We start from the raw sequence: 55,552 nt of genomic DNA on the forward strand, positions 1-55,552 counted from the left end.
GGCGCAAATCGGCTGGCACGCCGCCGCACCCGTGGCGGGGGCGGCGCTTCGCCCCGAGGTGATCCTGTGTGCGGTGGACGAGGGCGGGCGCGCTGCCGCGACGCTGCGCGCCGGTGCGATCGAGCTGGCGCAGGTGCCGGTGGTCGCGCTCGCCTCGGCCGAGTGGATCGCGGCGACCGACTGGCGCGGCGCCGGCTATGACGCCGCGGTCGACCGCGCGGCCTCGCCCGCGGCGCTCGCGGACGCGCTCGGCGCGTGGCGTCGCGACGAGACGCTGGCGACGCTCGACCGGCTGGAGGCGACCTTCGGCAGCCACGCCTTCGGCGATCTGCTGCGCAGTTTCCGGCGGCTGCTGGAACGCGTCCGCGACGATCGCGACGATGCCGCGATCGCGGCGCTGGCGCATCGCGTCGCCGGGATCGCGGGGACGCTCGGCTTCGCCGCGCTGGGGCAGTGGTGGCTGCGCTTCTCCGAGGGCGAGGTGGAACTCGCCGGCACCGCGCGCCGTGCCGCCGCGCACGCCATCGCCACGCTCGACCGGCGCGGCTGAGCCTCGACGTCAGTCCGTCAGCGGCGCGACGTCGACGCTGACGTGCATCGCCTGCGCGCCCGAGCCGAGCACCACGCCGTCGACCGGCGCGATCTCGGCGTAATCGCGCCCGATCGCGACCAGCACATGGTCGCTGGCCATCCAGATGCCGTTGGTCGGGTCCAGCCCGATCCAGCCGCGCGCCGGCCCGCACCACAGCAGCACCCAGGCATGGGTGGCGTCGGCGCCGACCAGCCGCTCCTGGCCGGGCGGGGGCAGGGTGCGGATATAGCCGGAGGCATAGGCCGCCGGCAGCCCGCAGCCGCGCAGCCCCGCGATCATCACCTGCGCGAAATCCTGGCAGACGCCGCGGCGCTGACGAAACGCCTGATGCGGCGGCGTGTCGACCAGCGTGGCGGTGGGATCGAAGGTGAAGTCGCGCTGGATCCGCCGCGCCAGCGCGATCCCCGCCTCGAGCGCGTTGCGCCCGGGGTCGAGTTCCTCGCGGCAATAGGCCGCGATCGCCGGATCGAGCGGGATCAGCGGCGAGGGGTAGAGATAGGCCGCCGGACCGGCCGCGGAGAGATCGGCGACGCCGCGCGCGAGCGTGGCAACCTCGGCGAGGCTGGGGTCCGTCGCCGCGGGGACGGGCACGTCGCGCGCGATCGTCACACGCGCGCGGCTCTCGATCGTCAGCGAGCGCACCGGCTCCTCGATCACCAGCCGCTCGACATGTGCGAGCCCCGCCTCGGCGCGCGCGGGCTGGACGCGACCCGCGGGCGCGACCGTCAGGGCGAAGGATTCCACGCGCTGCCCGGGCCAGTCGATCGGGCGCAGCCGCAGGTTGCAGCGCGCGAACTTGACCGCATTGCCGTAATCGAAGCGCGTCACATGATGGATGTCGTAGCGGATCGGTGACGTCACCGCCGCGCTCTCGCCGCTGATCGCCGCGCTGGCAAGCGTCGCGTTCACGCCAGCGTCAGCCCGCCCGCGCGCAGCGGCTCGGCGCCCTGCAGGAAATAGCGCCGCGCCACCGCGTCGGACAGCCGCCCGAGCCGTTGCTCGACCGCGAGCAGCAACTCGCCGGTCAGCGTCGCGGCCTGCTCGGGCGCGACCATCGCGTAGAGCTCGGTCGCCTCGATCTGCTGCGCCTCGGCCATGCCGTCATCCTCCAGCACCGGCAGCCGCGCGAGATGCTCGCGGATCGCCTCGACCTGGAAGGCGAGCGCGCGCGGGTTGCCGGGATCGAGCACGACGAGGTCCAGTACGGGCACGCGCGCGATGCCGGTGAGATAGCGTTGCCGATAGCTGATCTGGCTGTCGCCCAGATCGAGCAGGGTCGAGAGATCGTCGAGCCCCGCGCCGACGGTGCCGAACACGCGCGCGGCGCGCGCGATCGCCTGCGCGCGCTCGATCCGGCGGCCGAGGTCGTGGAAGCGCCACGCCGCGGTGCGCCCCATATGCTCGGCCGACAGCCCCGCGATCGCGGCGTAGCGGCGCTGGAGCGAGCCGGCGCGATCGAGCAGCCCGCGATGCGTGGGGAAGGGCGCGTCGAGCAGCCGCACCATGTCGGCGGAGAGCCGGTCGCGCGAGCCGCCCGCGATCCGCTGCGCGTGCGCGTTGATCGCGGCGACCGACTGCCAGCCATGGGCGCGCGCCTCCATCGCGGTGCGCGCGAACTGGGTGAGATCGGCCCGGCGCAGCGAGGGCGGCGGCGGCGCGGCGCCGGCACCGACCAGCTCGGCGACCAATTTGGCGACCGTGTCGGTGCCGAGCGCGGCGCCCGCGTCGGCGTCGATCGAATTGCCCAGCATCACGCGGATCACCGCAAGCATCGCCTCGCCGCGCTCGAGATAGCGGCCGAGCCAGAAGAAATTGTCCGCGACCCGGCTCGGCAGCGTGCCCGGGTTGCGGCGCACGTGGAGCGTGTCGACCGCGGGCAGCAGCGACACCGGCGCCACCGTCTCGCGGCCGTGGACGCAGACGTCGGCGGACCAGCTGCCCTCGCCCATCACCGCCGCGCGCGGGTCCGGATGGGCGCCGATCCGCGCGAAGCCGCCGGGCATGACCTGCCAGCGCCCGTCGCGGTCGCGCGCCGCGAAGACGCGCAGCGTGAAGGGGCGCGGCTCCATCCGGTCGGCGATCACCACCGGCATGGTCGAGAGGCGGACGATCTCCTGCCCGACATAATCCTGCGGGCGCCGCGCCATGTCCTCCAGCAGCGCGGCCGCCTGCGCGTCGGACAGATCGGCGCCCGCCACCGGCAGCTCGCCGGGCAGTCCCAGCGTCCGCGCCCCGAAGGCGGAGGAGAGCAGCAGCGACGGCAGCTCGGCGCGGACGTGTTCGGCCTCGCGCGGCTGCCCGCACCACCAGGTCGCGATATTGGGCAGGATCAGATCGGCCCCGGTCAGCCGCGTCGCGAGCTGGGGGAGAAAGGCGCCGAACGCCGCGCTCTCCAGCACGCCCGCCCCCGGCGCGTTGGCCAGCACGACATTGCCCGCCGCCCAGGCATCGATCAGCCCCGGCACGCCGATGCGCGAGTGCGAGTCGAACGCGAGCGGATCGAGCAGCCGCGGGTCGAGCCGCCGCCACAGCGCGTCGACCCGCTTGAGCCCGCCGATGGTGCGGACATAGAGCCGGTCCTCCAGCGCGGCGAGATCGTCGCCCTCGACCAGCAGCAGCCCGAGATAGCGCGCGAGATGCGCCTGCTCGGGGTAACTGGGATTGTAGCGGCCGGGGGTGAGCAGGCCGATCCGCGGGTCGCTGCGGCGGCAGGCGGCGGCGAGCCCGTCGCGGAAGGCGGCGAAGAAGGGCGCGTGGCGGCGCACGTTGAGCCGGCCCTGCAACCCGCCGAGCGTGCGGCTCACCGCCAGCCGGTTCTCCAGCGCATAGCCGGCGCCGGTGGGGGTGCGCAACTGGTCGGCGAGCACGCGCCACTCGCCCGACGGGCCGCGGCCGAGATCCACCGCGACGAAGCGCAGGTGATGGCCACCCGGCGGGGCAAGCCCCACCAGCGGGCGCAGGAAATACGGGCTGCCGGTGACCAGGGTGGCGGGCAGATGCCCGCGCTGGACCAGCTGGGCCTCGCCGTAGAGATCCTGGAGCACACGTTCGAGCAGATCGGCGCGCTGCACCACGCCGCGCTCGATCCGCGTCCATTCGTCCGCCTCGATCAGCAGCGGGATCGGGCTGACCGGCCAGGGGCGCTCGGCCTCCTCGCCGATGATGCGGAAGCCGGTGCCGATGTCGGCGGCGTGGCGCTGCACCCGCTCGCGCGCGTGGCCGAGATCGTCCCCCGCAACCGCGGCGAGTTCCTCCAGCATCGCCAGCGCGGCGGCGGGATCGCCCGCGCGCATCGCGTCGTCGGGATGGCCGGCGTAATCGTCGAGCCAGCGGCGCGCGTTGGTCCCGGCATCGAACAGGGCAGGCTGGGTCGCCACTCGATCCTCCGTGCGCGGGCGAAGCTGACCCTAAGCGATGCCGCGGTGCAGTGCAAAGCCGCGGCGCGATCTTTCAACGCGCCACTGGCGCCGCGGGGTAAGCGAGCACCGCGCCGGTGTAACGCTCCACCACCGCGCTGATCGGCGCGCCGTCGGGCAGCAGCAGCAATGCGCGGTTCCCGATCACGATGTCCGTCGCGCCGATCCCGGCGCGGTCCGGCCAGCGATCGGGCGCCGGCCTGTCCGGGTGTCGCGGCAACGCCGACCAGAGGTGCCGGCTCGACAGGGTGTGACGGCGGAACTGCAGCGGCTGCGCGGCGCGGCCGAACGGCGTGTCGCTGGTGTCGAGCTGGCGATTGATGTCGGGCGTGAGCCGCGCGGGGACGTACCAATTGTCCGCGTCGGAGAGGACGTGCGTGCCGCAGCGCAGCCGGACGTGGCGATAGCCGAGCCGTTCGGTGGCGGGGACCTTGAGCAGCGCGCGGATCTCGGGCGGGGCGGGGCGCGCGTCGGCGCGGATCCGCTCGGCCGTGATCGTGGGATCGGCGGCCATGCGATGCTCGGCGCACCAGCCGTCGAGCACGAGCGTCGCGCTGTCGCTGGCCGCGAGACGGTCGCTCAGCGCGTGTAACGCCGCGTCGACGGCGAGGCGGTCCTGCGCGGTGCCGATCCAGGAGGGCGGCACCGACCCGACCGCGAGCGGGACGGCGGCGAGCGTCACGAGCGTCGGGGCGCGAAGGCGGCGGAGCGGCATCCGTCCATTATAGCGGTAGCCGGGCGCTAAAATCCCTCGCGCGCGCGGGGAGGAGTTTGCCGCCACGCCTCACACTTCGGGCAGCACCTGATCCGCGACGCCCCAGCCCTTGAGCGAGCGGCCGTTGGCGCGCGCGATCAGTTCGGCGGCGTCGCCGACGTGCCAGCGCGCCGCGGTGTCGAGGTCGCGCAGCTCGGTCCAGGACACCGGCGCGGCCACCGGGGCACCGGCGCGGGCGCGCGCGGCATAGGGCATGATCGCGGTCGCGCCGCGCTGGTTGCGCAGATAGTCGATGAAGATGCGGCCCTTGCGCTTAGCCTTGCTCATGTTGGCGACGAAGCGCTCGGGCTCGGCCTGCGCCAGCGCGCGCGCGAAGCGCTCGGCGAAGTCGCGCACCGCGGGCCATTCCGCCGCGGGCGTCAGCGGCACCACGACATGGACGCCCTTGCCGCCCGACAGCAGCGGGAAGCTGGTCAGGCCGAGCTCGGCGAGCTGCTCCTTGAGATGCTCGGCGGCGCGCTTCGTGTCGGCGAAGTCGAGGCCCTCGTCGGGGTCCAGGTCGAACACCATGCGATCGGGCCGCTCCAGCTCGGCGACCGTCGAGCCCCAGCCGTGGAACTCGATCGTCCCCATCTGCACGCAGGCGACGAGGCCGTCCGCCGAGTCGACGTAGAGGTAGTTCTCGGTCGAGCCGTCCTTCTCGCGGATCGGCACCTGGTGCACGGTGTCGCCGAACGAGCCGGCGTCGTGCTTCTGGAAGAAGCAGTGCTTGGCGCGTCCCTGCGGGCATCGCACCAGGCTGACCGGGCGGTGGCCGACCCAGGGGAGCATGATCCCGGCGACGGCGAGATAATGATCGGCGAGGTCGCCCTTGGTCACCTCGCTCTCGGGGAAGATGACGCGGTCCCGGCTCGACACCTTGATCGACGTGGTCGGCGCTGCGGCCGCCTTCGGCGCGGGCGCGGGCCGCTCCACCACCACTTCCGCGGCCTTCTTGTCACCGCGCAGGCCGAGGAAGCTGGGGTGGCGCAGCACGCCCTCGGGAGTGGTCTCGGTGAAGGCGATCTCGGCCACGAGCTTCGGGCTGACCCAACGCGCCCCGCGTACCGCCGCGCGCGGCGCCGCGACCGTCGGCGTCTTGCGCTCGAGTTTCTCGAGTTGGGCGGTCAGCTCCTCGATCAGCGCGCCCGAGAAGCCGGTCCCGACCTTGCCGGCGTAGCGCAGTTCGCCGCCCTCGTTGACGCCGAGCAGCAGCGAGCGGAAGCCGCGGCGCTTGTCCGACGGCGTCCAACCGACCACGACGAACTCCTGCCGGCGGGTACATTTTACCTTGAGCCACGCCTGGGTGCGCTTGCCGCGATAGGGCGCGTCGGCCTTCTTCGAGACGATCCCCTCGAAGCCCTCGCGGCACATCGTCTCGAACAATCGCTCGCCCGCGCCGATGACATGCTCGGCGAACTGGAGCCGCTCCTCGCCCGCGCCGACCAACGCGCGCAGCCGCTCCTTGCGCTGGACGTTGGCGAGCCCGCGCAAATCCTCGCCGTCCTGCTCGAGTAGGTCGAAGGCGAAGAGCGTCATCGCGCCGCCCCCGCTGATCGCGTCCTTGAGCGTCGAGAAATCGGGGCGTCCGTCCTTGAAGGCGACGATCTCGCCGTCGATCAGCGCACTGCCGACCGGGAGCGCGCCCGCGGCCGAGGCGATCCCGCCGAACTTGTCGGTCCAGTCCAGGCCGTTGCGCGTGTAGACCTTGGCCTTTCCGTCGGCGACCGCGACGAGTGCGCGATAGCCGTCGTACTTTACCTCATGTATCCAGTCGCTGCCACCCGGCACCGAATCGACCAAGGTGCAGAGCTGCGGTGGCTCATAGGCGGGCGGGGCGGCCTTGCGCGCGCGTTTGCGCGACCTGGCCTTGGCAGGTTTCGCTCTCGCTGCGGCGGCCTGCTCGTGCGGCGGCGCACCCTCGGCGATCTCCTGCATCGTGCGGCCGGTCGCGACGCTGGTCAGCGCGGTCTCGACCAGCGTGTCGGTCCCGCCGGCGTAGGCGTCGTCGATCTTGCGCAGCAGCCAGTTCTCGTTCTTCTCCTTCCCGCGCGGGCGCAGCCGGATGAGCAGCCACTCGCCCTTCATCCGCTCGCCGTCGAGCACGAAATGGAGATGACCCTTGTCGAGGTCGCGCGCGCTCTTGCCCGCGATCGGCGACCAGGTGCCGCGGTCCCACAGCATCACCGTGCCGCCGCCATATTCGCCCTTGGGGATCGTGCCCTCGAACGTGGCGTAGGAGAGCGGATGGTCCTCGGTGCGCACCGCGAGCCGCTTCTCGTCGGGATCGAGGCTGGGACCGCGCGTCACCGCCCAGCTCTTGAGCACGCCGTCGAGTTCGAGCCGGAAGTCCCAGTGCAGGCGCGTGGCGTCGTGCTTCTGCACCATGAAGCTGTTGCCGTTGCCCGGTGCGAGCGTGCCGGCGGGCTCGGCGGTGCGGGTGAAGTCGCGCTTGGCGTTGTAGCGCGCGAGCGGATCGGCGGGGGAGGGCGCGGCCTCGCCTTTCTTCCTCGTCACGCGACCCGATCCTCATGCGGGTGGCCGCTGCGATACGCGATCGCCCCAACCACCACCGTCATCCCGGACTTGGTCCGGGATCCACGGGTCCAGACCCAAAAAGGTTTATTGTCGCGGAAGCGACTTGCCCCGTCATCCCGGGCTTGACCCGGGATCCATGGCGCCGCGAGAGCCGTCCGCGTTGCTCTCGCGGCGCCATGGATCACGGCCCTAGGCCGGGATGACGGTGATGAAAGACTAAGCCGCCTTTTGGGTCCGGACCAACGGTGCCGCATACTCAGAAAGGGTTGCTCGCGTGGACGAGTGGATCCCGGACCAAGTCCGGGATGACGGAGGCGGGGAGTGACCCTCACGCGCTCTTCTTCGCCGCCGGCTTGCGCGCCGCCGGCTTCTTCGCCGGCGCGCGCTTCGTCGCCGGCTTCGCACCGGCCTTGCCCGCGCGCGCGTTCTCGTTGGCCGCGCCGCGCGAGCCCTCCATCGACTTCTTCAGCGCGGCCATGAGGTCGACCACGTTCGAGCCCGAGCGCCCGCCACCCTCGTCCTTGTCCTCGATGATCTTGCGCCCGTGCGCCTTGCGCTTGCGCTCGATCAGCCCGCGCAACGCGTCGACGTAGCGGTCGTGGAACTCCTGCGGGTCGAAGGCGCCGCTCTTCTTCTCGATCAGCGCCTCGGCGAGGTCGAGCAGCTCGGGGTCGGGCTTCTCGTCGGGGATGTCGCGGAAATAGCCCTGCGCCTTGTTGACCTCGTCGGCGTAGCGCAGCGTCTCCAGCACCATGCCGCGCCCGCACGGTTTGAGGCTGACGACATATTCGCGCCCGCGCATCGCCAATTGCCCCAGCCCGACCTTCTTGGTCCGCCGCAGCGCCTCGCGCAGCACGATGAACGCTTCCTCGGCGAGATCGTCGGCGGGGACGACGAAATAGGGCTTCTCGTAATAGAGCACGTCGATGTCGCTGGCATCGACGAACTGGGTGAGCTCCAGCGTCTTCTTCGACTCGAGCTTGACCGCGTCGATCTCGTCCTGCTCGAGCAGGACATATTCGCCCTTCTCGACCTCGAAGCCCTTGACGATCTCGTCGGTGTCGACCGGGCCCATGCCCGGCACCACCTTCTCATATTTGATCCGCTTGCCCGAGGGTTCGTGGATCTGGTGGAAGCTGACCTGCGCGCCCGACTTGGTCGCCGAGTAGATCTCCACCGGGATCGAGACCAGCGCGAGCCGGATCTGTCCCTGCCAATATGCCCGCGCGGCCATGTCGCTTCCCTTGTTCCGGAGGCGATTCAATCATTTGCTGCCGAGCGGGTTCCCTCGGCCCGGGTCACGCCCGATCGGGCGTGGAAATCGCGGCCCTTTTCGCCTAGATGCGCGGCATGGCCGACGATCCGATCGCGCTCTTCGACCGCTGGCTCGCCGAGGCGGAACAGAGCGAACCCAACGACCCCAATGCGATGGCACTCGCCACCGCGGATGCCGGCGGACGGCCGTCGGTCCGCATGGTGCTGCTCAAGGGGCACGGCCCCGACGGCTTCGTCTTCTACACCAACCGCGGCAGCCGCAAGGCCGAGCAGCTCGGCGCCAATGCCCAGGCCTCGCTGCTCTTCCACTGGAAGTCGCTGCGCCGTCAGGTCCGCGTCACCGGGGCGGTGAGCCCTGTCAGCGATGCCGAGAGCGACTCCTATTTCGCCTCACGCGGCCGCGACTCGCAGCTCGGCGCCTGGGCCTCGGACCAGTCGCGCCCGCTCGACTCGCGCGCCACCTTCGAGGCGCGCGTCGAGGCGATGCGCGCGCGGTTCGACGGGCAGGACGTGCCGCGCCCGCCGTTCTGGGGCGGCTATCGCGTCGCCGCCGAGGAAATCGAATTCTGGCAGGATCGCGCGCACCGGCTGCACGAGCGGCGCCTGTTCACCCGTTCCGGCGGGGAATGGACCGAGGGGCTGCTGTTCCCATGACCAACGAGGAACGCCGCCGCGTCGTGCCCTTGGCGATGCGCGCGGCGCTCGCCAGCGTGGCGATGGCCACGTCGCTGCTGGTGGTGAAGGGCTATGCCGCCTGGCACACCGGCTCGGTCGCGATGCTGGGGAGCCTGGCCGACACCGGGCTCGACCTGCTCGCGAGCCTCGTCACGCTGTACGGCGTGAAACTCGCCGCCGAGCCGGCCGATCACGACCACCGCTTCGGCCACGGCAAGGCCGAGGCGCTCGCCGCGCTGTTCCAGGTGGTGCTGATCACCGCCTCGGCGATCGGCATCGCGGTGCGCGCGATCCAGCGCTTCTCCGCACCCGCCGCCAACGAGGACGCGGGGCTGGGTATCGTCGTCTCGGTGCTCGCCATCCTCGCCACCTTCGCGCTGCTCGCCTATCAGCGCAGCGTGATCCGGCGCACCGGCTCGGTCGCGATCCTGGCGGACAACGTCCATTACCAGTCGGACGTGCTGCTCAACGTGGCGGTGATCGCGGCGCTGGTGCTCGATCAATATGTCGGCCTGGCGGGGGCGGACCCGGTGTTCGGCATCGCCATCGCGTTGTGGCTCGCCTGGGGCGCGTTCCAGGCGTCGAGCCAGGCGATCGACATGCTGATGGACAAGGAATGGCCCGAGGACCAGCGCGCCGCCTTCATGGAGGTGGCCGCGCGCCAGCCCGGCATCCGCGGCATCCACGATTTCCGCACGCGCCGCGCCGGCAGTCACGATTTCGCGCAATTCCACATGGAGGTCGACCCCAGCCTCACCGTGCGAGACGCGCATGACATCGTCGAGCGGGTGGAGGTGGCGCTGCGCCAGACCTTCCCGCGCGTCGAGACGCTGATCCACCTCGACCCCGAGGGCCATGTCGACACCGACAATCCGCTGGTCGAGGCGGACGTCACGCCGCACTGGTTCGGCAAGCGAGTAGGCTATTGATGCGCATTCCCTTCGCCCAGATCGACGCCTTCGCCGACGCCGCCTTTGCGGGCAATCCGGCGGCGGTGATGCCGCTGGCGAGCTGGCCCGAGGACCGGCTGCTCCAGCAGATCGCGGAGGAGAACAACCTCAGCGAGACCGCCTTCCTCGTCCCCGACCCGAGCGGCGACAGCGACTTCGAGCTGCGCTGGTTCACGCCCGCCGCGGAGGTGGCGCTGTGCGGCCATGCCACGCTGGCGAGCGGCCATTTCGTGCTCTCGTCGGACGGTGACCGCGACGCGGTGCGCTTCCGCACGCGCCAGGCCGGCGTGCTCGAGGTCGCGCGCGCGGAGGGCGCCGTGGGAGCGAGCTACGCCATGGCGCTGCCGGCTTGGAAGCCGACGCCGCGCGCGCTGCCCGAGATCGTCGCGGCGCTCGGTGTCGAGGCGGTCGAGACCTTGTGGCACGAGAAGGGCTATGCGCTCGTGATCGTCGCCGACGAGGCCGCGGTGCGGGCGGCGACGCCGGACGGGCGTGCGATCAAGGCGCTCGGGCCGTTCGTCCATATCGTCGCCGCGCGCGGCGAGACCGCCGAGGTGGTCAGCCGTGTCTTCACCGACTATTTCGACATCCCCGAGGACCCGGTGACGGGCTCCGCGCACGCGGTGATGGTGCCCTATTGGGCGGAGCAGCTCGGCCTCGACTCGTTCGGCGCGTTCCAGGCGAGCGCGCGCGGCGGGCGCGTGGGCTGCCGCCTCGACGGCGAGCGGGTGATCCTGCGCGGCGACTGCGTCACCGTGATCGAGGGTACGTTCCTCCTCCCCTGACTCCCTCCTACAATGAAGTCGTCGCTGCGTGCGGGCGCACGGTGTCGCTCGCCTATGCGGGTCACCGGCGCATCTGCGCCCTTGTATTCCGATCGACTCAGTGTAGATTGTCGCAGACGGCGCGGGGCGCCGCCTATTCGAAGGGGATCGGAGTTGATGAAGAAGATCGTCGCCGGTGTGACTGGGTTCGGCCTGGCGCTGGCGCTCGCCGCCTGCGGGTCGCCGACCAGCAATGACACCGCCGCCAACGACACGCTGGCGAATGACACGGTGCTCAACGAGGAACTGCCGGCGGACGGCAACTTCTCGGCGCTGGGCAACGGTGAGGACCTCGGCGCACTGCCCGGCAACGTGGCGGGCGACAATGTCAGCGCCACCGCCGGCAACACGCTCTGATCCACGTTCCGATGCCCCGTCGAGGGCATCGCACCAGACCGTCTAGTGCTCCCTAGACCAACCTCCGCCCGGTGCCTCGCGCCGGGCGCTTGTTGTCGGGGAGTCGGTCAATCGAGCCAGGCGAAGGCGCGACGCAATCGCGCCGCGCCGCCGTGGTTGAACGGCGCGCCATGCGCCATCACCACCCGCTCGGGCGCCTGCGCCACCATCGCACGCAAGGCGCCGCGCATCGTCTCACCGCCGAGCCGCAGCGCCGCGCGCAGATACAGCGGGGTGGTGCCCGATGCGCCGCGCGTGGCGCGCGCCACCAGCGCGGTCAGCGCGGGCAACCGCGCCGCGTCGAGGTTCTGCAGCAGGTCGGTCACCACCAACGTCCGCGTCGCGCGGTGGAGGAACCAGACCTCGCGGAAGCCCGCTCCGCCCTCCACCACGCCCTGATCGATCTCGTCGCGCCGCGCCGCGGGCGGCATTTCCCCGAGCACGCCGTCGACGCGCAGCCCCGCGCGCCGCACCTGCGCGCGCTCCGCCAGCCCGGGCGCGGCCCAGAGCGTCGCGCGCGGGAAGGCGCGCTGCCATCGCGGCAGATAGGTCCAGTGCGCGACATTGGGGGCGACCAGATGCGCCACCGGACCGAGCGCCGCGAGCGCGGCGGCGAGCGCCGGGGTATAGGCCGTCGGCGAATGGAGCAGCAGCCCGCCGGCGCGCAGCCGGATCACCGTCATCCGCACCGGCAGCACCAGCCCGCCCGCGTTGATCGGTCCGCTGTCGACCACCCACACGTCCTCGGCGAAGTGCTTGGGCACATCGAGCGGCGGATAGGTGGCGGTGACGGGTGCGCCGCGGCGCGAGAGCGCGACGCCGGCGATCGCGCCGAGCAGCGCGACTCCCGCGATCGCGGGAACGGCGGGGTGGACGGTTGACCTGGTCATGACAGGGTGAACGCCGCGCGCGCCGCGGCGTGCCGCGCCTCGCCGCGCCACCGGCTCGTCGCGGCGGCTGGTGTTCGCGCCCGCGCGGCCTATACGCGCCGCGATGCACCTCGCTTCGCACCGAGACCAACTCGCCGCGCTCGCCGCGCGCGACCGGCTCCGTACCCTCGCGCCGCGGCGCGGGATCGATTTCTCCTCCAACGATTATCTCGCGCTGGCCGGCGCCCCGCGGCTGCGCGCGGCGGCGATGGCGGCGCTCGAGCGCGGCGTGGCGCTCGGTTCGGGCGGATCGCGGCTGTTGCGCGGCAACGATCCCGAACACGAGGCGCTCGAGGAGGAGGGCGCGCGCTTCTTCGGCAGCGAGACCGCGCTGTTCTTCGCGAGCGGCTATGCCGCCAACACCGCGCTGCTCGGCACGCTGCCGCAGACGGGTGATCTGGTCGTGTATGACGCGCTGGTCCATGCGAGCAGCCACGACGGCATGCGCCTCGGCCGCGCCGACACCGCGATGGTCGCGCACAACGAGCCCGCCGCGGTGGAGGCGGCGATCCGCGCCTGGCGCGCGCGCGGCGGGCTGGGGACGCCCTGGATCGCGGTGGAGAGCCTCTACAGCATGGACGGCGATCGCGCGCCGCTCACCGCGCTGGCCGAGATCGCGGCACGCCATGCGGCGATGCTGGTGATCGACGAGGCGCATGCGGTCGGTGTCTGGGGCGAGCGCGGCCGCGGCCTCGCCGCGGCGCTGGACGGCGCAGAGAATGTCATCACGCTCAAGACGTTCGGCAAGGCGCTCGGGTGCGAGGGCGCGCTGGTCTGCGCCCCGCGCGTGATACGCGACTTCCTGGTGACGCGCGCGCGCCCCTTCATCTTCTCCACCGCGCCCGCGCCGCTCGCCGCCGCGGTGGCGCGCGCCGCGCTGGCGGCGATCGGCGACGAGGCGGAGCGTCGCCAGCGGCTCCATCAGCTGATCGCGGAGGCGGGCGCGCGGCTCGGCCCGCTCGGCGCGACCGACACGGGCACGCAGGTGATGCCGTTGATCGTCGGCGAGGATCGCGCCGCGCTCGATCTCGCCGCCGCGGTCCAGCAGGCCGGTTTCGACGTGCGCGCGATCCGCCCGCCGACGGTGCCGAGCGGCAGCGCGCGGCTGCGGCTGTCGCTGACGCTCCACGTCACGGCGGCGGACCTCGCCGCGCTGGCCGCGGTGCTCGCGGAGGCGCGGCGATGAGCGCCGTGATCGCGGTGACGGGCACCGATACCGGCGTGGGCAAGACGGTCTTCTCCGCCGCGCTGACGCTGGCGCTCGGCGCGTCTTATTGGAAGCCGGTCCAGGCCGGCCTCGAGGACGGCAGCGACGCCGCCAGCGTGACCGCGCTGGGCGTCCCGCGCGATCGCGTCCTGCCCGAGGTCTATCGGCTCCAGACGCCCTGCTCGCCGCATCGCGCCGCGGAGATCGACGGCGTGACGATCGATCCCGCGCAACTGGCGCTGCCCGCGGTGGCGGGGCGGCTGGTGGTGGAGGGGGCGGGCGGCGCGCTGGTCCCGCTGACGCGCGACTGGCTCTTCGCGGACCAGATCGCGCGCTGGGCGTGCCCGACGGTGCTGGTGGCGCGCACCGAATTGGGCACGATCAACCACAGCCTGCTCTCGATCGAGGCGCTGCGCGCGCGCGGGGTAGAGCTGCTCGGGATCGCCTTCGTCGGCGCGGCGCAGGAGGACAGCGAGGCGACGATCGCGGCGATCGGGCGACTGCGGCGGCTCGGGCGGCTGGCGCTGCTGCCGCGGCTAGACGCGCCCGCGCTCGCTGCGGCATTCGCCGCGGGCTTCGACGCGGAGGATTTCCGATGAGCGGCTCACCGATCTGGCATCCCTTCACCCAGCACGGGCTGGGCGAGCCGATCCCGCTGGTCGCGCGCGGAGACGGCGCGCTGCTCCACACCGCGGACGGGCGCCGCGTCGTCGACGCCATCTCGTCCTGGTGGGTGACGACCCACGGCCACAATCATCCGCGCATCGTCGCGGCGATCCGCGACCAGGCCGAGCGGCTCGACCAGATCATCTTCGCGGGCTGGACCCACGCGCCCGCCGAGGAACTGGCGCGCGGTCTGGTCGCGATGATGCCCGCGGCGCTGACGCGGGTCTTCTTCTCCGACTCGGGATCGACCAGCGTCGAGGTCGCGCTCAAGATGGCGCTCGGCTATTGGCACGCGCGCGGCGAACCGCGCGACCGTATCCTGGTGATGGAGCACAGCTATCACGGCGACACGATCGGCGCGATGTCGGTCGGCGCGCGCGGCGTGTTCAACCGGCCCTATGCCCCGCTGCTGTTCGACGTGGGCACGATCCCCTTTCCCGCGGCGGGCGCCGAGCAGGCGACGTTCGACGCGCTGGAGCAAGCGTGCGCGGCGGGAGCGGCGGCGTTCATCGTCGAGCCGCTGGTGCTCGGCGCAGGGGGGATGTTGTTCTACCCGCCCGCGGTCCTGGCCGCGATGCACGCGATCTGCGCGCGTCACGGCGTGCTGTTCATCGCGGACGAGGTGATGACCGGCTGGGGGCGCACCGGCACCGTCCTGGCGTGTGAGCAGGCCGATGTCGTCCCGGACATCCTGTGCCTGTCCAAGGGGCTGACCGGGGGCGCGGTGCCGCTGGCGGTGACCATGGCGCGCGAGCCGCTGTTCGAGGCGCATCGCAGCACCGACCGCGCGCGTATGTTCTTCCACTCGTCGAGCTATACCGCCAACCCGATCGCCTGTGCCGCGGCCTGCGCCAATCTCGCGATCTGGCGCGACGAGCCCGTGCGCGCGCGGGTGGCGACGCTGGCGGCGCGCCAGCGCGAGCGGGTCGAGGCGCTCGCGTCGTTGCCGGGGGTGAGCGGGGGGCGCGCGCTGGGTACGATCGCGGCGCTCGAACTGGGCGAGGGCGCGGGCTATCTCTCCGACCGCGCGCCGCGGCTCATGGCCTTCTTCCGCGAGCGCGACGTGCTGCTTCGTCCGCTCGGCGACACGCTGTACGTCATGCCGCCTTATTGCATCGGCGCCGACGAGCTCGACCGTATCTATGCGGTGATCGCCGAGGCGGTGACCGCGTTCGGCTGAGGGCAACCACCCGTGAAGATCGTCACCTCGCGTGAACCGTGCTCCTGCGCCCGCAGGAGCACCGCGCTGGTTCACCCCGGGTCGATCCCTCGCTAGGCGGCCACGCGTCGGCCGCGCCCCACCGCCACGGTCGCCACCGCGCCCAGCAGCATCAGCGTCCCGGCGAGCACCAGCACCCCGCGCGCATCCCCGCCGAGCAGCCGGTGGTAGAACAACGGGATCGACAGGCTCTCGATCATCATCGGGATGACGATGAACATGTTGAAGATGCCCATATAGACCCCGTTGCGCTCGGGCGGGATCATGTCGGTGAGCATGACATAGGGATTGCCCATCATCCCGGCCCAGCCGATCCCGATCCCGACCATCGCGAGATAGAGCCACGCCTCCTGGCCGATCGCGGGGATCGCGAGCATCGCCGCGCCCGAGACGGCGAGGCAGCCGGCATGGACCCGCTTCACCCCGAAGCGCCGCGCCAGCGGCACCAGCGCCAGCGCCGCGACGAACGCCACCGCATTGTAGAAGGCGCCGAGCTGCCCGACCGTCAGCGCGGTGTCGCGAAAGGCGCGGCTCGCCGGATCGGCGGTGCCGTGGAGCGAACGCGCCAGCGCGAAGGCGATGAACTGCCAGTAAGCGAACATGGCATACCATTGGCACAGCATCGCCAGCGCGAGCTGGCGCATCGGGCGCGGCATCTCGATCAGCGCCAGCCGGAGGTCGGCCAGCGCCGCGCGCAGCGTCAGCGGCTCGGCGACGAGCCGCGCGCGTTCCTCGCGCGGCAGCGGCAGCTCGGGCACGCGCCAGATCGACCACAGGATCGTCGAGAGCGACAGGATCGCGCCGATCACGAAGGCGATCCGCGTGATGTCGGGGATGCCGTTGGCGTCCACCGCATCCTTGTCGAGCCCGATCCACACCAACAGGCTCGGCGCCAGATAGGACAGCGTCTGCGCCAGCCCGGTGAAGGCGGATTGCGTCAGGAACCCGACCGTCCGCTGATCCGGCGCGAGCCGATCGCCGACATAGGCGCGATACGGTTCCATCGTCACGTTGTTGGCGGCGTCGAGGATCCACAACAGGCTCGCCGCCATCCACAAGGTCCGGCTGTACGGCATGGCGAACAGGCACAGGCTGCACAGCACCGCGCCGACCATGAAATAAGGGGTGCGGCGGCCGAGCCGCGACTGGGTGCGGTCGCTCATCGCCCCGATCAGCGGTTGCACGAGCAAGCCGGTGACCGGGCCGGCGAGCCATAGCAGCGGCAGCGTCGCCTCGTCCGCGCCGAGATAGCCGTAGATCGGCGCCATATTGGCTTGTTGCAGGCCGAAGGAGAATTGCAGCCCCAGGAAGCCGAGGTTCATCTCGACGATCCGCGCGAGCGGGAGCCGCGGGCGGTTCACCGGATTCGTCCCGCTGGCCCGCGCGATCGCCGGCGACTGCTCCCGCGACTCATCGTCCGCCCTCCAGCCACGCCACGCCCCAGCCCGGCACGCTGTCGCAGACTGCGCCGGTCAGCCGGTCGCGTCCAGCCGCGGGCAGCGGCAGCGCCGCCGCGCCGAAATTGAGGAACACTCGGTCGCTGCCGCAGCCGATGCCGAGCAGCGCGTCCATGCCGGTCGGAAGCGAGGTCGGCGCCCCCGCGCCGCCGCTCGCCACGCGCGCGGCGCGCAGCGCGCGCAGGTCGCCGCCGATCCGCCGCGATGCCGCGCCATCGACCGCGTCCCAGTCCATCGCGGGGCGGTGCAGCCAGCGCCCCTCGTGCGCGCGCTCGGGATCGTCGCGATAGCTGCGGTCGTTGAACTGCCCCAGCTCGTCCCCCATGTAGGTGGTGGCGAGCCCGCCGCTCGCGATCGCCAGCGCGTTGAGCAGCGCGATGCGGCGAAAGGCTGCCTCGCGCTCGTCCGCGTCGCGCGCGGCCTCCAACCCCGCGATCGAGGCGAGCGTGCCGTTGCTGCCGTGGAGCAGCGCGCCGTCGCTCTGGAACGGTTCGGCGCGGCCCCAGCCGCCGTCCGCGCCCTCGAGCCGATGCGCCGCATCGGCGAGCCGGCGCTCCGGCGCGGGATCGATCGCGCGCAGGTCGCCCAGCACCGAGCCCCAGCCGATATCGTCGTGGCAGCGCGCGTAGCTCAGCCAATTGGCGCCGCGCGGCAGCCCGCCGGAAGCGGCGATGATCGCCGCGGGCAGGGCCGCGCTTCGCTCCGCCAGCGCGACCCAGCCCGCCACCATCAGCGAATTGTTGTAGACCAGGTGGCATTCGGGCTCGAACCCGTCGCCCTCGTCCTTCCCGAAATAGGGCGGCACGAAGGCGGTCGGCACGATCGCCTCCGCCTTGAGCAGCGTCGCAGGCGCGACGATGTCGAGCGCGGCGCGCAGCGCACGGACGATATAATGCGTCTCGGGCAGGTTACGGCAGTCGGTGCCGGGCTGCTTCCACAGGAAGGCGATGCTGTCGAGCCGGAACGCCTCCACGCCCTTGTTGGCGAGCCGCAGCGCGACGTCGAGGATCGACAGGAAGACGTCGGGATTGCGCCAGTCGAGATCCCATTGGAACGGGTAGAAGGTGGTCCAGACATGTCCGCCCATCGCGGGCACCGCGGTGAAATTGCCGGGCGCGGTGGCGGGGAAGACCTGGGGCAGTTCGGCGTCGCGCGCGGCAGCGGTGGCGGCGTCGACCACGATGTAGAAATCGCGATAGAAGGGATCGCCCGCGCGCGCCGCCTGCGCCCAGACGTGATCGTCGGCGGTGTGGTTGAGCGCGAGATCGACGCAGAGGCTGATGTTCGCCTCGCGCAGCCGCGCGGTGAGCCGTTCCAGCTCGTCCATGTCGCCCAGCCGCGGCTCGACCGCGAGATAGTCGGCCACCGCGAAGCCGCCGTCGCTGTCCCCCGCGCGCGCCTTGAGCAGCGCGAGCAGGTGGAGGTAGCGAACGCCCTGGTCGCGCAGATAGGGCACCCGCTCGGCCAGCCCCGCGACCGTGCCCGCGAAGAGGTCGACATAGGTCGAGTAGCCGAGCATGTCGGGGCGGACGAACCAGTCCGGATCGGCGAGCCGCGCGGCGTCGAGCGCGACGAGCGCGGCGGGCCGCTCGACCGCGCGCTCGTGCAGCAGCGCCACCGTCATCGCCCATAGCTCGCCGGTGTCGCCGCGCGCGCCGTACAGCCGTTCGAGCTGGCGACGAAGTCGCGGTCCGATCGCGGCGAGGCGCTGCTCCATCGTCATGCCGATTCCCGTGGTGCTTCGTCCGGCACGCCCTTAGGGTAGACCGCCGGGAGCTGCAATCGATTGCGGTCGAGCGACTGTCGCGGTTCGAACCAGCGTCAACGTCGGATACACGGGGCCAAGGCGTGCTCCGGCGGTCGCAGGAGCACCTCGCCGGTCACAGCAGATGAACCACGCGCTAGGTCGAGGCGCGCACCACCAGCTCCGGGGGGATCACCGCCGCGTCCGCCGGCTCGCCCGCGATGCGCGCGACCAGCCGCTCGACCATCAGCGCGGCGCCGGTGGCCAGATCCTGCCGGATCGTGGTCAGCGGCGGCGAGGTGTGCGCCGCCAGCGTGACATCGTCATAGCCGATCACCGCCATGTCGCTGGGCACGTCGATGCCGGCCTCGCTCGCCGCGCGCAGCACGCTCATCGCGGCGACGTCGGAGGCGGCGAACACCGCGTCGGGCAGCGTGCCCACCGCGAGCCGGGTGCGCATCGCGGCATGGACGCGATCGGGGTCCATCGGCGTGGCGAGCACCTCGGCGCGTACCCCCGCCTCGCGCGCCACCGCGGTGAAGCCCGCGAGCCGGTCGGCGAACTCGGGCGGCGCGGGATCGCCGACGAAGAGCAGGCGGCGCCGGTCGCGCGCGAGCAGATGCGTCGCCGCCAGCCGCCCGCCGGCGACATTGTCCGACCCGATCGCGAGATGGCGCTGCCCGGCGCGATGCACGCCCCAGACGACCAGCGGTCCGTACCGCGCCGCGACTCGCTCGATCGTGCGATATTGGTCCGACTGGCCGATCAGCAGCAGCCCGTCGACCCGGCCCGAATCGACCAGCCGCTCGAGCCAGTCGTTGTTCTCGGGCAGCACGCGCGAGAGCAGCACGTCGTAACCGCGATCGACCAGCAGGTCGGCGATATAGCCGAGCAGGGAGAGGAAGAAGGGGTCGGTGAGGTGCTGGGTTCGCGCATGGCCCAGCGGCATCGCCAGCCCGATCGCGCCGGTGCTGCGCAGCCGGAGGTTGCGCGCCATCTGGTTGGGGCGGACGTCGTGCTCGCGTGCCAATGCCTGGATGCGCGCCTGGGTCGCCTTGCTGACCGACGGGTGGCCCGACAGCGCCCGCGACACGGTCGCGGTGGACACACCCGCCAGCGCGGCCAGATCCGCCAGCTTGGTAGGCTTTGACGACAAGCGGATCCCCCTCGAAATCCTGCCTATCTAGTCGCTCGTCCGAGCGGCCCGCAATGGGGAGGGGGCGTCAGCCCGGCGCGCCGAGACGATCGAGCTCGCGGTCGATGAAGTCCATCAGCATGGCCACGACCGCCGGGGGCGTCTCGCGGTTCTTGACGAGGCGGCGCTGGAACACCCCGGCGGAGACCACGAGGATCGACTCGGCGAGACAGCGCAGCGACTCGATCGCACGCGCGTCGGGAACGATCGTGCGCAACGCCTCCATCAGCCGCTCGCGCAGCCGCTCGTCGAGCGATCGGAAGATCTCGGCCAGTCGCGGGTTGCGGGCGGTCTCGGCGATGATCTCGGAGACGAGCCGCTCGTCGGGCATGTCCGCGCAGGTGATGAACCGCTCGATCCAGGCGCGCACCGCGACGCGGTCGATCGCGCACCGCCCCGCGCACAGCTCGTCGCCGCCGAGGAAATCGGCGAGGTCCTGCTCCGCCAGCGCGGCGACGATCGCCTCCTTGTTCGCGAAATCGCGGTAGATCTGCCCCACCAGCACGCCCGAACGCTCGGAGATCCGCGCCATGCCGGTCGCGTGGAAGCCGTGCTCGGCAAAAAGTTCCCGTGCGGCTTGAACTATTTTGGCGCGACGCGCGTTTGCCTTGCCGCTCCGATCCCGCGGCACCGTCGCCATGCGGTCGTCTGACGTCATCTTCTTACTCGTATTGACGATCTGCTCTCTTCGCAGTAGCAGCATTCGTGAGTGAGCGATCACTCACACACATTCGACGAGATGTCCATGGCAAAACAGGGGTTGGCGCTCGCGGCGCTGGTGATGGTTCCGCTCGCCGCGTGCAGCGGCGGCGGGAACGAGCAGGGTGCGGCCAAGGGCGGCGCCGAGCAGCAGGGGCAGGCCGCACCGCCGCAGGTCGGCGTGGTGACGGTGCAGCCCGAGTCGGTCACGCTGACGACCGTGCTGCCGGGCCGTACCAGCGCGTATGAGACGTCCGAAGTGCGCCCGCAGGTCAACGGCCTCGTCACCGCGCGGCTGTTCACCGAGGGCGACCAGGTCAAGAAGGGTCAGGCGCTCTACCGCGTCGACCCGCAGCCCTATCAGGCGCAGGTCGCCAATGCCCGCGCCGCGCTGGCGCGCGCGCGCGCCGCGATCGCGTCGAGTGCGGCGTTGCAGCGGCGGTACGGCGAGCTCGTCAAGATCAACGCGATCGCACGGCAGGACTTCGAGAATGCGGTGACCTCCGCCGAGCAGGCGCGCGCCGACGTCGCCGCGCAGCAGGCCGCGTTGCGCACCGCGCAGATCGATCTGGCGCGCACCACGATCCGCGCGCCGATCTCGGGGCGGATCGGGCGCTCGATCGTCACCACCGGCGCGCTGGTCAGCTCGGGTCAGACGAATGCGCTGACCACGATCCAGCGACTTGACCCGATCTATGTCGACGTCAGCCAGTCGAGCGCCGACCTGCTGCGGCTGCGCCAGCAGATCGCCGCGGGCGACCTGTCGCGCGGCGGCCGCGCCGCGCGCGTGCAGCTGCGGCTCGAGGACGGCTCGGTCTATCCGATCGAGGGCAAGCTCCAGTTCGCCGACGTCAGCGTCGATCCCAACACGGGCACGCAGACGATCCGCGCGCTGTTTCCGAACCCGCGCGGGCTGCTGCTGCCGGGCATGTACGTCCGCGCCGAGCTGGTCGAGGGCACGCAGGCCAATGCGCTGCTGGTGCCGCAGCGTGCGGTGACCCGCGACGAGAAGGGCAATCCCAGCGTGCTGGTCGTCGGTTCCGACGGCAAGCTCCAGCCGCGCGCGCTCACCGCGCCGCGGACCATCGGCGAGAACTGGCTGGTCACCTCGGGCCTCAAGGCCGGCGACAAGGTCGTGGTCGAGGGCGCGATGATGCTGCGTCCCGGCATGCCGGTGAAGGCGGTGCCGTACAATCCGAACGCCGCGCAGGCCGCGCCGGGCCAGGGTGCACCGGGCCAGCAGGGCGGCGGACAGCAGGGCCAGCAGGCGCAAGGAAAGTAACGCCGCATGTCGCGCTTCTTCATCGACCGGCCCATCTTCGCATGGGTCATCGCCATGGCGCTGATGCTGGCGGGGATCATCGCGATCCGCAGCCTGCCGGTCGCGCAATTCCCCGAGATCGCGCCCCCCGCGGTGGCGATCGCCGCCACCTATCCGGGCGCCGACGCCGAGACGCTCGAGCGCACCACCACGCAGATCATCGAGCAGCAGCTGCGCGGCATCGACAATCTGCGCTATTTCTCGTCGTCTTCCTCCTCGGCGGGCGTCGTCACGATCACGCTGACCTTCGAGCAGGGCACCGACCCCGACATCGCGCAGGTCCAGGTCCAGAACAAGCTGCAGGCGGCGACCCCGCTGCTGCCGCAGGAGGTCCAGCGCCAGGGCATCCAGGTGACCAAGTCGGCGGCGAGCTTCCTCGCGGTGGTCGGCCTCGTCTCCACCGACGGGTCGCACAGCAACAACGACCTCGCCGACATGGTCGTGTCCAAGTTCCAGGACCCGGTCAGCCGCATCAACGGCGTCGGCGAGCTCCAGGTGTTCGGCTCGCAATATGCGATGCGCATCTGGCTCGATCCGCTCAAGCTCAACAATTACGCGCTGACCGTCGCCGACGTCACCGCCGCGGTGCAGGCGCAGAACGCGCAGGTTTCCGCCGGCCAGATCGGCGCGCAGCCCGCGCCCAAGGAGCAGATGCTCAACGCGACCGTCTCGGTGCAGTCGCGGCTGCAGACGCCCGAGCAGTTCGGCACCATCCGGCTCAAGACCGGCACCGACGGCTCGGTGGTGCGGCTGCGCGACGTCGCGCGGGTCGAGATCGGCGCCGAGAATTACGGCTTCGACGTACAGTATAACGGCAAGCCGGCGTCGGGCTTCGGCGTCCGTCTGGCGGCGGGCGCGAACGCGCTCGACACGGTCGACCTGCTCAAGGCGCGCGTCGCCGAGATCGGCAAGACGCTGCCCGCCGACGTGAAGGTGATCTACCCCTACGACATCACGCCGTTCGTGCGGCTGTCGGTGGAGCAGGTGATCCACACGCTGATCGAGGCGGTGGTGCTCGTCTTCCTCGTCATGTTCCTGTTCCTGCAGAACTGGCGCGCGACGCTGATCCCGACGATCGCGGTGCCGGTGGTGCTGCTCGGCACCTTCGCGGTGATGGCGCTGGCGGGCTTCACGATCAACACGCTGACCCTGTTCGGCATGGTGCTGGCGATCGGCCTGCTCGTCGACGACGCGATCGTCGTGGTCGAGAACGTCGAGCGCCTGATCGTCACCGAGCACCTCAGCCCCAAGGAAGCCGCGCGCAAGTCGATGGACGAGATCAGCAGCGCGCTGGTCGGCATCGGCATGGTGCTCTCCGCGGTGTTCCTGCCGATGGCCTTCTTCGGCGGCTCGACCGGCGTGATCTACCGCCAGTTCTCGATCACGATCGTCTCGGCGATGGTGCTCTCGGTGCTGGTCGCGCTGATCCTGACGCCCGCGCTCTGCGCCACGATCCTGAAGCCGCACGACCCCGACAAGCAGGAGGGCAACGGCCTGCTGGCGCGCTTCTTCCGCTGGTTCAACCGCAACTTCGACCGCGCGCAGCATCGCTACGAGGGCGGGGTGAAGAGCACCGCGCGCCACTGGAAGCGCTCGCTGCTGGTCTATCTGCTGATCGTCGCGGGCATGGCGCTCGTCTTCATCCGGCTGCCCTCGGGCTTCCTGCCCGACGAGGACCAGGGCTTCGTGCTCGCGCTGGTGCAGGGCCCGGCGGGCGCGAGCAGTGCGCGCACCGAGAAGGGGCTGGCGCTGACCCGCGACCACTTCCTCAAGCAGGAGGCCAAGAACGTCCAGGGCGTCTTCACCATCAACGGCTTCAGCTTCGCCGGCCAGGGCCAGAACACCGGCCTCGTCTTCGTCAACCTGAAGCCGTGGGAGGACCGCTCGGGCGGCGACAATCGCGCCCAGGCGATCGTCGGGCGCGCGATGGGGTCCTTCTCGCAATACAAGGACGGTCTGATTTTCGCGCTGATCCCGCCCGCGGTGCAGGAGCTCGGCAACGCCACCGGCTTCGACGTCCAGCTGGTCGACACCGGCGGCGTCGGGCACGAGAAGCTGACGCAGATCCGCAACATGATGCTCGGCATGGCGTCGCAAGACCCGCGGCTGGCGCAGGTGCGCCCGCTGAGCCTGGAGGACGCGCCGCAGCTCAAGGTGAAGATCGACGAGGACAAGGCGCGCGCGCTCGGGCTCGACCTCGCCGACGTCAACAGCACCATCGCGACCGCGTGGGGCGGCGGCTATATCAACGACTTCATTGACCGCGGTCGCGTGAAGCGGGTCTATGTCCAGAATGACGGGCCATACCGTATGGCGCCCGAGGACGTCGGCGAGCTGTACGTCCGCGGCGCGAACGGGCAGATGGCGCCGTTCACCGCCTTCTCGACGCTGGAATGGGCCAACGCGCCCGTCTCGCTGACCCGCTACAACGGTCAGCCCGCGATGCAGCTGCAGGGCTCGGCCGGGCCGGGGGAGAGCACCGGCGCGGCGATGGAGGCGTTGCAGGAGATCCACGCCAAGCTGCCCCCGGGCACGACGCTGGAATGGACCGGCCTCTCCTATGAGGAGCGGCTGTCGGGCGGGCAGGCGCCGGCGCTGTACGGTCTGTCGCTGCTGATCGTCTTCCTCTGCCTCGCCGCGCTGTACGAGAGCTGGTCGGTGCCGATCTCGGTGCTGCTGGTGGTGCCGCTCGGCATCATCGGCGCGGTGCTCGCGGCGTGGCTGACCGGGCTGAACAAGGACATCTACCTCCAGGTCGGCCTGATCACGACGATCGGCGTGTCCGCCAAGAACGCGATCCTGATCGTCGAGTTCGCCGAGGAACGGATGGCAGAAGGGCTGAGCGCCTTCGACGCGGCGGTGGAGGCGGCCAAGCTGCGCCTGCGCCCGATCCTGATGACCAGCCTCGCCTTCGTGTTCGGCGTGATGCCGCTGGCGGTGTCGACGGGCGCGGGCGCGGGCGGCCAGAACGCGATCGGTCGCGCGGTGGTGGGCGGCATGCTGTCCGCGACGGTGCTGGCGATCTTCTTCGTGCCGATGTTCTTCGTCGTCGTGCTGCGGCTGTTCGGGCACGGCGGCCACGCCGCGACCCCCGACCGGACCGACGACCCCGACGACGCCGACCGCCGGGCGGACGACGCCGCCCTCGACCATCATCCCGGGGCACCGCGCCCCGAGGGAGCCTGACGTGACTCGTTCCGCGATCCTCGCCGCGCTGGCGCTGTCCAGTGCGCTCGCCGGCTGCAACCTGGCGCCCAAATATGAGCGGCCCGGCGGCGCGGTCCCGGCCGCGCTGCCGCAAGGTGGCGTCTATCCCGCCGCGGCGAGCGACGCGGCCGACGTCAGCCAGATCGGCTGGCGCGACTTCTTCCTCGATCCGCGGCTGCGCGGGGTGATCGAGACCGGGCTGGCGAACAACCGCGACCTGCGCGTCGCGGCGGCCAACGTGCTCCAGGCGCGGGCGCAATATCGCGTCCAGCGCGCCGATCTGGTGCCGAGCACGACCATCTCGGGGTCGGGCACGTTCACCAACAACATCTTCGGCGCGGCCGGCGCTGCTGCCGGCGCGGGCGCTGGCACGGGCACTGGCACCGGGACGGGCACCGGCAGTGGCGCGGGTGGCGGCACCGGCGGCGGGACCGGGGTGGGCGCCGGCGCGGGAGTCGGCAGCACGTCTTCGAACGTCGAGTTTTTCTCGGTCAACGCCGGCTTCTCGGCGTTCGAGCTCGACCTGTTCGGGCGCGTGCGCAACCTCAACCGTGCCGCGCTGGAGCAATATTTCGCGTCGGAAGAGGCGCAGCGCTCCACCCGCATCAGCCTGATCGCCGAGATCGCGACGGCGTGGCTGACGCTCGCCTCGGACCAGGAGCAGCTGCGGCTCAGCCGCGAGACGCTCAAGACCTTCGAGGAGACGGTGCGGCTCACCAGCGCGCAGTTCCGCATCGGGGTCGCCTCCGAGCTGGAGGCGCGCCAGGCCGAGACCAATTATCAGGCCGCGCGCAACGACATCGCCGCGCTCACCACGCGCGTGGCGCAGGACCAGAACGCGCTCAACCTGCTGGTCGGCACCACCGTGCCCGCCGAGCAGCTGCCGACCGGGCTCGACGACACGCCGCTGACGCGCGACGCTTTGCCCGGCGACGTCTCGTCCGAGGTGCTGCTGCGCCGCCCCGACGTGCTCCAGGCCGAGCATCAGCTGATCGCGCAGAACGCCAATATCGGCGCGGCGCGCGCGGCCTTCTTCCCGCGCATCTCGCTCACCGCGACGATCGGGACGATCTCCACCGCATTGTCCGGCCTCTTCGGTGGGGGCAGCTTCACCTACACCGGCTCGCCCTCGGTCGGCCTGCCGCTGTTCGACGGCGGGCGCAACGCGGGCAACCTCGATTATGCCAAGGCGTCGCAGCAGGCCGCGGTGGCGACCTATGAGAAGACGATCCAGACGTCCTTCCGCGAGGTGGCCGACGCGCTGGCGCAGCGCGGCACGATCGGCGAGCAGGTCTCAGCGCAGACCGCCCGCGCCGAGGCCGCCTCGGTCGCGGCGCGACTGTCCGACGCACGCTACCGCGCGGGCGTGGACTCGTTCCTGACCTCGCTCGACGCGCAGCGTACCGCTTATTCGGCGCAGCAGCAGCTGGTGACCACGCGGCTGAGCCGCGCGAGCAACCTGGTGGAGCTGTACCGCTCGCTGGGCGGGGGGCTGCGCTGAGGCGCAAAGCTCTGCTTGCCACGGTTGGAATTCGGCGTACTCTCCTCTCAAAACAGGTGAGGAGAGGGCGATGCTGTCGAACGAGCGCGCTGGTGACGAGAGCATCGTCATCCTTCAGTCGCTGCTGTGCCTGATGCGCGAGAAGAACCTGCTGACCCGCGCCGATATCGAGACGCTGTGTGAGCGAGTCGCCGCGCGCGTGGCCCAGGCCGAGCGCGACCCGATGCCGTGCTGCGCCGAGGCGACGACCGCCGCGGCGCACGAGATGGCGCGGATCGGCAGCTACATCGGCCAGCGCTACGGCGGCAAGCACCGCCGGCTATAGGACAGGATGACGCCACGCCGGGGATGACCGCGCCGCCAGCGCGGAGCGCCGCCGGACGGCAGGCTCAGGCGATCCCGAGGTCGGCCGGCCCGAAGGCGTCGGGCAGCAGGTCGGACAGGTGGTAGCGCGCCACCGCCGAGCCTTCCGCGCCCGCGCAATAGACGGCGAGGTCGCGCCCGCTGAGTTGGGCCGCCTCGTTGAGCACCTGGCGGCAGCGCCCGCACGGACGCACCGGCGTATCACCGGTCGCGCGGCCGTCCGGCCCCATCGCGCCGCCGATCACCCCTATTGCGACCACGCGGCGCAACCGACCGGAGGCGGACACGGTCGCGATCGCCACCGTCTCGGCGCAGAGCGACAGGCCGTAGCTGGCATTCTCGACATTGGCGCCGGTCACGACGCTGCCGTCGTCGAGCAGCACCGCCGCCCCGACCGCGAAGCGCGAATAGGGCGCGTGCGCGTGCGCTGCCGCGGCGCGTGCCGCTTCGATCAACGTCGTCGCCTCGGACGAGGGCGCCTGATCCTGATCCCGCTCGCTCATCCCAGTTCCACCACGTCCCAGTTGACCGGCCCCTCGACTCCGTCGACGCGGCGCAGGTCGCTCGCGCGCCACATCCGCCACACCCGCGCACCATAGGCCGGACGCAGGAAGTTGCCGACCGCCCAGAGCGGCCGGTCGAACGCCTCGGTCAGGCGATAGTCGCGCTCGACCTCGCGCGCCACCTTGAGCAGCACCGGCTTGCCCGTATGCGTCTCGATCCGCCGGATCATGTCGGCGACTCCCGCCACCAACGCGGCACGCTCGGGCCGTTCCTCGCAATCGTCGGCGTAGCGGAACGAGACCGCCACCGGCAGCGCCTGCGAGTCGCGCGGCACCACCGTGTTGAACGAATCGGCCTGCGCGCGCGGCGGCTGGCAGAAGGAGAAGACGTGGATCGCGCCGCGCCGCAGCCCCGCGCGCGCCATCTCGTCCCAGTTGGTCTGGAAGGCGTGATCGCGGGCGGTGGCGCCGATCGTCGCCACCGCATAGCCGAAGTCGGCGCCCTCGCCCTTGACCACCGGCCATTCGACCGCACCGGTCGCCTCGGAGACGTCCACCCCCTGTACTGGATAGCGTTCGACCGCGGGGCGCCAGCGCAGCGCGACCTGCCACGCCGCCACACCAGCGAGCGCGATCGCACCCAGAATCAAGAAGATCCTTCCCAAACCCCACATGATAACACTTAAGCCTTGATATGAAGGACGCAGATCAGCGTGAAGAGACGCCGCGCGGTGGCGAAGTCGATCGCCACCTTGCCGTCGAGCCGCTCGCGCAGCAGCTCGGCGGCATCATTGTGGATGGCGCGCCGCGCCATGTCCACCGTCTCGATCTGCTGCGGCGTGGATTGGCGGATCGCCTGGTAGTAACTGTCGCAGATCGCGAAATAATCTCTGATCGGCCGACGAAAGCGCGCGAGCCCCAGCACCAGGGTCTCCAGCAACGTGTCGTCGGCGCGGCGGATCGCCATCGCCAGCCGTCCCTCCTCGACCGACAGCCGGACCTTGTAGGGACCGGCGTAATCGTCGGGCTGCGCGCGCTGCGGCGCGAAATGGTTACTCTCGATCAGGTCGAAGATGGCGATCCGGCGTTCCTGCTCGATATCGGCCGAGCGCCACAGGATGGTGCGTTCGTCCAGCTCGATGTCGATGATCCGCGGATCGGCCATGTGCCCGCTCGATAGAGGCGATGCGCCGCCGTCACAATCGAGTCATCCACAGCTTTCACCGCGTCCGCCGTTCCGCCGACCGCAGCGGCGGGGTATAGCCGCGGCCATGGCCACCCTCGCATTCGCCTCGCCGGCATCGCCCGAACCCGTCCACCTGCCGCGCAACGTCGAGGCCGAGGCCGCGATGCTGGGCGCGATGATGATCGACAACCGCCTCGCCGACGACATCGTCGACCGGCTCGAGCCGCAGCATTTCTACGAGCCGGTCCACGGCCGCATCTTCGCCGCGATCAAGTCGCTGCGCGCCACCGACATGCTCGCCACGCCGGTGACGCTGCGCCCGATGTTCGAGGCGGACGAGGGGATCAAGGAACTGGGCGGGGTCGGCTATCTCGCCGGGCTGACCGGCTCGGGCGCCGGCCTGATCGGCGCGCGCCAATTCGCGCAGCAGATCTACGATCTCGCGCTGCTGCGCGCGCTCGTCTTGGTCGGCCATACGATGGTGGACCGCGCGATGGACACGAGCGAGGAGGTCAACCCGCGCGCGCAGATCGAGGCCGCCGAGGAGGAGCTCTTCCGCGTCGCGGCGGACGGCGGCACCGAGAATGCGGTCAAGAGCTTCGCGCAGGCGAGCACCGCGGCGGTGAAGATGGCCGAGCGCGCGCTCAACTGGGGCGGCAACCTGTCGGGCGTCACCACCGGGCTCGACTCGGTCAACGCCAAGATCGGCGGCATGCACCATTCCGACCTGATGATCCTCGCCGGCCGCCCCGGCATGGGCAAGACCTCGCTCGCGACCAACATCGCCTTCAACGCGGCGCAGCGCTGGATGCGCGACATGCGCGACGGCATCCCGCCGGCCAAGTCGGTCGGTGCCAAGGTCGCCTTCTTCAGCCTCGAGATGAGCGCGGACCAGCTCGCCACGCGTATCCTCGCCGAACAGTCGCGGATCAGTTCCGAGGCGCTGCGCATGGGCAAGATCAGCAAGACCGAGTTCGAGCAGCTCGCCGCCGCTGCGGCCGAGCTGGAGAACCTGCCCTTCTTCATCGACGACACCGGCGGCCTGTCGATCGGCGCGCTGCACACCCGCGTGCGCCGGCTGCAGCGCCGCCACAACAATGAGATCGGGCTGGTGGTGGTGGATTACCTCCAGCTGCTCTCGGGCTCGGGCAAGGGTGACGGCAACCGCGTGCAGGAGATCTCCGAGATCAGCCGCGGGCTCAAGACGCTGGCCAAGGACATGAACGTGCCGGTGCTGGCGCTCTCGCAGCTGAGCCGCGCGGTGGAGCAGCGCGAGGACAAGCGCCCGATGCTGTCGGACCTGCGCGAGTCGGGCTCGATCGAGCAGGACGCCGACATGGTGTGGTTCGTGTACCGCGAGGATTATTACACCGCGCAGCGCGAGCCCAAGCGGCCGATGGAGGGCGATTCCGCCAACGTCTTCGAGGACCACGCGCGCTGGGCGGCGGATATGGAGCGGGTCTACGGCCTCGCCGAGCTGATCGTCGCCAAGCAGCGCCACGGCGCCACCGGCAAGGTGGTGCTCAAGTTCGACCCGACGATCACGCGCTTCTCGGATTACGCGGGCTATTGAAGTTCGAGCCGCGCGCCGGATGGCGGCGGGGCGGGGAGGCGCCCCGTCCCGCCGCGCCTGTTACCGCGGCACGTCGCCCTTCTCGTGGCGGTCGCGGTAGAATTGCTGCACCACCGCCCAGCCCTCGGCCGCGCTCTCGACGTAGCGGAAGATGCCGAGGTCGCGCTCGGACACGACGCCTTCCTCCACCAGCGCCTCGAAGTTGATCACGCGCTCCCAGAACTCGCGTCCGAACAGCAGCACCGGGATCGGCTCAACCTTGCCGGTCTGGATCAGTGTCAGCAGCTCGAACAGCTCGTCGAACGTGCCGAACCCGCCGGGGAAGGCCGCCAGCGCGCGCGCGTGGAGCAGAAAGTGCATCTTGCGCAGCGCGAAATAGTGGAACTGCGTGCTCAGCGCCGGCGTGACATAGGGGTTGGGCGCCTGCTCGTGCGGGAGCACGATGTTGAGCCCGATCGACTCGGCGTGGACGTCCGCCGCGCCGCGATTGGCCGCCTCCATGATCGAGGGGCCGCCGCCCGAGCACACCACGAAGTGCCGCTTGCCCGCCTCGTCGCGCGGGAAGTTGGAACAGAGCTGCGCCAGCTCGCGCGCCATGTCGTAATATTTGCTCTTGGCGACCAGCCGCTCGGCGACCTGACGGCTCTTCTCGTCGGTGGCGAGGTCGAGCAGCGCCTGCGCCTTGCTCGGCTCGGGGATGCGCGCCGAGCCGTAGAAGACGAAGGTGGAGCCGATATGCGCTTCCTCGAAGATCAGCTGGGTCTTGAGCAGCTCGAGCTGGAAGCGGACCGGGCGGAGGTCCTCGCGCAGCAGGAAGTCCATGTCCTGGAAGGCGAGCCGATAGGCGGGGCTCTCGGTCTGCGGGGTGGAGACGTTGGTCTTGGCGACCTCGGCATCCTGCTTGGCGCGCGGGAAGACGCGGCTGGGTACGCGGGTATCTGTCATCGCGGATCGATAGGCCGGGAACGTGACGGTCGCAAGAACATGGCGCGCCTCACCTGCAGAAGCGCGCGCCGTCGTCCTCGAGGTGGAGATGGTCGCGGTGTACCGCATTATAGTCGGGCGACAACACCGTGCCGAAGCGGCGGCAGGCCGAGGCGTGGACGGTGCGCAGGAACTGCTGCACCTGCGGGTCGGGCGAGCGCCAGTCGTTCAGGATCGAGATGCGGCGGCCGTTCTTGAGCTCGAACGCGGCGATGTCGATCGCGTTGGCGAGCGCGTGGCCCGAGCGCCGCGCCGGTCCCTTGGTGCCGATCGTGTTGCGGCAGGCGTAGCTGCCCATGCTGACGATGCGCGACAGTTCCGACCCGAGGATCTGATAGGCGGCGGGCGCGACGCCGTTGCGTGCCCAGGCAGCATAGGCGCGCGCCTCGCCGCAGCGCACCGCGCCGAGATTGGCGGTGGGCACGCCGATGTCGAGCAGCTTGACCGTGCCGACCAGCGCGCAGCCGCCGCCATATTGCTTGTCGGGCAGCGGCTGGAAATCGACGCCGAGCGCGCGCAGGTCGGCGAAACACTGGCGCGTCTCGCGCAGGCTCGGCCCCTCGACCTCGCCGCGCGCGCTCGGCGGGGCAGGACGCTCGGTCCGTCCGCAGCCGGCGAGCAGCAGCGTGACGAGGAGGAGGCGGGAACGGTGGTTACGCCACGACGTCATCGGCTTCGTGTAACGGCGGAATGCGCCGAGCTAAAGCCGTGCGTTGCCGGAAGGAGAGGCGGAGGATGACGATGGTGAGCACGACGACGAGCGCAGTCTGCACGACGCCGCGCGCGGTCGTCAGCCATGCGAGGGTGAAAAGCTCTTCCTCCACCCAGATTCTTTCCCCTTCCATCCAGAGGCTCTCGCGGATCTTGGACAGAGCATAGTCAATCGTCATGGCGAGCAGCCACAATCCCCACCACCAACGCAGCAGGGCGGGCACCGGTACGCGCGCCGGCGCGGCTGGGTCGTGGCTGATCTGCCAGAACTCCAGCACCACCTGAAAAGGACGGATGAGAGTGGCGAACGGCACGAAGAACCATATCACCGCCGAGCGCGGCTTGTATCTTGGCCGGTAGCGCGACGTGGCCGCGAGAAGATGCGCGTTGCGCCCGATGACATACAGCCAGCGCAGCAGCGCTACCGCGGCGAGCGCGAAGAGCGCCAGGCCGAGATCGACGTCCAGCGCCTGATGCAGCAGCCACGGTGACAGGGGTGGCAGCGGCAGGACATGGCCGCCAATCCCGCCGTGCCGGTTGATCGCCAGGAATGCCGCCATGGAGCTGATCACTTCATCGGCGAGCCACAGCCATGACGCGCCAAGCGCCGCGACCCCCCATGCGATCTGATGACACGGCCGACCTTTCGCCTCGCTCACGCCGCTGCCCTCTCCGCCTGCCAACCTCCTATTTTAGACGATCATCCGGCTTGCCAGCGGTCCCCGGCGTCTGTAGCGCGGTCGACGGGCCACGCGGTCCCAACGCCGCGCGTGCTCTCTGTAAGGAGAGTCAGACATGACTGATACGACCGCCGCCGACGCCACCCTCGCGCCCGCGACGCCCGCCACCCGGCCGGCCCGCCCGCATTTCTCGTCCGGCCCCTGCGCCAAGCCGCCCGGCTACGATCCCGCCAAGCTCGCAACCGACGTCCTCGGACGCTCACATCGCTCGAAGCTCGGCAAGCAGCGGCTACAATATTGCATTGAGCTGATGCGCGAGTTGCTGAACCTGCCTGACACGCACCGCATCGGCATCGTCCCCGGCTCCGACACCGGCGCCTATGAGATGGCGATGTGGACGATGCTGGGCGCGCGCCCGGTCACCGCGCTCGCCTGGGAGAGCTTCGGCGAGGGCTGGGTGACCGACGCGGTCAAGCAGCTGAAGATCGACCCGACGGTGATCCGTGCCGATTACGGCCAGCTCCCCGACCTCGCGCAGGTCGACTGGTCGAACGACGTGCTGTTCACCTGGAACGGTACCACCAGCGGCGTGCGCGTGCCGAACGGCGACTGGATCCCCGCCGACCGCGAGGGGCTGAGCTTCGCCGACGCCACCAGCGCGGTCTTCGCCTATGACCTGCCGTGGGACAAGATCGACGTCGCCACCTTCTCCTGGCAGAAGGTGCTGGGCGGCGAGGGCGCGCACGGCGTGCTGATCCTCGGCCCGCGCGCGGTCGAGCGGCTGGAGAGCTACACCCCCGCCTGGCCGCTGCCTAAGGTGTTCCGGCTCGTCTCCAAGGGCAAGCTGACCGAGGGCGTGTTCAAGGGCGAGACGATCAACACGCCGTCGATGCTGGCGGTCGAGGACGCGATCTGGTCGCTCGAATGGGCCAAGTCGCTGGGGAAGGGCGGGCTGATCGCGCGCTCGGACGCCAACGCCGCCGCGCTCGACACGATCGTCGCCGAGCGCGAGTGGCTCGGGCACCTCGCCGCCGACCCGGCGTCGCGCTCCAAGACCAGCGTGTGCCTCACGGTCGACGCCGACGAGGGCGTCATCAAGAAGATGGTGTCGCTGCTCGAGGCCGAGCACGCCGCCTATGACATCGGCGGTTATCGCGACGCCCCGCCGGGGCTGCGCATCTGGTGCGGCGCCACCGTCGACACCGCCGACATCGTGGCGCTCGGCCCGTGGCTCGACTGGGCCTACGCCACCGCCAAGGCGGGCTGATTGGCCCGTGCTCCTGCGCAGGCAGGAGCCCAGCAGCCACGAACGCTATCTTCCCTGACTCTGGGCTCCTGCGTGCGCAGGAGCACCGGCAGCTACCGACAGGATTTTCCCATGCCCAAGGTACTCATTTCCGACAAGATGGACCCGCGCGCCGCCGAGATCTTCCGCGAGCGCGGCGTCGAGGTGGACGAGATCACCGGCAAGACCCCGGACGAGCTCAAGGCGATCATCGGCCAGTATGACGGCCTCGCCATCCGCAGCTCGACCAAGGTAACCAAGGACATCCTCGCGCACGCCACCAACCTCAAGGTGGTCGGTCGCGCCGGCATCGGCGTCGATAACGTCGACATCCCCGCCGCCTCGGCCAAGGGTGTGGTGGTGATGAACACGCCGTTCGGCAACTCGATCACCACCGCCGAGCATGCCATCGCGCTGATGTTCGCGCTCGCGCGCCAGCTGCCCGAGGCCGACGCCTCGACCCAGGCGGGCAAGTGGGAGAAGAACCGCTTCATGGGCGTCGAGGTCACCGGCAAGACGCTGGGGCTGATCGGCGCGGGCAATATCGGCTCGATCGTCGCCGACCGCGCGCTCGGGCTGAAGATGAAGGTCGTCGCCTTCGACCCGTTCCTCACCGAGGAGCGCGCGGTCGAGCTGGGCGTGACCAAGGTGACGCTCGACGAGCTGCTCGCGCGCGCCGACTTCATCACGCTGCACACGCCGCTGACCGACCAGACGCGCAACATCCTCTCGGCCGAGAATCTCGCCAAGACCAAGAAGGGCGTGCGCATCGTCAATTGCGCGCGCGGCGGGCTGATCGACGAGGCGGCGCTCAAGGCGGGGCTCGACTCGGGGCATATCGCCGGCGCCGCGCTCGACGTCTTCGTGCAGGAGCCCGCCAAGGACAGCCCGCTGTTCGGCACGCCCAACTTCGTCTCGACCCCGCACCTCGGCGCCTCGACCACCGAGGCGCAGGTCAACGTCGCGATCCAGGTCGCCGAGCAGATGGCGGACTATCTCGTCTCGGGCGGCGTCACCAACGCGCTCAACGTGCCGAGCCTCTCGGCCGAGGAGGCGCCCAAGCTGCGCCCGTACATGGGGCTGGCGGAGAAGCTCGGCTCGCTCGTCGGCCAGCTCGCCACCGGCGCGATCGACCGCGTCTCGATCCACCGCGAGGGCGCGGCGGCGGACCTCAACCCCAAGCCGCTGACCAGCGCGGTGCTCACCGGCTTCCTGCGCCAGCAGACCGACACGGTGAACATGGTCAACGCGCCGGTGCTGGCGCGCGACCGCGGCATGGAGGTGCGCGAGATCCGCACCGAGCGCGAGGGTGATTATCACACGCTGCTGCGCGTCGCGGTGCGCACCGCCGACGGCGAGCGCTCGGTGGCGGGCACCCTGTTCGGTGACTCGGCGCCGCGCCTGGTCGAGCTGTTCGGCATCAAGGTCGAGGCCGATCTCACCGGCGCGATGCTCTACGTCGTCAACGAGGACGCGCCGGGCTTCATCGGGCGGATCGGTACCTTGCTGGGCGAGGCGGGCGTCAACATCGGCACCTTCCATCTCGGCCGGCGCCAGGCGGGCGGCGAGGCGGTGCTGCTGCTCTCGGTCGACCAGCCGGTCGACGCCGAACTGCTCGCGCGGGTCAAGGCGCTGCCGGGCGTGAAGACCGCGATGGGGCTGGCGTTCTGAGCTGAGGGGCGGGGCCGGTGGTGAGACACCGGTCCCTGCCCAAGCTCTCTGGCGGGGAGAGCGCTGATGACGGGTCATCGGCCCTCCGGAGCGGATGGTTGCGAAACTCCCGTCATCCCGGCCTAGCGCCGGGATCCATTCCGCCGCGAGAGCGATGCCGACGGCGCTCGCGGGACCATGGATCCCGGGTCGAGCCCGGGATGACGGGTGGGGCGAGCGGCGTCAGCGACAAAGAACCATTTGGTGCCGGGCTCCTGAATCCCTGAACACGTCGTCTGCGGCCGTGCAGACCGCCCCCTCCTTCGTGACCGCCCCCGTCGCGGCCGCCGCGAGATGACAGCGCCCGACGTCGAGGTTGACGGCGACACGCACAACGATCAATCCCGCGACGGGAAGCGGACAGCAGGGCTCGAGGCGCGCGGCTATCGGGTGCTCCGCTGCACGAATGCGGACATGATGATGGAACTGGACGGCGTGTTGCTCCACCTTGGCGTCGCGCTCGCGGCGGCCCCTCAGCCCGATCCTCGCCTCGCCGGCAAGAAGGACCAGCGCGTATGACCGCTCTTCTCCCCGAGGGTCTGCGCGATCGCCTCCCCCCCGTCGCCGACGCCGCCGCCGCGCTGGAGGCGCGCGTGCTCGCGGCGATTCACGCGCACGGCTATGAACGCGTCGATCCGCCGCTGGCCGAATTCGCCGAAGGGCTGGGCTCGCGACTCAAGGCGGGCGGACTGCAGGACGCGGTGCGGTTCGTCGATCCCGTGTCGCAGCGGACGCTCGCGATCCGCCCCGATCTCACCGCGCAGGTGGCGCGGATCGCCGCGACGCGGATGGGGCACCACCCGCGTCCGGTGCGACTGAGCTACGCCGGCGCGGTGCTCAAGCTGCGCGCCAGCCAGTTGGCGCCCGCGCGCGAGACGCGCCAGATCGGCGCCGAACTGTTCGGTCTCGACACCGTCGCCGCGGCGCAGGAGGTGGTGACCGTCGCGATCGAGGCGATCCGCGCGGCCGGGGCGGCGATGCCCTCACTCGACTTCACCTTGCCCGATTTGGTCGATACGCTCGCCGCGGGCGCGCTGCCGGTGGCGCCCGAGAAGCTGGATCTGCTGCGTCAGCGCCTCGACGCCAAGGACGCGGGGGCGGTGGCGGAACTCGCGGCCGACTATCTTCCGCTGGTGACCGCCGCGGGGCCGTTCGATCAGGCGATGGAGCGGCTGCGCGCATTCGACCGCGACACGGTGCTGGCGTCGCGGCTCGACGCGCTGGCGGCGATCGCGCGCGCGGTGGAGGGGCGCGCGACCCTGACGCTCGATCCGACCGAGCGGCACGGCTTCGAATATCAGAGCTGGCTCGGTTTCTCGCTGTTCACCGCCACCTCCGCCACTGAAGTGGGGCGCGGCGGCACCTATACCGTGGTCCATGAGGGTGGCGCGGAAGAGGCCGCGACCGGCTTCTCGCTCTTCACCGACCGACTGATCGGCGATCCGCCCGTGATCGATCGCCGCCGCCTGTTCCTGCCGCTGGGCACCGCGGCGGACGCGGGCGCGGCGATGCGCGCGCGCGGCTGGGTGACGGTCGCCGCCCTCGAGCCCGGCGACACGCCCGAGGCGCAGGTCTGCACCCACTTCTACGCGGACGGCGAGGCGCGCGCGATCGACTGATCCGCGCGCCGTCGGCCGACGCTCAGGCCGTGGGCGTGCCGGAGGGGCCGGGACGCGGCGTCGGTGCGGGAGCTTCGCGCAGCAGCGGCAACAGCAGTCGGTCGAGCTTGGCGCGATCGAGCACGCCGTCATGCGCGTAGCGGACGATCCCGGCGCGATCGATCACCACCAGCGTCGGGATCGACCCGATCGATCCGTCCACGCCCTTGACCTGGACGATCTGGGGCAGATGCACTTTATCCCACGGACGCCGGCGCAATGTCGCGGGCGCGGGATGGTCCATCGGATAGCCGAAGACGCGCAAGCCTCGGCCGGCGGCGCCGCGCTGATAGGCGTCGAGCATGGGCATCTCGGCCCGGCACGCGCCGCACCAGGTCGCCCAGAAGGCGATCAACACCACCTCGCCACGATGCGCCGCGAGCGTGGTGGTGGTGCCGTCCACCAGCGTCAGACTGGCGGCGGGGGCGGGCTTGCCCACCTCCAGATTGCCGACCTTCTGCCCCGCCACGGGCGTGCCCGCCAGCGTCGCGGTGACCAGCATCGCGCCGAACCATCGCATCGTCACCTCCTCCGTTGCCGACCGACGCTGCCGGCCGGGCCGACGCCTGGTCAATCGAGCGGTGACGCGGAACGGCGATCGGCGGCGCGCGGTTGACCTCCTCTCGAGGCGCGGCTACCCGCGCCACCGACATCGCTGAACCACTCGCGCGCCGAGTCCTGTCGAAGGGCGCGCGGGTTCGCCCGGCAGGCGGAGACCTGTATCCATGGCCAACGTAGCAGTCATCGGCGCGCAATGGGGCGACGAGGGCAAGGGCAAGATCGTCGACTGGCTCGCCGAGCGCGCCGACGTCGTCGTGCGCTTCCAGGGCGGGCACAATGCCGGCCACACGCTCGTCGTCGGTGAGTCGGTCTACAAGCTCTCGCTGCTGCCCTCGGGCATCGTGCGCGGCACGCCCTCGGTGATCGGCAACGGCGTCGTGCTCGATCCCTGGGCGCTCAAGACCGAGATCGAGCGGCTCGCCGCGCAGGGCGTGGTCGCCACCCCCGAGACGCTGCGGATCGCGGACAATTGCGCGCTGATCCTGCCGTTCCACCGCGACCTCGACGCGCTGCGCGAGGATGCCAGCGGCGCGGGCAAGATCGGTACGACGCGGCGCGGCATCGGCCCGGCCTATGAGGACAAGGTCGGGCGCCGTGCGCTTCGGGTTTGCGACCTCGCGCACCTCGACGATCTCGGTCCGCAGCTCGACCGGCTCACCGCGCATCATGACGCGCTGCGCGCCGGCTTCGGCGAGGCGCCGATTGACCGTGACGCGCTGGTCGCCGAGCTGCGCGCCATCGCCGACTTCGTCCTGCCCTTCGCCAAGCCGGTGTGGCGCGACCTCAACATCGCCAAGGAAGCGGGCAAGCGCATCCTGTTCGAGGGCGCGCAGGGCGTGCTGCTCGACATCGACCACGGCACCTACCCGTTCGTCACCTCGTCGAACACGATCGCGGGCACGGCGGCGGGTGGTTCGGGGCTCGGTCCGGCGGCGGTCGGCTTCGTGCTGGGGATCGCCAAGGCCTATACCACCCGCGTCGGCTCCGGACCGTTCCCGACCGAGCTGGAGGATGCGACCGGCGAACGGCTCGGCACGCGCGGGCATGAGTTCGGCACGGTGACGGGGCGCAAGCGGCGCTGCGGCTGGTTCGACGCGGTGCTGGTGCGCCAGTCGGCGGCGGTGGGCGGGATCACCGGCATCGCGCTGACCAAGATCGACGTGCTCGACGGTTTCGACGAGGTGCGGATCTGCACCGGCTATCGGTTGCGCGGGGAGGTGATCGACTATTTCCCGGCGCATGCCGCTGACCAGGCGTTGGTCGAGCCGGTCTATGAGACGATGGAGGGCTGGCAGGACTCGACCGCGGGGGCGCGGAGCTGGGCCGATCTGCCGGCGCAGGCGATCAAATATATCCGCCGCGTCGAGGAGCTGATCCGCTGCCCGGTGGCGCTGGTGTCGACCAGCCCCGAGCGCGCCGACACGATCCTGGTACGCGACCCGTTCGCCGACTGACGGCGCATCGCCCCGGTATCGACTCGATACCGGGGGCGATGAGGGCGAGATTATTGCGGCGACTGCGGCGAGGTGGACATCGGGTCCGTGCCCGTCGTGCGCGGGTTGTTCTGCGACGTCGGGTTGACCGTCGGATCCGGGTTCATCGTCTGGGTCGACGGGTCGGGGGTGGTGCTGGTGCTCGGCTGGCTCGTGGTCGAGCGGTCACGCGACGAGCGGCGCGAGTCGCGCGTCGAGCGCGGCGAGGTGGTCGTCATCGTGTCGGACGACGTCCCCTGGGTGGTGGTGCCGGTGCTGCCGGGCTGCTGCATCGTGCCCATGCCGCCCATCGAGCCGCTGGGATCCATCGTGCCCGACTGGCCCATGCCGCCGGCGGTGCCGCCCGTGGTCTGCGCCGTGGCGACCGCGGGGAAAGCGAGCGCGGCAGCGGCCGCGATAACGAGAATGCGCATGGGAACCTCTCCTCTGATGTCAGCCCCCAACGAGCCGCACGGAGCGGGTGTTCCGATCAATACTCGCCTAAATTAACCAACTTAGCCACATTGTGCGCGATGAAGCAAGCGCTGGTCGGCGAGCACCAGCGCGACCATCGCCTCCACCACGGGCACGCCGCGGATCCCGACGCAGGGGTCGTGCCGGCCCTTGGTGGCGATCTCGGTCGCCGCGCCCTCGCGCGTGACGGTCTCGACCGGGGTGAGGATCGAGCTGGTCGGCTTGAACGCGACGCGCACGCGGATCGGCTGGCCGGTGGCGATCCCGCCCGCGATCCCGCCGGCATGGTTGGCGAGGAAGGCGGGGCCGTCCGCGCCGGGGCGCATCGCGTCGGCATTCTGCTCGCCCGACAGCGCCGCGGCGGCGAAGCCGTCACCGATCTCGACGCCCTTCACCGCGTTGATCGACATGCACGCCGCGGCGAGCTCGCTGTCGAGCTTGGCGTAGAGCGGCGCGCCCCAGCCCGCCGGCACGCCGGTCGCCTCGCACACCACCACCGCGCCGAGCGAGGAGCCGGCCTTGCGCGCGGCGTCGACCTTCTCTTCCCAGCGCGCCGCGGCGGCGGGATCGGGGCAGAAGAAGGGGTTGGCGTCGATCGCGGCGTCGTCGAAGCTCGCCGGGTCGATCGCGTCGCCGCCGATCGCCTCGACCCAGGCGCGCACGCGCACCTGCGGCACCACCAGCCGCGCCACCGCGCCCGCGGCGACGCGCGCGGCGGTCTCGCGCGCCGAGGAACGGCCGCCGCCGCGATAGTCGCGGAAGCCGTATTTGGCGTCATAGGCGTAATCGGCGTGGCCGGGTCGATAGGCGAGCGCGACGTCGGAATAGTCCTTGGAGCGCTGGTCGACGTTCTCGATCATCAGGCTGATCGGCGTGCCGGTGGTGCGTCCCTCGAACACGCCCGAGAGGATGCGGACCTGGTCGGGCTCGCGCCGCTGCGTGGTGAAGCGCGACTGGCCGGGGCGGCGGCGGTCGAGCCAGGGCTGGATATCGGCCTCGGCCAGCGCGATTCCCGGCGGGCAGCCGTCGACGATAGCGCCGAGTGCCGGGCCGTGACTCTCGCCCCAGGTAGTGAAGCGGAACACGCGGCCGAAGGTGTTGTAGCTCATGCGCGAGGGTCCGAATGTTGAGTCGCTGGCGCGTCGCGACTCAAGGTTCGCGGGCGGCCAGCATGGGACATGGCGCGCGCTGTGCCAGAAGCGCGCGGGGTAGGACAGGGGGCTCGGCGGCTCGCTCCGTTGTCGCGCCCGGCTTGGTGGGCGCGGGACCTCGGCAAGACCCTTCCGTCATCCCGGACTTGTTCCGGGATCCACCGTCGTACCAGCGCCTCGGCCGACGAGGGTGCGGCACCGTGGATCCCGGAACACGTCCGGGATGACGGGAGAGAGCGGTCCGCGATTTTCGCAAAGGTCGCCCCGGCGTCGGGCGCGAGTCGGGGAACGTCTGTGAGCCTCACGCGAGCCTTCCCACCTCGACCGCCGCCTCCGTTGGGCCAGCAGCAGAGCGCGCTCTCTCAGCTTTCTCTTGTTCCCCGGGGAAGGCCGGGGCCCAGGTGGAACGACGGTCGTGAGACCCAGCTGCGTTCTCCAACTGGGCTCCGGCCTTCGCCGGGGAACGGCGAATGGCAGCGTGGCGCCCCTCTCACCCCTCGCCCAGCACCGCGAAGGCATCGGCGTGGCGTGCGTCGCCGCGGACGCCGCACGGCATCAGCCCGCCCTGCAGCGGCAGCGCCAGCAGATGCTCGCCGGCATAGGGCGAGACGAAATTGGCCGCATAATCCTCGTGGAAGCCGAAGCGCCGATAGTAAGCCGCGTCGCCCAGCACGAAGCACAGCACCACCCGCTCGGCCTCGAGCCGCTCGAGTCCCGCCTGCACCAGCGCCTCGCCCACACCGCGGCGGCGATAGGCCGGCGCCACCGCGAGCGGCGCCAGCGCCACCGCGGGCACGGCGCGGTCGTTCACCGTCACGGCCATGCGGCTGAATGCCACCGCACCGACGATCGCGCCGGTGGCGCCGTCGACCGCCGCCATCATCAGCACCATCGCGCCGTCGACGCACAGCCGCCGCACCAGATCGGCCTCGTCGGCGCGCGCGAAACAGGTGCGCAGCAGCGCGTCGATCCCCGCCACGTCCTCGCCGCGCGCGGGGCGGACGATCAGCTCGGCCGCGTCAGGCAAGCGCGATGTCCGGCGCGTCCTCCGCCTTCATGCCGATGACGTTATAGCCCGCGTCGACATGGTGGATCTCGCCGGTGACGCCGCTGGCGAGCGAGCTGAGCAGATACAGACCCGCGCCGCCGACCTCCTCGATCGAGACGGTGCGGCGCAGCGGTGCGTTGAGCTCGTTCCACTTGAGGATATAGTTGAAGTCGCCGATGCCGCGCGCCGCCAGCGTCTGGATCGGTCCCGCCGAGATCGCGTTGATCCGGATATTCTCCGGCCCGAGATCGACCGCGAGATATTTGACGCTCGTCTCCAGCGCGGCCTTGGCGACGCCCATCACGTTATAGTGCGGGATCACCTTCTCGGCGCCGTAATAGGTCAGCGTCAGGATCGCGCCGCCCTCGGGCATCATCCGGCGCGCGCGCTGCGCCACCGCCACCAGCGAATAGGCCGAGACGTTCATCGTCATGAGGAAATTGTCGAGCGTGGTGTCGTAATAGCGACCGCGCAGCTGCGACTTGTCGGAGAAGCCGATGGCGTGGACGATGAAGTCGATCGTCGGCCATTCGCGCGCCAGCGCGGCGAAGGTGTCGTCCAGCGCGGCCATGTCGGCCACGTCGCAGTCGAACAGCCGCGCCACGCCGAGCTGCTCGGCGAGCGGGCGCACGCGCTTCTCCATCGCCGCGCCCTGGTAGGAGAAGGCCAGCTCGGCGCCGGCCTCGCTGAGCTGCTTGGCGATGCCCCAGGCGAGGGACTTGTCGTTGGCGAGCCCCATGATGAGCCCGCGCTTGCCTGCCATCAATGCGTTCACGCCCTTACCCTGTGTCATCATTCACCTTGTTCCGCCCCCTCTACAACCGCATCGGGCGGGTCCGCCAGTGCCGCGTTGAGGTGGGCGCCGAACACCAGCCCCAGTCCGATGAGATAGAAGAACAGCAGCATCACCACCACCCCGGCGAGGCTGCCATAAGTGAGATCATAGCCGCCCAGCTGGGACAGCGCCCAGGGCAGCCCCGCGGTCATGCTGACCCACCAGAGCGTCGTGAACAAGGCGCCCGGCCATTTCCTGCTGTCGCTGCGGCGATAGCGCCCCGGCGTGACCGAGTAGAACAGCATGTAGAGCGCGCCGAACATCACCGCGGCGGGGACCAGCCGCGCGAGGTTGAGCCACTCCGCGACATGCTGCGCCAGCGGCAGCAGACGATAGATGAACTGCTCGGCGGCGATCAGCAGCCCCTGCACCAGGAAGGAGAAGAGCGCGATCACCACCGAGCCGATGATCGCGATGCTGAGCCCCAGCCGCGCGCGCCACAGCGACTGTGACGAGCGCGTGCCATAGGCGCGGCGGAAGATGTCGCGGATCGTCTCGGCGAAGCTGCCGACCGTCCACAATCCCACCAGCGCGCCGAACCACAGCAGCGAGCCGGTGCGCGCCTGGAGCACGTTGCGGATCGGCTCGCGCAGGATCGCGCCGACGTCGCGCGGCAGCACCGACAGGAAGCTGGCGACGCCGCGCTGCACCTCGTCGGTCTGGCCGAACAGCGAGGCGATGGCGGTGGCGACGATGAAGAAGGGGAACACCGTCATCAGCGCCAGATAGGCGAGGTTGCCGGCGTGGATGAACCCATCGGTGTAGACGCCGATCGCGGCGCGCTTGAGCACCTCCCAGCTGTAGCTGCCGGGGCGGAGGTGCGCGAGCCGGCGGTCGAGACGCCGCCGCGCGGCACCGTGATGGCGCGCGCGATCCTCAGGCGTGAGCGAGGGAGGGGCGTCCTTCACCCACATCAGACTCCCATGTTCGCGCGCGGGTTCCCCCCGCCGGTCCAGCCCGCCACGAACGACTTCAGCGCGGCGTCGTCGGCGGGCACGTCGATCACCAGGCGAACGAGCTGGTCGCCCCGACCGCCGGCCTTGCGGTGGAAACCCTTGCCCTTGAGGCGCAACGTCTTGCCCGAGGTCGAGCCGGCGGGCACGGTGAGCATCACCGGCTTGTCGACGGTCGGCACCTTGACCGCGCCGCCCTCCACCGCCTCCTTGAGCGAGACGGGCAGGTCGAGCCGGACGTCGTCGCCCTCGCGCGTGAAGAAGCGGTGCGGCTGGATCTCGATCGTCACGATCGCGTCGCCGGGACCGCCGGCACCGGGATCGCCCTTGCCGGAGAGACGCATCTGCGTGCCGGTGTCGACCCCGGCGGGCAGCTTGAGATCGATCGTGCTGCCGTCGGCCAGGGTCACGCGCTGCGGCGCGAGCGCGGCGGCGTCGGCAAAGGGCACCTGGAGGCGATAGGCGACGTTGCCGCCCTTGGGCGGCGGACCGGCGTTGCGCCGGCCGAAACCGCTGGCGAAGCCGCCCCCGCCGCCGCCGCGCCCGCCGAACAGACCCTCGAAGATATCGGACATGTCGGGCGCGTCGCCGCCACCCATGTCGAACTGCTGCGAGCGGAAGCCGCCCGCGCCGCCCGGGCGCGCGCCGCCGGCGCCATAGCCGAAGGGCGAGGCGGGATTGCCGTCGCCGTCGATCTCGCCGCGATCGTAGCGCGCGCGCTTGTCCTTGTCGGTCAGCAGGTCATAGGCCGAGGTCACCTGGCCGAACCGCTCCGCCGCCTTGGGATTGCCCTGGTTGCGGTCGGGATGCAGCTCCTTGGCGAGCTTGCGATAGGCTTTCTTGATGTCCGCCTCGCTGGCGCCGCGCGCCACGCCCAGCGTCGCATATGGATCGGCCATGGATTCCCCAAATGGTGTGTTACTTCCCTATGTGGGATAGTCGCGGCACGAGCGCAATCGCCGCGTCGGCGCAAGCGCCCTCGCGCGCGGTGTTGACCCGCCGCGGCGGGCCACCGTAGAAGACCGGCCGGGGCGGTCCGGTCGGGCCGCCCTTGTTCTTTCCGAGGAGAAGGCCCCGTGTCGTCCACCCCAGCGCTGATGCCCGTCTATCCGCGGTGCGGCGTGCGCCCGGTGCGAGGCGAGGGCGTCTATCTCTTCGGCGAGGACGGTGAGCGCTATCTCGACTTCGCCAGCGGCATCGCGGTGAACGCGCTCGGCCACGGCCATCCCAAGCTGGTCAAGGCGATCGCGGATCAGGCCGCGACGCTGATGCACACCAGCAACCTCTATGGCAGCCCGCAGGGCGAGCATCTCGCGCAGCGGCTGGTCGACCACACTTTCGCCGATACGGTGTTCTTCACCAACTCGGGCGCCGAGGCGGTGGAGTGCGCGATCAAGACCGCGCGGCGCTATCACTACGCCAACGGCAACCCGCAGCGGCACGACCTGATCACCTTCGACACCGCCTTCCACGGCCGCACGCTCGGCGCGATCTCGGCGACCAACCAGGCCAAGATGCGCGACGGCTTCGAGCCGCTGCTGCCCGGTTTCAAGTATGCGACGTTCAACGATCTGGCGGGCGCGCTCGCTCTGATCGACGAGCATACCGCCGGCTTCCTGGTCGAGCCGATCCAAGGCGAGGGCGGCATCCGCCCGGCGTCGGAGGAGTTCCTGCGCGGACTGCGCGCGGCGTGCGACGAGCACGGGCTGCTGCTGGTGCTCGACGAGGTGCAGGCGGGCTATGGCCGCACCGGCAAGTTCTTCGCGCACGAGCTGTACGGCATCACGCCCGACATCATGGCGGTGGCCAAGGGCATCGGCGGCGGCTTCCCGCTAGGCGCCTGTCTCGCCACCGCCGAGGCAGCCAAGGGCATGGTGTTCGGCACGCACGGATCCACCTATGGCGGCAACCCGCTGGCGATGGCCGCGGGCGAGGCGGTGCTCGACGTGATCCTGGAGGAGGGTTTCCTCGACCGCGTGGCAAGGATGGGCGAGCGGCTGCGCGCCTCGCTGGAGCAGCTGATCCCCAACCACGATCACCTGTTCGATCACGTCCGCGGCCACGGGCTGATGCTGGGCATCAAGCTGAAGAGCGACAGCCGCCGCTTCGTCGCGCACTGCCGCGACCATCACGGGCTGCTGCTGGTGGCGGCGGGCGAGAACGTCGTCCGCGTGCTGCCGCCACTCGTGATCGATGAGAGCCACATCGCCGAGTGCGTCGAGAAGCTGAGCGAGGCCGCGCGGGTCTACGTTCCGGTGGCCGACGAGTGAGATCAATCCTCCCCGCGCGCGGGGAGGGGGACGATGCGAAGCATGGTGGAGGGGGATCTCCACACAAGGTAGCGCTCGTGGAGGCCCCCCCTCCACCACTCGCTACGCGAGCGGTCCCCCTCCCCGTGCCGGGGAGGAATAAGATGCGCCATTTCCTGAGCCTCAGCGACGCCGGCGGCGACGCGATCGCCGCCATGCTGGCCGACGCGCTCGAACGCAAACAGGCGCGCGCGGGCTGGCCCAAGGGTCGCGCCGACGCCGACGCGCCGCTCGCCGGCCGCGTGCTGGCGATGATCTTCGAGAAGAACTCGACGCGCACCCGCGTCAGCTTCGACATGGCGATCCGCCAGCTCGGCGGCCAGTCGATCGTGATGGAGGCGGGGCAGATGCAGCTCGGCCGCGGCGAGACGGTGGCGGACACCGCGCGCGTGCTGTCGGGCTATGTCGACGCGATCATGATCCGCACCGACGATCACGCCAAGCTGGAGGAGATGGCGGCGCACGCCAGCGTGCCCGTGATCAACGGCCTCACCGATGAGTCGCACCCGTGCCAGATCATGGCCGACCTGCTCACCATCGTGGAGAGCGGGCGCCAGCTGCCGGGGCTCAAGGTCGCGTGGCTGGGCGACGGCAACAACGTGCTCGCCTCGATCGTCGAGGCGGCGGCGCTGCTCCACTTCGACGTGGTCGCGGCGTGCCCGCAGGGGTTCCAGCCCGAGGAGGAGGCGATCGTCCGCGCCTCGGGCCGCGCGCGCGTCGTCGCCGACCCGCGCGAGGCGGTGGCGGACGCCGACGTGGTCGTCACCGACACCTGGATCTCGATGGGCCAGGCGCAGGCCGAGACCAAGCTGCGCGCGATGATGCCCTATCAGGTCGACACCGCGCTGATGGCGGCGGCCAAGCCGGGCGCCGCCTTCCTCCACTGCCTCCCCGCGCACCGCGGCGAGGAGGTCACCCCCGAGGTGATCGACGGGCCGCAGTCGCTGATCTGGCAGGAGGCGGAGAACCGCCTCCACGCGCAGAAATCGGTGCTGCGCTGGTGCTTCGGCCAGATCGGTTGATCGGCGTGGCGCGGCTTCCCAAATAGACAGCAGTCGACCGCCGCCTCTTCTCTCCGTCATGCCGGGCTCGACCCGGCATCCATGGTGCCACGCACGCTACCGCCGCAGCGTTTGCGGAACGATGGACCCCGGATCAAGTCCGGGGTGACGGAAAAGGGTGGTGAGCCGGTCCCACCGTCCGCCAGCACGAGGCAGCCTTGACCGATCCGCACACCCCCGACCTCGACCGCGCGCTCGGCTTCACCATCCCCGCGCAGCACGCGCGCGGCCGCGTGGTGAGGCTCGGGCCGACGCTCGACACGATCCTCGCCGCGCACGCTTATCCGCCCGCGATCGAGAAGCTGCTCGCCGAGGCGCTGACGCTCACCGCGCTGATCGGCAGCACGCTCAAGGACCCGCAGGGCCAGCTCACCATGCAGACGCAGACCGAGGCGGGAGTCGTCACCTTGCTGGTGTGCGACTATCGCGGCGGCGAGGTGCGCGGCTACATCCAATATGACGCCGAGCGGCTCGCCCAGGCGCCCGCAGAGCCGTCGCTGTTCGCGCTCTTCGGCAAGGGCTATCTCGCCATCACCTTCGATCTCGCCACCACCGGCGAGCGCTATCAGGGCATCGTCCCGCTCGATGGCGACACGCTGAGCGAGGCGGCGCAGAGCTATTTCTACCAGTCCGAGCAGATCCCGACGCTGGTGCGCGTCGGCCTGCGCAAGGGCGCCGACGGGCGCTGCGTCGCGGGCGGTCTGCTGCTCCAGCACCTTCCCGAAGGCGAGGAGGGGCGCGAGCGGCTCCACACCAAGCTCGACCATCCCGAGTGGGAGCATGTCGAGGCACTCGGCCAGACGATGGGCGTGGACGAGCTCGCCGATCCCGCCGTGCCGCTCGAGACCCTGGTGTGGCGGCTGTTCAACGAGGAGGCCGAGGTGCGCGTGCTCGCGGGACAGGCGCTGGTGAAGGGCTGCCGCTGCGACGTGGAGTATATCCGCTCGGTGCTGGCGCGTTTCCCGCTGGAGGAGCGGCTGGCGATGGCGGACGAGAGCGGCGTGATCGCGGTCGACTGCGCCTTCTGCTCGACCAGCTTCCCGGTGCGCGCGGATGAGCTGGTGGGGTGAGGGGCGGCGTCTGGGCCGCCAAACTTTAACCCGTTCGCTTCGAGTAGCCGTCGAGCTTGTCGAGACGGCGTATCGAGAAGGGGCCATGGGTGGCGCGCTCTCGATACGCGATCTCGACAAGCTCGATCGCTACTCGAGCCGAACGGGGGGGTAAAGCGCGGCTTAGTAAGAAGAGTATCGCCGTTATCCCGATCTTAACCCTCATCCTCCATAAGCGCCCCCGTGCTGTTCATGCGGCACGTTCTCTCCCTAGCTTGACCGCTCAAGCTCCTCACGGGCCGCCCTCGGGCGGCCCTTTTTCTTGCGCTCGCGCGCGCGAAGGCCTAGCTGGCGCCGCATCATGACCCAATTGACCCCCGCCGTCGCGCTCGTCTCGGGCGGGCTCGACTCGTTGGTGTCCGCCGCGCTCGCGCGCGAGGCGGGCCACCCGCTGTTCGCGCTCTCGATCGACTATAACCAGCGCCATCAGGTCGAGCTCGCCGCCGCGCGGCGCATCGCGCACGCGCTCGGCGCGGCGCGCCACGTCGTGCTGCCGATCGACCTCTCCGCCTTCGGCGGCTCGGCGCTGACCGATCGCGACATCGACGTGCCGAAGGACGGTGTCGACGGCTCCATCCCGGTCACCTACGTGCCCGCGCGCAACACGATCTTCCTCAGCCTGGCGCTCGGCTGGGCCGAGGCGGCGGGCGCGCGCGACATCTATCTCGGCGTCAACGCGCTCGATTACTCCGGCTATCCCGACTGCCGCCCCGAGTTCATCGCCGCCTATGAGCGGCTCGCCGAGCTCGCCACCAAAGCGGGCGTCGAGGGCCAGCCGTTCCGCTTCCAGGCGCCGCTCCAGCAGATGACCAAGGCCGATATCGTGCGCGAGGGCGCGCGGCTTGGGCTCGACATGGGGATGAGCTGGTCGTGCTACGATCCCGCGCCCGGCGGGCTGCACTGCGGGCGCTGCGACAGCTGCCGGCTGCGCCACAAGGGCTTCGTCGAGGCCGGCGTGCCCGACCCGACCGGCTATGCGGTGACCCCGCCGGTCGATTGAGATGAGCTACGCGGTCAAGGAGATGTTCCTGACGCTCCAGGGCGAGGGCGTGCAGGCGGGGCGGCGCGCGGTGTTCGTGCGCTTCGCCGGCTGCAACCTGTGGAGCGGGCGCGAGCAGGACCGCGCCACCGCGGTGTGCCGCTTCTGCGACACCAATTTCGTCGGCGTCGACGGCGCGGGTGGCGGGCGGTTCGCCGACGCCACGGCGCTGGTAGCGGCGGCGGAGGGCGTCTGGGGTCCGGCGCGCGAGCGGCGCTTCGTGGTGCTGACCGGGGGCGAGCCGATGCTCCAGGTCGACGACGCCCTCATCGACGCGCTCCACGCCGCCGGGTTCGAGATCGCGATCGAGAGCAACGGCACGCTGCCGGTCCATCCCGGTATCGACTGGGTGTGCATCAGCCCCAAGGCCGGGAGCGAGACGGTGCAGCGCTCAGGCGATGAGCTGAAGCTCGTCTGGCCGCAGCCCGGCACCGACCTCGACACGGTGGAGGGCTGGAACTTCCGCCACTTCCTGCTCCAGCCGCTCGACGATGCCGCGGGGGAGGCGAACGTCGCGGCGGCGATGGCGCTGGTGATGGAGCGTCCGCGCTGGCGCCTGTCGCTCCAGACGCACAAATTGCTGGGGCTGCGCTAGAGCCTGATCGATCGGTGCTCCTGCGGGCGCTGCTGGGTCGCCGCCGAAGTGCCACGCTGACGAGAGCGTGCGTGCGTGCGGGCCGCCGGTATCGCCGACGAGCCGCGCGCCATTAACTTTCGATCAGACCAGGGCCGCCGGCATGTCGCGCCGGCGCGAGCGCATCGCCACGCCGATCATCGCGAAGCCGATCAGCATCATCGCCCAGGTGCCGGGCTCGGGCACCGCACTGAGCACGCCGAAGACGTCGGCGGTCGCGCTCTGGCCCTCGCGGACGTGGAACTCGCTCGCGGAGGAGTTGAGGTAGCCGTCGCCGCGGACATTGTCGAAACCGCGCAGCTCGAACTGATAGGCCTGCCCGTCGACCACGAAATTGTTGATGCTCTGGAGCGAGGGCAGATAGACGTAATCCGCGTTGGCGTCCGCGCTGCCGGTGTTGGGCGTGCTGTACAGGCCGAGCGCGAAGCTCTTCGCCAGCAGCCCGATCGCGGGATTGGTGAAGTTGAGCCCGAGGTTGAGCGTCAGCCCGGTCAGCTCGGTGCCGTCGAGGATCGTGCCGTTATAGTAAGAGATCGAGCCGACCTTGAACTGCTGGCCGAGCAGCGCGGAGAAGGGCGTGTTCGACTGGAAGCTCAGCTCGTTCGCCTTGTAGCCGGCCAGCGGCGTGCCCCAGGTGACATGGTCGCTGCCGATGCCGGTGGAGACGCCCGTCCCCGGCTGCGGATCGCTGAACGTGGCGCCGATCGTGCCGGTCACCGGGTCGGTGGCGGCGAGCGCCGGCGCGGCGGTGACCGTCGCGGTCGCCGCGAGCGCGATAGCAAGTACAAGATTTCGCATAGAAATCCCTCCTGTTTGCCAAAGTGGTGCGACGATCCGGCAATGCTGATCGGAGCGTCCGCGGAGGATTATCTATAACGATGAGTTAACAGTAAGGTACGAGCGAGTCCGCAAACGAAACAAACGGGTAAAAACCAATGGCTTGACGGTATGATTCGCGTGCGCGTGTCGAGACTTATAGGCGTGCGGTGGAGATAGACGCCGCGCCGGCAATCTGATCCCTTTTGGATGGGAACGTAACCAGTAAAGCGGATCGGTTTAAAAAGCTGTGTTCGGACAAGATCTTGCGCGAGTGATCGCCGCGAGGGGCCGTGTCGGGGCCAGGCGCCGGTCAGGCGCGACTTTTTCTTGGTGATGGCCGAGATCGGCTTGTCGATGGCTGATGCCGATGTCGCCGTTCGGCGGGCCGAGGCGCAGGTCGACGCCTGCCGGCAAACGCGGCGGCGCCTGGCCCGGCCTGGGAGGATCGTTGCGGGCGTGCGAGGGCGCCGCGGTCGGCGCCCTTGCCGGTCAGCGCGCGGCGTAGACCACGGGAGTCAGCGGCGTGCCGCATTTCTTCTCGACGAACTCCTGCTTCTTCCAGCACGCTTCGTCGAAGCGCGGCAGCGTCGCCGGCAAGACCTGGAGCGAGGGGAATTGCTGTTCGCCGAACGGCTTGAGGCTGTTCCGCAGCTCGCGCATCCGCGCCATCGCGACCTCGCCGAAGCCGCCGCGCGGCGCGTAGAGCGCGTCGCGCCCGATGCTGGCCGCGGTGGCGCAGAAGTTGAACTGCGCCGCCACCGTCGCGAAGCCCGAATAGGTGCGCGTGCCGAACTGGTCGAGCGCGATCTGGCCTTCCTTCTTGGTCTTGGCGACACGGGTGAAATATTTGCCCAGCGTGTCGAACGACGTGGCCAGCTCGGCGCGGTGATCGGCGAGGATGGCGTTGTAGTTCTGCACCGTCAGCAGCGTCGGCTCGAACTGGCATTGCAGCGCGGCGACGTTGAGCGCGGCGCGCATGTTCCACACCACCCCGGCGCGCAGCTCGGCGGGCGTGGCGCCGGGCAGCGGATGCCCCATGCCATCCTCGTTGCCGATGATCGGTTGACCGCGCAAATCCTTCGACTTGAAGAAGAATTGCGCCGACGCCGGCGTCGTCGCCAGCACCCCAGCCGCCAGCGCCACCCACGCGCCGACGATCCCCACCTTCTGCATTCCCCAACACTCCTCGTCGCGGCTACGGCCGCGGCGCCCTTCTACGTCAAATTGGGTAAACGGCCCAAGTACATTCTGTCGCACGGATGATTCATTCTGGCGCTACGATGCAGCGATCCCACACTACTTGTTGACGCCACGAAACGACGTCGACGGGCACCACATAAAGCGAAGGCCGCCCGGTCGCCCGGACGGCCTGCACAAATACAATCGCCTGATGCGGCAGATTACATCGCGTTCGACATGTTCGACATCATCATGTCGTTGCCCATGGTGTCGTTCGCCATCATGCCGCCGTTCATCGCGCCGTCGACGGCGGTCATGTTGTCGGTCATGGTGTCCATGCCCTCGGTGGCGTTCATGTCGGTGATCATGGTGTTCTCGCTGGTCTCGGTCTTCGAACCGCATGCCGAGACGGCGAGAGCGGCTGCCGCGAGCGCCGAACCGCCGAGGATCTTGGTGATGACTGCACGCATGAAATTGCTCCCTAGACTATGGATTTGGCGACCATCCGGCCGTTTCTTGTCCCAAATCGGCTTGGACATTAATCGTAGATGACCGCCCCCTCAAGCCTCGTTTTCACCGACGCAAGTCAGGCTTTTCAGAAAGGGGTCGGCGGTCAACGCCAAGGCCGCGTCGAAGGTTGCATGATCATGCGGTGCGCCCAGCGCCGCCGCACTGGTCACGGGATAATCGGCGAGCCCGCACGGCACGATGCCGCCGAAGTGCGACAGATCGGGGGCGAGGTTGATCGAGAAGCCGTGCAGCGTCACCCAGCGGCGGACGCGGATGCCGATCGCGCCGATCTTGGCCTCGGCGCCGTCGCGGTCGCGCGTCCAGATCCCGATCCGGCCCGGCGCGCGGAAGGCGGTGACGCCGAGCTCGGCCAGCGCCGCGATCAACCAGCCCTCCAGCGCGTGGACGAAGCAGCGCACGTCGCGGCCGCGCCGGTTGAGATCGAGCATCAGATAGCCGACGCGCTGCCCCGGTCCGTGATAGGTGTAGCGCCCGCCACGTCCCGCGGGCACGACCGGGAAGCGCGGATCGACCAGCTCGCGCGGGTCGGCGCTGGTACCCGCGGTGTAGACGGGGGGGTGTTCGACCAGCCAGATCAGCTCGCGCGCGGTACCGGCGGCCACCGCCGCGGCGCGCGCCTCCATCGTCGCGAGCGCCTCCTCATAGGGGGTCAGTCCCGGCGAGACGTGCCATTCCACGTCCGCGATCGTCGGCGCGCGCTGCTGCATCGCGGTCACATGTGCGTCGGCGGCGCGGTTGGCAAGAAGCCGGCGGAACGCTAGGCCAGCGCGGCAGAAAGGGATGGCGCGATGATCAGCATGGGCACGGTGTGGGACCGCACGGTCGACGTGCTGCGGGGGCGCGCGGCGATCCTCGCGGGCATCGCGTTCGCGACGCTCTTTCTCCCCGGCCTGCTCGCCGGCGCGGTCGGGATGGTGCTGGGTGTCGGACCGGGCATGGCGCTGGTGCGCGGCCTGCTCAACGTCGTGACGATCGTGCTGTTGGTCTACGGCATGCTGGCGCTGACCGCGGTGGCGAGCGATCCCGCGGTCGATCAGGCCGCGGCCTATCGCATCGCGGCGCGGCGGCTCGGCGCGGCGCTGGGCCTGTTGCTGGTGCTGCTGGTGGCGCTGCCGCTGCTGGTGATGCCCGCGGCGGTGGCGCTGGCGGCGGCGGGGGCGACCGTGACCGCCACCGGGATGGTCGACGTCCAGCGCGCCGCGCCCGGGCCGCTCGCGGTCGCCGCGCTGGTGGCGCTCGCCGCCGCGGCGGTAGGGCTGTGGCTCAGCGCGCGGCTGGTGCCGCTGTTCGCGGTGGTGGTCAACGAGCGTCACGGCTGGCGCGCGCTGCGTCGCAGCTTCGCGCTCAGCCGCGGCCATGCGCTGCGGCTGATCGGCGTGCTGATCCTCGGCGGCGTGCTGCTGCTGGTGGCGACGATGGCGGTCTATTCGGTGGTGGGGGTCGCGCTGCGGCTCGCGCTGGGCAGCGAGGCGCGCGCCGCGGTGGCCTTCGGTGTCGCGGCGGCGGGCGGGCTGATCAGCGCCGCGGGTTCGGTGGTGCAGGCGGTGTTCTACACGCGCTTCTATGCCGCCGCGATCGCGCGCGAAGAGGAAGCGGCGCGGCCGGCATGACGATCACCTTCGCCGGGTTGCTGTCGGTCGCGTGGCGGCTGTTCCGGCGCGATCGCGCGCTGGTGGTGAGCCTCGCGGCGCCCTTCGTGTTCCTGCCCGCCTTCGCCGCGCTGCTGTTGTGCGACCCGCTGCCGCCGCTGCCGCCCGCGCCGCGCGACGAGATCATGATGCGCGCCTGGCTCGCCGCGGTGGGCCAATGGGGGCAGGCCAACGCCTTGTTCTACGTCGTCGCCGATCTGATCGCGGTGTACGGCATCGCGGCGATCGCGCTGCTGCTGCTCGATCCCGACCGGCTCACGGTCGGCCAGGCGCTCGGCCAGGCGTTGGCGCGATTGTGGTCGTTCGCGCTGGTGACGCTGGCGGTGGCGGTGCCGGTGGGGCTGGGCATGTGGCTGCTGGTGCTGCCCGGCCTATACGTCCAGGCGCGGTTGATCGCGGCGCTGCCCGCACTGGCGCGCCACCCCGCGCTGCGCGCCGCGCCCGCGCTGCGGCTGAGCTGGCGGATGACGCGCGGGCGCGACTGGGCGATCACCGGGGCGCTGGTGACCTTGTTCCTGGCGCAATGGGTCGCGGTGTCGCCGCTGCTGCTCGCGGACGAGGCGCTGCGCGCGCCGGGGCGCGGCGATCCCGTGTTGCTCGCGCTGGTCGATGCCTTGCTCGCGCTGGTGCCCGCGATCTACTCGGTGGCGACGGTGCTGGTCGGCGTGGTGGTCTATCGCGTCGGGGCGAGCAGGGGCAGCTGAGGCGCGGCGTCGGCGGGCAGCGCGCCGGTCACGCGCGGGTCGGTGAAGGTCTCGATCGTGCGGCGCGTCGGGGTGAAGCCCTGCGCGCGGTAGAAGCCGAGCGCCGAGGGATGGTCGAGCGTGCAGGTGTGGAGCCACACCCGCGTCACCCCCGCGGCCCAGGCGCGCGCGAGCGTCTCCGCCATCAGCCAGCGGCCGTGGCCCTGGCCGGTCAGCTCGGGCACCAGCGCGAAATAGCCGATCTCGCAGGTGCCGGCCGAGCGGAAGTCGAGCTCGACCATGCCGACCTCGACGCCGGCGCGGTCGACCGCGGCGAACACCTGCACCTGCGTGTCATGGACGATCGCGGTGAGCGCGGCATCGTCCATCACGAGCCGCGAGAACCACAGCCAGCGCGCGCCGACGCGGCGGAACAGCGCGCGATATTTCTCCGGCTCGGGCCGCGCCCAGCGCACCAGCCGCAGCGGCGAATCGGGCACGGGGCGCAGCGGCGGGCGGCGGCGCATCTCCAGCGAGGTGACCACGGTGGCGATCTGGTCGGCGGGGAGGTGGGTCAGCCCCATGTCGCCACCGGCGGCAGGCTCATCAGGATCGCGTCGACGTTGCCGCCGGTCTTCAGCCCGAACAGGGTGCCACGATCGTAGACGAGGTTGAACTCGGCGTAGCGCCCGCGCCATTCGCGCTGCTGCGCGACATCCGCGTCGGTGAAGGGCAGGTGCATCCGCCGCCGCACGATCCGCGGGTAGACGTCGAGGAAGGCGCGGCCGACATCCTGGGTGAAGGCGAAGTCGGCGGCGAAGTCGCGC

The 55,552-nt window shown here is 70.6% G+C and carries 54 protein-coding genes (2 of these 54 only partly in view); 25 read left to right on the forward strand and 29 right to left on the reverse strand.

The window, feature by feature from the left end; genetic code table 11:
• Positions 1-550: the 3' portion of a hypothetical protein gene (locus tag EV292_RS09985; RefSeq protein ID WP_132909058.1), read on the forward strand. Its footprint begins 53 nt before the window's first position; 550 of the gene's 603 nt are visible here — the last part of the coding sequence; the start codon falls outside the window, past its left edge; its stop codon occupies positions 548-550.
• Between the two features lie 9 nt (positions 551-559).
• Here the strand turns inward: EV292_RS09985 and EV292_RS09990 are convergent, their stop codons facing one another.
• The 5 genes from EV292_RS09990 to EV292_RS10010 form a co-directional block, all read right to left on the reverse strand.
• Positions 560-1,441, reverse strand: a complete 882-nt coding sequence (locus tag EV292_RS09990) for a transglutaminase family protein (RefSeq protein ID WP_132909418.1) — start codon at positions 1,439-1,441, stop codon at positions 560-562.
• A 56-nt stretch (positions 1,442-1,497) separates the two neighbouring features.
• Positions 1,498-3,969, reverse strand: coding sequence for a circularly permuted type 2 ATP-grasp protein (locus EV292_RS09995; RefSeq protein ID WP_132909059.1), 2,472 nt, complete (start codon positions 3,967-3,969; stop codon positions 1,498-1,500).
• 73 nt (positions 3,970-4,042) lie between these two features.
• On the reverse strand, positions 4,043-4,723 hold the full coding sequence (locus tag EV292_RS10000) for a hypothetical protein (protein WP_132909060.1): 681 nt from the start codon (positions 4,721-4,723) through the stop codon (positions 4,043-4,045).
• 69 nt (positions 4,724-4,792) lie between these two features.
• Positions 4,793-7,279, reverse strand: coding sequence for a DNA ligase D (gene ligD, locus EV292_RS10005; protein WP_132909061.1), 2,487 nt, complete (start codon positions 7,277-7,279; stop codon positions 4,793-4,795).
• A gap of 349 nt (positions 7,280-7,628) precedes the next feature.
• Positions 7,629-8,534 carry a Ku protein gene (locus EV292_RS10010; RefSeq protein WP_132909062.1) on the reverse strand — a complete coding sequence of 302 codons (906 nt, stop codon included), beginning with the start codon at positions 8,532-8,534 and terminating at the stop codon, positions 7,629-7,631.
• Between the two features lie 116 nt (positions 8,535-8,650).
• Here EV292_RS10010 and pdxH point away from each other — a divergent pair, with 116 nt between their 5' ends.
• From pdxH to EV292_RS10030, 4 genes are all read left to right on the forward strand, one after another.
• Entirely contained in the window at positions 8,651-9,229 is a 579-nt protein-coding gene (gene pdxH, locus EV292_RS10015; protein WP_132909063.1) for a pyridoxamine 5'-phosphate oxidase, read from the forward strand.
• Entirely contained in the window at positions 9,226-10,179 is a 954-nt protein-coding gene (locus tag EV292_RS10020; RefSeq protein ID WP_132909064.1) for a cation diffusion facilitator family transporter, read from the forward strand. The genes pdxH and EV292_RS10020 overlap by 4 nt, the downstream gene beginning before the upstream one ends.
• A complete protein-coding gene (locus EV292_RS10025) occupies positions 10,179-10,985 on the forward strand; it encodes a PhzF family phenazine biosynthesis protein (protein WP_132909065.1) in 807 nt (268 codons plus the stop codon). Before EV292_RS10020 ends, EV292_RS10025 begins: the two co-directional genes overlap by 1 nt.
• 156 nt (positions 10,986-11,141) lie before the next feature.
• Positions 11,142-11,381 (forward strand): hypothetical protein, encoded by a 240-nt coding sequence (locus tag EV292_RS10030; RefSeq protein WP_132909066.1) that lies wholly within the window; start codon positions 11,142-11,144, stop codon positions 11,379-11,381.
• 107 nt (positions 11,382-11,488) lie between these two features.
• Here the strand turns inward: EV292_RS10030 and EV292_RS10035 are convergent, their stop codons facing one another.
• Complete coding sequence (locus EV292_RS10035) at positions 11,489-12,310, reverse strand: DUF4336 domain-containing protein (RefSeq protein ID WP_132909067.1); 822 nt, start codon at positions 12,308-12,310, stop codon at positions 11,489-11,491.
• A 103-nt stretch (positions 12,311-12,413) separates the two neighbouring features.
• Here EV292_RS10035 and EV292_RS10040 point away from each other — a divergent pair, with 103 nt between their 5' ends.
• From EV292_RS10040 to EV292_RS10050, 3 genes are read left to right on the forward strand one after another with little or no spacing between them, the layout of a single operon-like run.
• The gene (locus EV292_RS10040; protein ID WP_132909068.1) at positions 12,414-13,535 is read left to right on the forward strand and encodes an 8-amino-7-oxononanoate synthase; all 1,122 of its coding nucleotides are present in this window, start codon (positions 12,414-12,416) and stop codon (positions 13,533-13,535) included.
• Positions 13,532-14,155 (forward strand): dethiobiotin synthase, encoded by a 624-nt coding sequence (gene bioD / locus EV292_RS10045; RefSeq protein ID WP_132909069.1) that lies wholly within the window; start codon positions 13,532-13,534, stop codon positions 14,153-14,155. Before EV292_RS10040 ends, bioD begins: the two co-directional genes overlap by 4 nt.
• A complete protein-coding gene (locus EV292_RS10050) occupies positions 14,152-15,402 on the forward strand; it encodes an adenosylmethionine--8-amino-7-oxononanoate transaminase (RefSeq protein WP_132909070.1) in 1,251 nt (416 codons plus the stop codon). Before bioD ends, EV292_RS10050 begins: the two co-directional genes overlap by 4 nt.
• A 92-nt stretch (positions 15,403-15,494) precedes the next feature.
• Here the strand turns inward: EV292_RS10050 and EV292_RS10055 are convergent, their stop codons facing one another.
• From EV292_RS10055 to EV292_RS10070, 4 genes are all read right to left on the reverse strand, one after another.
• A complete protein-coding gene (locus EV292_RS10055; protein WP_132909419.1) occupies positions 15,495-16,763 on the reverse strand; it encodes an MFS transporter in 1,269 nt (422 codons plus the stop codon).
• A gap of 88 nt (positions 16,764-16,851) precedes the next feature.
• Positions 16,852-18,621 carry an alpha-amylase family glycosyl hydrolase gene (locus tag EV292_RS10060; RefSeq protein WP_132909071.1) on the reverse strand — a complete coding sequence of 590 codons (1,770 nt, stop codon included), beginning with the start codon at positions 18,619-18,621 and terminating at the stop codon, positions 16,852-16,854.
• A gap of 178 nt (positions 18,622-18,799) precedes the next feature.
• Positions 18,800-19,798, reverse strand: coding sequence for a substrate-binding domain-containing protein (locus EV292_RS10065; protein ID WP_243693709.1), 999 nt, complete (start codon positions 19,796-19,798; stop codon positions 18,800-18,802).
• 67 nt (positions 19,799-19,865) lie between these two features.
• Positions 19,866-20,495, reverse strand: a complete 630-nt coding sequence (locus EV292_RS10070) for a TetR/AcrR family transcriptional regulator (protein ID WP_165927076.1) — start codon at positions 20,493-20,495, stop codon at positions 19,866-19,868.
• An 81-nt stretch (positions 20,496-20,576) separates the two neighbouring features.
• Between EV292_RS10070 and EV292_RS10075 the strand changes: the two genes are divergently transcribed.
• The 4 genes from EV292_RS10075 (at position 20,577) to EV292_RS10090 (ending at position 26,890) form a co-directional block, all read left to right on the forward strand.
• Positions 20,577-21,818, forward strand: coding sequence for an efflux RND transporter periplasmic adaptor subunit (locus EV292_RS10075; RefSeq protein ID WP_207913395.1), 1,242 nt, complete (start codon positions 20,577-20,579; stop codon positions 21,816-21,818).
• A gap of 6 nt (positions 21,819-21,824) precedes the next feature.
• The gene (locus EV292_RS10080) at positions 21,825-25,043 is read left to right on the forward strand and encodes an efflux RND transporter permease subunit (RefSeq protein ID WP_132909073.1); all 3,219 of its coding nucleotides are present in this window, start codon (positions 21,825-21,827) and stop codon (positions 25,041-25,043) included.
• A 1-nt stretch (position 25,044) separates the two neighbouring features.
• Positions 25,045-26,565, forward strand: coding sequence for an efflux transporter outer membrane subunit (locus EV292_RS10085; protein WP_132909074.1), 1,521 nt, complete (start codon positions 25,045-25,047; stop codon positions 26,563-26,565).
• Positions 26,566-26,635: 70 nt separating this feature from the next.
• Positions 26,636-26,890 carry a hypothetical protein gene (locus EV292_RS10090; protein ID WP_132909075.1) on the forward strand — a complete coding sequence of 85 codons (255 nt, stop codon included), beginning with the start codon at positions 26,636-26,638 and terminating at the stop codon, positions 26,888-26,890.
• 64 nt (positions 26,891-26,954) lie between these two features.
• Here the strand turns inward: EV292_RS10090 and EV292_RS10095 are convergent, their stop codons facing one another.
• From EV292_RS10095 to EV292_RS10105, 3 genes are read right to left on the reverse strand one after another with little or no spacing between them, the layout of a single operon-like run.
• Positions 26,955-27,431, reverse strand: coding sequence for a cytidine deaminase (locus EV292_RS10095; protein ID WP_132909076.1), 477 nt, complete (start codon positions 27,429-27,431; stop codon positions 26,955-26,957).
• Positions 27,428-28,081 carry a GH25 family lysozyme gene (locus tag EV292_RS10100; protein ID WP_165927077.1) on the reverse strand — a complete coding sequence of 218 codons (654 nt, stop codon included), beginning with the start codon at positions 28,079-28,081 and terminating at the stop codon, positions 27,428-27,430. Before EV292_RS10100 ends, EV292_RS10095 begins: the two co-directional genes overlap by 4 nt.
• A 32-nt stretch (positions 28,082-28,113) precedes the next feature.
• The gene (locus EV292_RS10105; protein WP_132909078.1) at positions 28,114-28,596 is read right to left on the reverse strand and encodes a UPF0262 family protein; all 483 of its coding nucleotides are present in this window, start codon (positions 28,594-28,596) and stop codon (positions 28,114-28,116) included.
• A 106-nt stretch (positions 28,597-28,702) separates the two neighbouring features.
• Between EV292_RS10105 and EV292_RS10110 the strand changes: the two genes are divergently transcribed.
• Positions 28,703-30,190: a replicative DNA helicase gene (locus EV292_RS10110; RefSeq protein ID WP_132909079.1), complete on the forward strand. Its 1,488-nt coding sequence runs from the start codon at positions 28,703-28,705 to the stop codon at positions 30,188-30,190.
• 60 nt (positions 30,191-30,250) lie between these two features.
• On the opposite strand, the gene EV292_RS10115 is transcribed toward EV292_RS10110, so the two are convergent.
• Genes EV292_RS10115 through EV292_RS10125 form a run of 3 tightly spaced genes read right to left on the reverse strand, consistent with a single transcriptional unit; the run spans position 30,251 to position 32,544 of the window.
• A complete protein-coding gene (locus EV292_RS10115; protein WP_132909080.1) occupies positions 30,251-31,135 on the reverse strand; it encodes an LOG family protein in 885 nt (294 codons plus the stop codon).
• A 49-nt stretch (positions 31,136-31,184) separates the two neighbouring features.
• Positions 31,185-31,844, reverse strand: coding sequence for an extensin family protein (locus tag EV292_RS10120; RefSeq protein ID WP_132909081.1), 660 nt, complete (start codon positions 31,842-31,844; stop codon positions 31,185-31,187).
• Positions 31,828-32,544, reverse strand: a complete 717-nt coding sequence (locus EV292_RS10125; RefSeq protein WP_132909082.1) for a DUF4328 domain-containing protein — start codon at positions 32,542-32,544, stop codon at positions 31,828-31,830. The genes EV292_RS10120 and EV292_RS10125 overlap by 17 nt, the downstream gene beginning before the upstream one ends.
• Positions 32,545-32,680: 136 nt before the next feature.
• Here EV292_RS10125 and EV292_RS10130 point away from each other — a divergent pair, with 136 nt between their 5' ends.
• The 4 genes from EV292_RS10130 to EV292_RS10145 all read left to right on the forward strand — a co-directional run bounded on the left by EV292_RS10130 (position 32,681) and on the right by EV292_RS10145 (position 37,179).
• On the forward strand, positions 32,681-33,832 hold the full coding sequence (locus EV292_RS10130; protein WP_132909083.1) for a phosphoserine transaminase: 1,152 nt from the start codon (positions 32,681-32,683) through the stop codon (positions 33,830-33,832).
• A 111-nt stretch (positions 33,833-33,943) separates the two neighbouring features.
• Positions 33,944-35,521 (forward strand): phosphoglycerate dehydrogenase, encoded by a 1,578-nt coding sequence (serA, locus tag EV292_RS10135; RefSeq protein WP_132909084.1) that lies wholly within the window; start codon positions 33,944-33,946, stop codon positions 35,519-35,521.
• A 333-nt stretch (positions 35,522-35,854) separates the two neighbouring features.
• Positions 35,855-36,079: a DUF559 domain-containing protein gene (locus EV292_RS10140; RefSeq protein ID WP_132909085.1), complete on the forward strand. Its 225-nt coding sequence runs from the start codon at positions 35,855-35,857 to the stop codon at positions 36,077-36,079.
• Positions 36,076-37,179 carry an ATP phosphoribosyltransferase regulatory subunit gene (locus tag EV292_RS10145; protein ID WP_132909086.1) on the forward strand — a complete coding sequence of 368 codons (1,104 nt, stop codon included), beginning with the start codon at positions 36,076-36,078 and terminating at the stop codon, positions 37,177-37,179. The genes EV292_RS10140 and EV292_RS10145 overlap by 4 nt, the downstream gene beginning before the upstream one ends.
• Before the next feature lie 22 nt (positions 37,180-37,201).
• Here the strand turns inward: EV292_RS10145 and EV292_RS10150 are convergent, their stop codons facing one another.
• Entirely contained in the window at positions 37,202-37,738 is a 537-nt protein-coding gene (locus EV292_RS10150) for a TlpA disulfide reductase family protein (RefSeq protein ID WP_132909087.1), read from the reverse strand.
• Positions 37,739-37,943: 205 nt separating this feature from the next.
• Here EV292_RS10150 and EV292_RS10155 point away from each other — a divergent pair, with 205 nt between their 5' ends.
• A complete protein-coding gene (locus tag EV292_RS10155) occupies positions 37,944-39,233 on the forward strand; it encodes an adenylosuccinate synthase (RefSeq protein WP_132909088.1) in 1,290 nt (429 codons plus the stop codon).
• 50 nt (positions 39,234-39,283) lie between these two features.
• On the opposite strand, the gene EV292_RS10160 is transcribed toward EV292_RS10155, so the two are convergent.
• The 6 genes from EV292_RS10160 to EV292_RS10185 form a co-directional block, all read right to left on the reverse strand.
• Positions 39,284-39,685, reverse strand: coding sequence for a hypothetical protein (locus EV292_RS10160; protein ID WP_132909089.1), 402 nt, complete (start codon positions 39,683-39,685; stop codon positions 39,284-39,286).
• An 81-nt stretch (positions 39,686-39,766) separates the two neighbouring features.
• Positions 39,767-40,834 carry a chorismate synthase gene (gene aroC, locus EV292_RS10165; RefSeq protein WP_132909090.1) on the reverse strand — a complete coding sequence of 356 codons (1,068 nt, stop codon included), beginning with the start codon at positions 40,832-40,834 and terminating at the stop codon, positions 39,767-39,769.
• Between the two features lie 532 nt (positions 40,835-41,366).
• Complete coding sequence (locus tag EV292_RS10170; protein WP_132909091.1) at positions 41,367-41,903, reverse strand: N-acetyltransferase; 537 nt, start codon at positions 41,901-41,903, stop codon at positions 41,367-41,369.
• A complete protein-coding gene (gene fabI / locus EV292_RS10175; RefSeq protein WP_132909092.1) occupies positions 41,896-42,687 on the reverse strand; it encodes an enoyl-ACP reductase FabI in 792 nt (263 codons plus the stop codon). Before fabI ends, EV292_RS10170 begins: the two co-directional genes overlap by 8 nt.
• Positions 42,688-42,716: 29 nt before the next feature.
• Positions 42,717-43,673, reverse strand: a complete 957-nt coding sequence (locus EV292_RS10180; RefSeq protein WP_132909093.1) for a YihY/virulence factor BrkB family protein — start codon at positions 43,671-43,673, stop codon at positions 42,717-42,719.
• A complete protein-coding gene (locus EV292_RS10185; protein ID WP_132909094.1) occupies positions 43,673-44,611 on the reverse strand; it encodes a DnaJ C-terminal domain-containing protein in 939 nt (312 codons plus the stop codon). The genes EV292_RS10180 and EV292_RS10185 overlap by 1 nt, the downstream gene beginning before the upstream one ends.
• A gap of 177 nt (positions 44,612-44,788) precedes the next feature.
• On the opposite strand from EV292_RS10185, the gene EV292_RS10190 reads away from it, so the two are divergent.
• From EV292_RS10190 to queE, 5 genes are all read left to right on the forward strand, one after another.
• Positions 44,789-45,982, forward strand: coding sequence for an aspartate aminotransferase family protein (locus EV292_RS10190; protein ID WP_132909095.1), 1,194 nt, complete (start codon positions 44,789-44,791; stop codon positions 45,980-45,982).
• A gap of 143 nt (positions 45,983-46,125) precedes the next feature.
• On the forward strand, positions 46,126-47,043 hold the full coding sequence (gene argF / locus EV292_RS10195) for an ornithine carbamoyltransferase (RefSeq protein WP_132909096.1): 918 nt from the start codon (positions 46,126-46,128) through the stop codon (positions 47,041-47,043).
• A gap of 197 nt (positions 47,044-47,240) precedes the next feature.
• Positions 47,241-48,152, forward strand: coding sequence for an Hsp33 family molecular chaperone HslO (locus EV292_RS10200; protein WP_132909097.1), 912 nt, complete (start codon positions 47,241-47,243; stop codon positions 48,150-48,152).
• A gap of 340 nt (positions 48,153-48,492) precedes the next feature.
• Positions 48,493-49,191, forward strand: coding sequence for a 7-cyano-7-deazaguanine synthase QueC (gene queC, locus EV292_RS10205; RefSeq protein ID WP_132909098.1), 699 nt, complete (start codon positions 48,493-48,495; stop codon positions 49,189-49,191).
• A gap of 1 nt (position 49,192) precedes the next feature.
• Positions 49,193-49,825 carry a 7-carboxy-7-deazaguanine synthase gene (queE, locus tag EV292_RS10210; protein WP_132909099.1) on the forward strand — a complete coding sequence of 211 codons (633 nt, stop codon included), beginning with the start codon at positions 49,193-49,195 and terminating at the stop codon, positions 49,823-49,825.
• A gap of 123 nt (positions 49,826-49,948) precedes the next feature.
• Here the strand turns inward: queE and EV292_RS10215 are convergent, their stop codons facing one another.
• From EV292_RS10215 to lipB, 4 genes are all read right to left on the reverse strand, one after another.
• Positions 49,949-50,662: a choice-of-anchor K domain-containing protein gene (locus EV292_RS10215; protein ID WP_132909100.1), complete on the reverse strand. Its 714-nt coding sequence runs from the start codon at positions 50,660-50,662 to the stop codon at positions 49,949-49,951.
• 510 nt (positions 50,663-51,172) lie between these two features.
• Entirely contained in the window at positions 51,173-51,856 is a 684-nt protein-coding gene (locus EV292_RS10220; RefSeq protein ID WP_132909101.1) for a hypothetical protein, read from the reverse strand.
• 227 nt (positions 51,857-52,083) lie between these two features.
• Positions 52,084-52,332 (reverse strand): hypothetical protein, encoded by a 249-nt coding sequence (locus tag EV292_RS10225; RefSeq protein ID WP_132909422.1) that lies wholly within the window; start codon positions 52,330-52,332, stop codon positions 52,084-52,086.
• A 90-nt stretch (positions 52,333-52,422) separates the two neighbouring features.
• Entirely contained in the window at positions 52,423-53,100 is a 678-nt protein-coding gene (gene lipB / locus EV292_RS10230; protein ID WP_132909102.1) for a lipoyl(octanoyl) transferase LipB, read from the reverse strand.
• Positions 53,101-53,181: 81 nt separating this feature from the next.
• Here lipB and EV292_RS10235 point away from each other — a divergent pair, with 81 nt between their 5' ends.
• The gene (locus EV292_RS10235) at positions 53,182-54,003 is read left to right on the forward strand and encodes a hypothetical protein (protein WP_132909103.1); all 822 of its coding nucleotides are present in this window, start codon (positions 53,182-53,184) and stop codon (positions 54,001-54,003) included.
• Positions 54,000-54,746: a hypothetical protein gene (locus tag EV292_RS10240; RefSeq protein WP_132909104.1), complete on the forward strand. Its 747-nt coding sequence runs from the start codon at positions 54,000-54,002 to the stop codon at positions 54,744-54,746. Before EV292_RS10235 ends, EV292_RS10240 begins: the two co-directional genes overlap by 4 nt.
• Here EV292_RS10240 and EV292_RS10245 read toward each other — a convergent pair.
• Positions 54,716-55,309, reverse strand: a complete 594-nt coding sequence (locus EV292_RS10245; protein WP_132909105.1) for a GNAT family N-acetyltransferase — start codon at positions 55,307-55,309, stop codon at positions 54,716-54,718. The two genes, EV292_RS10240 and EV292_RS10245, sit on opposite strands and share 31 nt — an antisense overlap.
• Positions 55,300-55,552, reverse strand: the end of a protein-coding gene (gene hemF / locus EV292_RS10250) for an oxygen-dependent coproporphyrinogen oxidase (protein ID WP_207913396.1). The gene runs 587 nt beyond the window's last position; 253 of the gene's 840 nt are visible here — the last part of the coding sequence; the start codon falls outside the window, past its right edge — the gene reads right to left on this strand; the stop codon is at positions 55,300-55,302. Before hemF ends, EV292_RS10245 begins: the two co-directional genes overlap by 10 nt.

The organism is Sphingomonas sp. BK235 (assembly GCF_004345855.1).
Classification (GTDB): domain Bacteria; phylum Pseudomonadota; class Alphaproteobacteria; order Sphingomonadales; family Sphingomonadaceae; genus Sphingomonas.

Excerpts from the sequence above, each read along its gene's own strand:
- EV292_RS10000 (WP_132909060.1), bottom strand. The coding sequence starts at position 4,723 with ATGCCGCTCCGCCGCCTTCGCGCCCCGACGCTCGTGACGCTCGCCGCC.
- EV292_RS10010 (WP_132909062.1), bottom strand. The coding sequence starts at position 8,534 with ATGGCCGCGCGGGCATATTGGCAGGGACAGATCCGGCTCGCGCTGGTC.
- pdxH (WP_132909063.1), top strand. The coding sequence starts at position 8,651 with ATGGCCGACGATCCGATCGCGCTCTTCGACCGCTGGCTCGCCGAGGCG.
- EV292_RS10020 (WP_132909064.1), top strand. The coding sequence starts at position 9,226 with ATGACCAACGAGGAACGCCGCCGCGTCGTGCCCTTGGCGATGCGCGCG.
- EV292_RS10025 (WP_132909065.1), top strand. The coding sequence starts at position 10,179 with ATGCGCATTCCCTTCGCCCAGATCGACGCCTTCGCCGACGCCGCCTTT.
- EV292_RS10030 (WP_132909066.1), top strand. The coding sequence starts at position 11,142 with ATGAAGAAGATCGTCGCCGGTGTGACTGGGTTCGGCCTGGCGCTGGCG.
- EV292_RS10035 (WP_132909067.1), bottom strand. The coding sequence starts at position 12,310 with ATGACCAGGTCAACCGTCCACCCCGCCGTTCCCGCGATCGCGGGAGTC.
- EV292_RS10040 (WP_132909068.1), top strand. The coding sequence starts at position 12,414 with ATGCACCTCGCTTCGCACCGAGACCAACTCGCCGCGCTCGCCGCGCGC.
- bioD (WP_132909069.1), top strand. The coding sequence starts at position 13,532 with ATGAGCGCCGTGATCGCGGTGACGGGCACCGATACCGGCGTGGGCAAG.
- EV292_RS10050 (WP_132909070.1), top strand. The coding sequence starts at position 14,152 with ATGAGCGGCTCACCGATCTGGCATCCCTTCACCCAGCACGGGCTGGGC.
- EV292_RS10055 (WP_132909419.1), bottom strand. The coding sequence starts at position 16,763 with ATGAACCTCGGCTTCCTGGGGCTGCAATTCTCCTTCGGCCTGCAACAA.
- EV292_RS10060 (WP_132909071.1), bottom strand. The coding sequence starts at position 18,621 with ATGACGATGGAGCAGCGCCTCGCCGCGATCGGACCGCGACTTCGTCGC.
- EV292_RS10070 (WP_165927076.1), bottom strand. The coding sequence starts at position 20,495 with ATGACGTCAGACGACCGCATGGCGACGGTGCCGCGGGATCGGAGCGGC.
- EV292_RS10075 (WP_207913395.1), top strand. The coding sequence starts at position 20,577 with ATGTCCATGGCAAAACAGGGGTTGGCGCTCGCGGCGCTGGTGATGGTT.
- EV292_RS10080 (WP_132909073.1), top strand. The coding sequence starts at position 21,825 with ATGTCGCGCTTCTTCATCGACCGGCCCATCTTCGCATGGGTCATCGCC.
- EV292_RS10090 (WP_132909075.1), top strand. The coding sequence starts at position 26,636 with ATGCTGTCGAACGAGCGCGCTGGTGACGAGAGCATCGTCATCCTTCAG.
- EV292_RS10095 (WP_132909076.1), bottom strand. The coding sequence starts at position 27,431 with ATGAGCGAGCGGGATCAGGATCAGGCGCCCTCGTCCGAGGCGACGACG.
- EV292_RS10105 (WP_132909078.1), bottom strand. The coding sequence starts at position 28,596 with ATGGCCGATCCGCGGATCATCGACATCGAGCTGGACGAACGCACCATC.
- EV292_RS10110 (WP_132909079.1), top strand. The coding sequence starts at position 28,703 with ATGGCCACCCTCGCATTCGCCTCGCCGGCATCGCCCGAACCCGTCCAC.
- EV292_RS10115 (WP_132909080.1), bottom strand. The coding sequence starts at position 31,135 with ATGACAGATACCCGCGTACCCAGCCGCGTCTTCCCGCGCGCCAAGCAG.
- EV292_RS10120 (WP_132909081.1), bottom strand. The coding sequence starts at position 31,844 with ATGACGTCGTGGCGTAACCACCGTTCCCGCCTCCTCCTCGTCACGCTG.
- EV292_RS10130 (WP_132909083.1), top strand. The coding sequence starts at position 32,681 with ATGACTGATACGACCGCCGCCGACGCCACCCTCGCGCCCGCGACGCCC.
- serA (WP_132909084.1), top strand. The coding sequence starts at position 33,944 with ATGCCCAAGGTACTCATTTCCGACAAGATGGACCCGCGCGCCGCCGAG.
- EV292_RS10140 (WP_132909085.1), top strand. The coding sequence starts at position 35,855 with ATGACAGCGCCCGACGTCGAGGTTGACGGCGACACGCACAACGATCAA.
- EV292_RS10145 (WP_132909086.1), top strand. The coding sequence starts at position 36,076 with ATGACCGCTCTTCTCCCCGAGGGTCTGCGCGATCGCCTCCCCCCCGTC.
- EV292_RS10150 (WP_132909087.1), bottom strand. The coding sequence starts at position 37,738 with ATGCGATGGTTCGGCGCGATGCTGGTCACCGCGACGCTGGCGGGCACG.
- EV292_RS10155 (WP_132909088.1), top strand. The coding sequence starts at position 37,944 with ATGGCCAACGTAGCAGTCATCGGCGCGCAATGGGGCGACGAGGGCAAG.
- EV292_RS10160 (WP_132909089.1), bottom strand. The coding sequence starts at position 39,685 with ATGCGCATTCTCGTTATCGCGGCCGCTGCCGCGCTCGCTTTCCCCGCG.
- aroC (WP_132909090.1), bottom strand. The coding sequence starts at position 40,834 with ATGAGCTACAACACCTTCGGCCGCGTGTTCCGCTTCACTACCTGGGGC.
- fabI (WP_132909092.1), bottom strand. The coding sequence starts at position 42,687 with ATGGCAGGCAAGCGCGGGCTCATCATGGGGCTCGCCAACGACAAGTCC.
- EV292_RS10180 (WP_132909093.1), bottom strand. The coding sequence starts at position 43,673 with ATGTGGGTGAAGGACGCCCCTCCCTCGCTCACGCCTGAGGATCGCGCG.
- EV292_RS10185 (WP_132909094.1), bottom strand. The coding sequence starts at position 44,611 with ATGGCCGATCCATATGCGACGCTGGGCGTGGCGCGCGGCGCCAGCGAG.
- argF (WP_132909096.1), top strand. The coding sequence starts at position 46,126 with ATGCGCCATTTCCTGAGCCTCAGCGACGCCGGCGGCGACGCGATCGCC.
- queC (WP_132909098.1), top strand. The coding sequence starts at position 48,493 with ATGACCCAATTGACCCCCGCCGTCGCGCTCGTCTCGGGCGGGCTCGAC.
- queE (WP_132909099.1), top strand. The coding sequence starts at position 49,193 with ATGAGCTACGCGGTCAAGGAGATGTTCCTGACGCTCCAGGGCGAGGGC.
- EV292_RS10215 (WP_132909100.1), bottom strand. The coding sequence starts at position 50,662 with ATGCGAAATCTTGTACTTGCTATCGCGCTCGCGGCGACCGCGACGGTC.
- EV292_RS10220 (WP_132909101.1), bottom strand. The coding sequence starts at position 51,856 with ATGCAGAAGGTGGGGATCGTCGGCGCGTGGGTGGCGCTGGCGGCTGGG.
- EV292_RS10225 (WP_132909422.1), bottom strand. The coding sequence starts at position 52,332 with ATGCGTGCAGTCATCACCAAGATCCTCGGCGGTTCGGCGCTCGCGGCA.
- lipB (WP_132909102.1), bottom strand. The coding sequence starts at position 53,100 with ATGCAGCAGCGCGCGCCGACGATCGCGGACGTGGAATGGCACGTCTCG.
- EV292_RS10235 (WP_132909103.1), top strand. The coding sequence starts at position 53,182 with ATGATCAGCATGGGCACGGTGTGGGACCGCACGGTCGACGTGCTGCGG.
- EV292_RS10240 (WP_132909104.1), top strand. The coding sequence starts at position 54,000 with ATGACGATCACCTTCGCCGGGTTGCTGTCGGTCGCGTGGCGGCTGTTC.
- EV292_RS10245 (WP_132909105.1), bottom strand. The coding sequence starts at position 55,309 with ATGGGGCTGACCCACCTCCCCGCCGACCAGATCGCCACCGTGGTCACC.